The 57,671-nt window shown below is 37.2% G+C and carries 50 protein-coding genes and 3 tRNA genes (1 of these 53 running past the window's edge); 31 read left to right on the forward strand and 22 right to left on the reverse strand.

What is annotated here, in order from left to right; all coding sequences use genetic code 11:
• Positions 1-17 precede the first annotated feature (17 nt).
• The 8 genes from HN643_03470 to HN643_03505 all read left to right on the forward strand — a co-directional run bounded on the left by HN643_03470 (position 18) and on the right by HN643_03505 (position 13,302).
• A complete protein-coding gene (locus tag HN643_03470; GenBank protein MBT7500702.1) occupies positions 18-1,754 on the forward strand; it encodes a hypothetical protein in 1,737 nt (578 codons plus the stop codon).
• A gap of 15 nt (positions 1,755-1,769) precedes the next feature.
• Positions 1,770-2,723, forward strand: coding sequence for a pyruvate ferredoxin oxidoreductase (locus HN643_03475; protein ID MBT7500703.1), 954 nt, complete (start codon positions 1,770-1,772; stop codon positions 2,721-2,723).
• Between the two features lie 313 nt (positions 2,724-3,036).
• Complete coding sequence (locus HN643_03480) at positions 3,037-3,228, forward strand: hypothetical protein (GenBank protein MBT7500704.1); 192 nt, start codon at positions 3,037-3,039, stop codon at positions 3,226-3,228.
• A 183-nt stretch (positions 3,229-3,411) separates the two neighbouring features.
• Positions 3,412-5,241 (forward strand): ABC transporter ATP-binding protein, encoded by a 1,830-nt coding sequence (locus tag HN643_03485; protein ID MBT7500705.1) that lies wholly within the window; start codon positions 3,412-3,414, stop codon positions 5,239-5,241.
• A 109-nt stretch (positions 5,242-5,350) separates the two neighbouring features.
• Positions 5,351-6,385, forward strand: a complete 1,035-nt coding sequence (locus tag HN643_03490) for a M48 family metalloprotease (GenBank protein ID MBT7500706.1) — start codon at positions 5,351-5,353, stop codon at positions 6,383-6,385.
• A gap of 108 nt (positions 6,386-6,493) precedes the next feature.
• A complete protein-coding gene (locus HN643_03495; protein MBT7500707.1) occupies positions 6,494-8,317 on the forward strand; it encodes an ABC transporter ATP-binding protein in 1,824 nt (607 codons plus the stop codon).
• Positions 8,318-8,575: 258 nt separating this feature from the next.
• Entirely contained in the window at positions 8,576-11,449 is a 2,874-nt protein-coding gene (gene uvrA / locus HN643_03500) for an excinuclease ABC subunit UvrA (GenBank protein MBT7500708.1), read from the forward strand.
• Between the two features lie 161 nt (positions 11,450-11,610).
• Entirely contained in the window at positions 11,611-13,302 is a 1,692-nt protein-coding gene (locus HN643_03505) for a hypothetical protein (GenBank protein MBT7500709.1), read from the forward strand.
• Between the two features lie 48 nt (positions 13,303-13,350).
• On the opposite strand, the gene rplS is transcribed toward HN643_03505, so the two are convergent.
• The 5 genes from rplS to HN643_03530 form a co-directional block, all read right to left on the reverse strand.
• Positions 13,351-13,788: a 50S ribosomal protein L19 gene (gene rplS, locus HN643_03510; GenBank protein ID MBT7500710.1), complete on the reverse strand. Its 438-nt coding sequence runs from the start codon at positions 13,786-13,788 to the stop codon at positions 13,351-13,353.
• 146 nt (positions 13,789-13,934) lie between these two features.
• Positions 13,935-14,489, reverse strand: a complete 555-nt coding sequence (gmk, locus tag HN643_03515; GenBank protein MBT7500711.1) for a guanylate kinase — start codon at positions 14,487-14,489, stop codon at positions 13,935-13,937.
• A 7-nt stretch (positions 14,490-14,496) separates the two neighbouring features.
• Positions 14,497-15,483 carry a hypothetical protein gene (locus HN643_03520; GenBank protein MBT7500712.1) on the reverse strand — a complete coding sequence of 329 codons (987 nt, stop codon included), beginning with the start codon at positions 15,481-15,483 and terminating at the stop codon, positions 14,497-14,499.
• 55 nt (positions 15,484-15,538) lie between these two features.
• Positions 15,539-16,528, reverse strand: coding sequence for an RluA family pseudouridine synthase (locus HN643_03525; GenBank protein MBT7500713.1), 990 nt, complete (start codon positions 16,526-16,528; stop codon positions 15,539-15,541).
• 97 nt (positions 16,529-16,625) lie between these two features.
• Complete coding sequence (locus tag HN643_03530; protein ID MBT7500714.1) at positions 16,626-16,787, reverse strand: hypothetical protein; 162 nt, start codon at positions 16,785-16,787, stop codon at positions 16,626-16,628.
• A 272-nt stretch (positions 16,788-17,059) separates the two neighbouring features.
• Here HN643_03530 and HN643_03535 point away from each other — a divergent pair, with 272 nt between their 5' ends.
• From HN643_03535 to HN643_03595, 13 genes are all read left to right on the forward strand, one after another.
• Positions 17,060-17,869 (forward strand): hypothetical protein, encoded by an 810-nt coding sequence (locus tag HN643_03535; GenBank protein ID MBT7500715.1) that lies wholly within the window; start codon positions 17,060-17,062, stop codon positions 17,867-17,869.
• 29 nt (positions 17,870-17,898) lie between these two features.
• Positions 17,899-19,491 (forward strand): hypothetical protein, encoded by a 1,593-nt coding sequence (locus HN643_03540; GenBank protein MBT7500716.1) that lies wholly within the window; start codon positions 17,899-17,901, stop codon positions 19,489-19,491.
• Positions 19,492-19,708: 217 nt separating this feature from the next.
• Positions 19,709-21,001: an asparagine--tRNA ligase gene (gene asnS / locus HN643_03545; GenBank protein MBT7500717.1), complete on the forward strand. Its 1,293-nt coding sequence runs from the start codon at positions 19,709-19,711 to the stop codon at positions 20,999-21,001.
• Positions 21,002-21,096: 95 nt separating this feature from the next.
• Positions 21,097-21,585, forward strand: a complete 489-nt coding sequence (locus HN643_03550) for a hypothetical protein (protein MBT7500718.1) — start codon at positions 21,097-21,099, stop codon at positions 21,583-21,585.
• Positions 21,586-21,720: 135 nt separating this feature from the next.
• Positions 21,721-23,142, forward strand: a complete 1,422-nt coding sequence (aspS, locus tag HN643_03555; protein MBT7500719.1) for an aspartate--tRNA ligase — start codon at positions 21,721-21,723, stop codon at positions 23,140-23,142.
• Between the two features lie 4 nt (positions 23,143-23,146).
• Positions 23,147-23,443 carry a hypothetical protein gene (locus HN643_03560; GenBank protein ID MBT7500720.1) on the forward strand — a complete coding sequence of 99 codons (297 nt, stop codon included), beginning with the start codon at positions 23,147-23,149 and terminating at the stop codon, positions 23,441-23,443.
• Between the two features lie 2 nt (positions 23,444-23,445).
• On the forward strand, positions 23,446-24,135 hold the full coding sequence (locus tag HN643_03565; GenBank protein MBT7500721.1) for a segregation/condensation protein A: 690 nt from the start codon (positions 23,446-23,448) through the stop codon (positions 24,133-24,135).
• 106 nt (positions 24,136-24,241) lie between these two features.
• On the forward strand, positions 24,242-24,787 hold the full coding sequence (scpB, locus tag HN643_03570) for an SMC-Scp complex subunit ScpB (GenBank protein MBT7500722.1): 546 nt from the start codon (positions 24,242-24,244) through the stop codon (positions 24,785-24,787).
• 11 nt (positions 24,788-24,798) lie between these two features.
• Positions 24,799-25,317 carry a hypothetical protein gene (locus HN643_03575; GenBank protein ID MBT7500723.1) on the forward strand — a complete coding sequence of 173 codons (519 nt, stop codon included), beginning with the start codon at positions 24,799-24,801 and terminating at the stop codon, positions 25,315-25,317.
• A gap of 9 nt (positions 25,318-25,326) precedes the next feature.
• Positions 25,327-26,226 carry a D-alanyl-D-alanine carboxypeptidase gene (locus tag HN643_03580; protein ID MBT7500724.1) on the forward strand — a complete coding sequence of 300 codons (900 nt, stop codon included), beginning with the start codon at positions 25,327-25,329 and terminating at the stop codon, positions 26,224-26,226.
• A gap of 54 nt (positions 26,227-26,280) precedes the next feature.
• Positions 26,281-26,646 carry a four helix bundle protein gene (locus HN643_03585; GenBank protein MBT7500725.1) on the forward strand — a complete coding sequence of 122 codons (366 nt, stop codon included), beginning with the start codon at positions 26,281-26,283 and terminating at the stop codon, positions 26,644-26,646.
• A gap of 61 nt (positions 26,647-26,707) precedes the next feature.
• Entirely contained in the window at positions 26,708-27,199 is a 492-nt protein-coding gene (locus HN643_03590; GenBank protein MBT7500726.1) for a small multi-drug export protein, read from the forward strand.
• Positions 27,196-28,335: a glycosyltransferase family 4 protein gene (locus HN643_03595; protein ID MBT7500727.1), complete on the forward strand. Its 1,140-nt coding sequence runs from the start codon at positions 27,196-27,198 to the stop codon at positions 28,333-28,335. The genes HN643_03590 and HN643_03595 overlap by 4 nt, the downstream gene beginning before the upstream one ends.
• A gap of 25 nt (positions 28,336-28,360) precedes the next feature.
• Here the strand turns inward: HN643_03595 and HN643_03600 are convergent, their stop codons facing one another.
• The 5 genes from HN643_03600 to HN643_03620 form a co-directional block, all read right to left on the reverse strand.
• A complete protein-coding gene (locus HN643_03600) occupies positions 28,361-29,314 on the reverse strand; it encodes a metallophosphoesterase (GenBank protein ID MBT7500728.1) in 954 nt (317 codons plus the stop codon).
• A gap of 144 nt (positions 29,315-29,458) precedes the next feature.
• Entirely contained in the window at positions 29,459-29,755 is a 297-nt protein-coding gene (locus tag HN643_03605; protein MBT7500729.1) for a GIY-YIG nuclease family protein, read from the reverse strand.
• 23 nt (positions 29,756-29,778) lie between these two features.
• Positions 29,779-29,855, reverse strand: a tRNA-Met gene (locus HN643_03610).
• A gap of 189 nt (positions 29,856-30,044) precedes the next feature.
• A tRNA-Met gene (locus HN643_03615) sits at positions 30,045-30,120 on the reverse strand.
• A gap of 150 nt (positions 30,121-30,270) precedes the next feature.
• Positions 30,271-30,357 (reverse strand) — tRNA-Leu (locus HN643_03620).
• 221 nt (positions 30,358-30,578) lie between these two features.
• On the opposite strand from HN643_03620, the gene HN643_03625 reads away from it, so the two are divergent.
• Genes HN643_03625 through HN643_03635 form a run of 3 tightly spaced genes read left to right on the forward strand, consistent with a single transcriptional unit; the run spans position 30,579 to position 32,808 of the window.
• Positions 30,579-31,340 carry a ParA family protein gene (locus HN643_03625; protein MBT7500730.1) on the forward strand — a complete coding sequence of 254 codons (762 nt, stop codon included), beginning with the start codon at positions 30,579-30,581 and terminating at the stop codon, positions 31,338-31,340.
• A 21-nt stretch (positions 31,341-31,361) separates the two neighbouring features.
• Positions 31,362-32,237: a ParB/RepB/Spo0J family partition protein gene (locus HN643_03630; GenBank protein ID MBT7500731.1), complete on the forward strand. Its 876-nt coding sequence runs from the start codon at positions 31,362-31,364 to the stop codon at positions 32,235-32,237.
• Positions 32,238-32,247: 10 nt separating this feature from the next.
• Entirely contained in the window at positions 32,248-32,808 is a 561-nt protein-coding gene (locus tag HN643_03635; protein ID MBT7500732.1) for a hypothetical protein, read from the forward strand.
• Between the two features lie 51 nt (positions 32,809-32,859).
• On the opposite strand, the gene HN643_03640 is transcribed toward HN643_03635, so the two are convergent.
• The 6 genes from HN643_03640 to topA form a co-directional block, all read right to left on the reverse strand.
• On the reverse strand, positions 32,860-33,585 hold the full coding sequence (locus HN643_03640) for a hypothetical protein (GenBank protein ID MBT7500733.1): 726 nt from the start codon (positions 33,583-33,585) through the stop codon (positions 32,860-32,862).
• Positions 33,585-34,481, reverse strand: coding sequence for a hypothetical protein (locus tag HN643_03645; protein MBT7500734.1), 897 nt, complete (start codon positions 34,479-34,481; stop codon positions 33,585-33,587). Before HN643_03645 ends, HN643_03640 begins: the two co-directional genes overlap by 1 nt.
• A 248-nt stretch (positions 34,482-34,729) precedes the next feature.
• The gene (locus HN643_03650; protein ID MBT7500735.1) at positions 34,730-38,674 is read right to left on the reverse strand and encodes a hypothetical protein; all 3,945 of its coding nucleotides are present in this window, start codon (positions 38,672-38,674) and stop codon (positions 34,730-34,732) included.
• Between the two features lie 33 nt (positions 38,675-38,707).
• The gene (locus HN643_03655; GenBank protein ID MBT7500736.1) at positions 38,708-40,165 is read right to left on the reverse strand and encodes a bifunctional (p)ppGpp synthetase/guanosine-3',5'-bis(diphosphate) 3'-pyrophosphohydrolase; all 1,458 of its coding nucleotides are present in this window, start codon (positions 40,163-40,165) and stop codon (positions 38,708-38,710) included.
• A 103-nt stretch (positions 40,166-40,268) separates the two neighbouring features.
• Positions 40,269-41,906, reverse strand: a complete 1,638-nt coding sequence (locus HN643_03660; GenBank protein ID MBT7500737.1) for a bifunctional (p)ppGpp synthetase/guanosine-3',5'-bis(diphosphate) 3'-pyrophosphohydrolase — start codon at positions 41,904-41,906, stop codon at positions 40,269-40,271.
• Between the two features lie 463 nt (positions 41,907-42,369).
• On the reverse strand, positions 42,370-44,574 hold the full coding sequence (gene topA / locus HN643_03665; protein MBT7500738.1) for a type I DNA topoisomerase: 2,205 nt from the start codon (positions 44,572-44,574) through the stop codon (positions 42,370-42,372).
• 289 nt (positions 44,575-44,863) lie between these two features.
• Between topA and HN643_03670 the strand changes: the two genes are divergently transcribed.
• Positions 44,864-45,331 (forward strand): hypothetical protein, encoded by a 468-nt coding sequence (locus HN643_03670; GenBank protein ID MBT7500739.1) that lies wholly within the window; start codon positions 44,864-44,866, stop codon positions 45,329-45,331.
• Positions 45,332-45,706: 375 nt separating this feature from the next.
• Here HN643_03670 and HN643_03675 read toward each other — a convergent pair whose 3' ends face one another.
• A complete protein-coding gene (locus HN643_03675) occupies positions 45,707-47,074 on the reverse strand; it encodes a hypothetical protein (GenBank protein ID MBT7500740.1) in 1,368 nt (455 codons plus the stop codon).
• A 119-nt stretch (positions 47,075-47,193) separates the two neighbouring features.
• Between HN643_03675 and HN643_03680 the strand changes: the two genes are divergently transcribed.
• The 3 genes from HN643_03680 (at position 47,194) to HN643_03690 (ending at position 48,683) form a co-directional block, all read left to right on the forward strand.
• Positions 47,194-47,652, forward strand: coding sequence for a hypothetical protein (locus HN643_03680; GenBank protein MBT7500741.1), 459 nt, complete (start codon positions 47,194-47,196; stop codon positions 47,650-47,652).
• Positions 47,642-48,067 carry a hypothetical protein gene (locus HN643_03685; protein MBT7500742.1) on the forward strand — a complete coding sequence of 142 codons (426 nt, stop codon included), beginning with the start codon at positions 47,642-47,644 and terminating at the stop codon, positions 48,065-48,067. Before HN643_03680 ends, HN643_03685 begins: the two co-directional genes overlap by 11 nt.
• A gap of 64 nt (positions 48,068-48,131) precedes the next feature.
• Complete coding sequence (locus HN643_03690) at positions 48,132-48,683, forward strand: hypothetical protein (GenBank protein MBT7500743.1); 552 nt, start codon at positions 48,132-48,134, stop codon at positions 48,681-48,683.
• A 260-nt stretch (positions 48,684-48,943) separates the two neighbouring features.
• On the opposite strand, the gene dprA is transcribed toward HN643_03690, so the two are convergent.
• The gene (gene dprA, locus HN643_03695; GenBank protein MBT7500744.1) at positions 48,944-50,035 is read right to left on the reverse strand and encodes a DNA-protecting protein DprA; all 1,092 of its coding nucleotides are present in this window, start codon (positions 50,033-50,035) and stop codon (positions 48,944-48,946) included.
• 224 nt (positions 50,036-50,259) lie between these two features.
• On the opposite strand from dprA, the gene HN643_03700 reads away from it, so the two are divergent.
• Positions 50,260-50,931 (forward strand): hypothetical protein, encoded by a 672-nt coding sequence (locus HN643_03700; protein ID MBT7500745.1) that lies wholly within the window; start codon positions 50,260-50,262, stop codon positions 50,929-50,931.
• Between the two features lie 903 nt (positions 50,932-51,834).
• Positions 51,835-52,776, forward strand: a complete 942-nt coding sequence (locus HN643_03705; protein ID MBT7500746.1) for a hypothetical protein — start codon at positions 51,835-51,837, stop codon at positions 52,774-52,776.
• 69 nt (positions 52,777-52,845) lie between these two features.
• Here HN643_03705 and HN643_03710 read toward each other — a convergent pair whose 3' ends face one another.
• The 4 genes from HN643_03710 to HN643_03725 form a co-directional block, all read right to left on the reverse strand.
• A complete protein-coding gene (locus HN643_03710) occupies positions 52,846-53,397 on the reverse strand; it encodes an aminoacyl-tRNA hydrolase (protein ID MBT7500747.1) in 552 nt (183 codons plus the stop codon).
• A gap of 44 nt (positions 53,398-53,441) precedes the next feature.
• Positions 53,442-53,840, reverse strand: a complete 399-nt coding sequence (locus HN643_03715; GenBank protein MBT7500748.1) for a hypothetical protein — start codon at positions 53,838-53,840, stop codon at positions 53,442-53,444.
• Between the two features lie 12 nt (positions 53,841-53,852).
• Positions 53,853-55,316, reverse strand: coding sequence for a ribosome biogenesis GTPase Der (gene der, locus HN643_03720; GenBank protein ID MBT7500749.1), 1,464 nt, complete (start codon positions 55,314-55,316; stop codon positions 53,853-53,855).
• A gap of 148 nt (positions 55,317-55,464) precedes the next feature.
• Entirely contained in the window at positions 55,465-56,877 is a 1,413-nt protein-coding gene (locus HN643_03725) for an LCP family protein (GenBank protein MBT7500750.1), read from the reverse strand.
• 298 nt (positions 56,878-57,175) lie between these two features.
• Here HN643_03725 and lepB point away from each other — a divergent pair, with 298 nt between their 5' ends.
• Positions 57,176-57,671, forward strand: partial view of a signal peptidase I gene (lepB, locus tag HN643_03730; protein MBT7500751.1) — the 5' portion only. The gene runs 110 nt beyond the window's last position; only the first 496 of its 606 coding nucleotides appear in the window; its start codon is at positions 57,176-57,178; its stop codon lies off the right edge, out of view.

Genomic DNA, 57,671 nt, shown 5'->3' on the forward strand with positions numbered 1-57,671 from the left:
CCAAGGCGAAAAGTTTTATGACCGGTTCCGTTTTGGGGTTAGTTTTACTTCTAGGAACTTATATTCTGTTGAATACTGTAAATCCAAATCTGGTGGGTCTGAAACCTTTGGAGATCGAGGTGGTTGTTGGTCAAGTCGTGGCTCGTACAGGTTTTTGTAATGAATTTGATACAACAAAATTTGATGTTGTAGATGCGGTCTGTGGACAAATGGGTTCATATGAAGCAAAAGACAAGAGTATGGTTGATAAAGGGGAGTGTATGGGGTCTCAGTGTGGAGGCAACCAGGTCTGTATACCAAAGGACAAAAAAAAGCCAGATCCTAAACAGGTGGCTTGTACTGATGCGCTTGTTTGGGGGTATTTAAATTATAGTAGTCGTTACTTATCAGGACTTTCATTATTTAGCCTACAGGGTCATAGTGATACTGATTGTATAAAGGGTTCTGTTGATCATAATGTGGATACTCTTGTTAAGTGTGCTACTTCAGAAGCTATAGCAAAAGTAGAAGATGGAGATAAGATGTACGTTATTAAAGCTAGTGAAATTGGAACTCTCCCATCTGCAGATAATTATGTTTTAGGCTTGGAAATTCATGATACAGGGGTTGAAAGGAGTAAAGAATTAAATAGTGAACTTGCTACAATGTTTCAAAAAGGGTTAGATAAAGTAGGTGCAGATTTTGCTATACCAGATGGTTATTATGCTGGAATAGATCTTGTAGAATCAAAAGCAGGTGGTCCAAATCAGGCAGTTTGGGTAGAGCCCTGTGCGAATGCAGTTGGTGTTATGAAAAAAGCAGCTGGGGGTGTAGGATGGGAATTATTTGGAGACCAAAGTCCTCCAGGATATAAATATTTTAAGCCATTCACAAAGCATGAAATGAATAATGGGGGTGTGCGTCTGGATGTAACTATGTCCAATTTCTTTGAAGATAAAGTTATTCAATGTGGTAGTCTTGGTGAGTTAAAAGCAACTAAGCCGATGGGAGCCGATTGTGGTAATGATTGGGAATGTATTAGTAATGACTGCGAAGGTGAGTCAGGAGCAGGCACAACGCCTGGGGCACAACGTTGTGAGTGCAATGAAACCTCTGATTGTGCGAATGAAGGTATGCCAGACGCAATATGTGCGAAATCTTTAGCAACTTGGAATTCATGTGTGCAACCTAAGTCAGCTGGAAGATTTGTTTTTAAGGATGATGTTTACGTATCTGGTGACTATGGTGGTATCTGTGATCCGACGTTATTTAGTCATGTTACAGGGCAGGATGATACTCAATGTTTTGGACCGACAACGGACTGTGAGGGAGAGGAAAATAGTGATGGGGTTGCTCAAATTAGATGTGAATGTGATAGTGACGCTGATTGCTCGGTTCATGGAACAATTAATGGAGATGCCTTTGTCTGTGCTAAAACGGATGGTGATGGTTGTGGCTGGAATAGATGTATAAATGGAAAATTGCCAGATGGTTGGAGTTGTTATAATCATAAAGATTGTGAAAGCGGTTATTGTCCTAGTATTTCGGGTTGTGATAAATGTGCTCCAAAAGCAGAAACTTGTACTAAAGGGAAGTATTTAGATAGTTGTGAATATGGTGGTGATTCAGCTTGTTGTCCTGGCTTTGATTGCATGTCAGTTTATTTTGGTGATGGTAACCAATGTGAACCAGAAAATCAATCGACTTGTAACCAGTATTATCCAGGATCAAATTTTGTTGGTCAAAAGGTATATCCTAATAAGTGTGAAAAATAGTCTATGACTTACAAAATGCCATTTAAATATTTACTTAATCCTGGACACTCAGCCTGTAGCGGTTGCGGTGAGATTTTGGCTATGCGGCATGTACTGGAAGCAGCTGGTAGAAATACGATTGTAACCAATGCTACTGGATGTAGTGAGGTTACTACTACTCGATATCCGATGAGCGCATTCAAAGTACCGTGGATCCACGCGAATTTTGAAAACGCAGCACCGTTAGCTTCGGGCATTCGAGCGGCCTTGAATTACAAAGATGTAAAAAAGAAAGAAAGAAAGAAAGAAAAAAAGCAAGACAGTATTGAAAAGGAATTAACTAATCAACCAATTAACCAATCAACCAACATTATTGCTTGGGGTGGTGACGGTGCGACATTTGATATTGGGATTGGCATGATTTCCGGAATGTGGGAACGCGGTGAAGATGTTTTGTATGTATGTTTTGATAATGAAGCGTATATGAATACGGGTATTCAGGCTTCAGGCTCTACTCCGTATGGTTCGAATACCACAACCACTCAACCGGGCAAAGAATCAACAGGCAATAATCTTTATAAAAAAGATATGCTGAAAATAGCTTTGGCGCATAATTGTACCTATGTTGGTTCAGCTACAGTAGGTAACGTGATGGACATTCAGGCTAAAGTGAAAAAAGCATTGGCTTTACCAGGTCCAAAGTATATACAGATTTTAGTGACTTGTGTTCCGGGCTGGTATACAGATTCCAAAGATACGATTAAGGTTGCCAAACTGGCTCAGCAAACTGGAGTCTTTCCAGTGGTAGAATATGTTGAAGGTAAATTAGCCAATGTGGCCAAGTGTCCTAAACCACGACCAAAAGTTGAAGATTATTTGAAATTACAAGGACGATATAAACATTTATTCAAACCTGAAGTTAATCAGGTTGAGATTGACAAAATTCAAGCGTTGGCTGATCGCAACATCTCACGGTATAATCTTACGTAGGGACAGGGCAATGCCCGGTCCCGTGAATGCGAACAGCAGGAGATTGATGGAGCGCGAAAGCGCTCTTTTTGATTTAACCATACATCCTGTCATCCTGAATTTATTTCAGGATCTAGGATGTTGCATATTAGTGTATTGATTCTAACAACCCACCCCTTATTGTCATTCCGGGCTTGACCCGGAATCTGTGTAATTTTACAGCACTTGACAAAGTGTGAATAATGTCGTAAAGTAGTATGTTCGTAATAAATTTTAATTATGAACGTCATAAAGGGTGAGTAGTTAATTTTACTTACTGCTCACAAAATTTTATATGAATAATTACCAGACAATCAAAAAGTTTTGGAGATTTCCTGCAATGGTTTTTGCAGGAGGCCTGTTTCGTGCTGCTCTGGAAGTTTCACAATATAATCCAGTTGCACAAACAAGGGCGGGATCTCTTTGTATCTTTGATTGGAAGGTGAAATTGTTTGGTGAAAAAAATAAATTTAAGCTTATAACATAACTACTATATAAATTAAAGTTGCAAAGACGTCCTGGTCTTAGGGCGTTTTTTTGAACTTTAAAAATTTAATTTGGAGCTATAAATATTGATTGGATTCGAATGTTTGATTTTTGAAATTTCGAATTGTAGTTTAATTGGGAATTGTTTATTGGATATTTGTTATTTTCAAACTAGAGGTTTGGTATGAGCGATTGGGAAATGAAATTGGAAAAAAAGGATCGGAATATTCAGTTTTTACTACGGAGTTTGAGGACTTTATGGGAATTACTTGGTGATCAGAAAAAAGCCATTGGTAAGGCGGTATTTGTTTTATTCTTTATTGAAATCCTGAGCGTAAGTTTTCCGTTTTTACTGAAATTGATTTTTGATCAGTTACCGGAAATTATCATTCAGAAGCAGGTAAGCACATATTTAGTTGTATTGATAGGTTGTTTACTTGTGGTGAAAGTTGTGGCTCTGGTTTTGAAACATTTTGTGGCGGAAATCAGTTTTTTACGTGGACTTATTAAATTGGAGAACGGTTGGCCAGTTGTTGTCCAAGAAAAACTACTGAGCCTATCTATCGGTTTTCATGAAACGGAAAATACCGGCAAGAAAATTTCAAAAATTGAAAAGGGATGTGACAAATTAGTTCAGATTGTAATTGATATGTATTGGGGGATTTTACCGCAGGTATTTTTTCTGCTGATAAACGTTACGGTTGCTATAATTATTGACTGGAAGCTTGGTTTGCTCTTTATGCTACCATTTATTCCTGCAATGTACATTCATTATCGAATGTTCAATCGGTTCGAGGATGATTGGGAAGCCTGGGAAAAGAAAAAAGAAGAATCAGGTGGACTTTTATGTCAATCAATTATTAACGTAAGTACTGTTCAGAATTTTGGTCAGGAAAAGCGAGAGTTACAGCAGAATTTAAAGATTAGGGAATTTATGCAGGATTTGGATATTAATATTTGCGAAAAAATGCAGTTGTACTTTTTTGGCTCCGGCTTAATTTTGCATTTGTTTTACTTTATAACAATTGCACTTGGCTTTACCTTTGTTTTTATGGGAATAAGTTCGATCGGAACCATAGTGTATTTAATCGCTACTGGTAATATCACGATTTTCTGCATTGGCGATATTATGCATACCTATACTCGAGTCATGAGAAAGTCAATTTCTGTTAGTCGCATGAAAGAATTGATGGACACGGAAATAGATATTGAAACTTGCCCGGAGGCAATTGTTCCTAATAGTTACGCAGGTGAATTTGAATTTGATGAAGTGAGTTTTACTTATTCCGGAAAGGATCGGCCGGTTCTGAAAGATTTTTCAATGATGATTCATCCTCATCAAATGGTTGCCTTGGTTGGTAAAAGCGGTGAAGGTAAAACTACGATGATCCGTTTAATTTCTAGGATGTATGATATTGATGAAGGTTCGATAAAGTTGGATGGTAGAGATATTCGTGATCTTGATCTAGAATATCTGAGAAAGATTTTCGCCATTGTCCAGCAAGATGTAGATATTTTCGATACAACGCTCCTGGAAAATATTCGTTATCCCGATGCCGAAGCGTCGGAAGAACAGGTGATTGAAGCTCTCAAAGCTTCGCATTTGTATGAAGCCTTGCAGAATTTGGATCGTTTTCCTGATGGAATTAAAACTCAAGTTGGTGAGCGTGGAATTCGGTTGTCTGGTGGTGAACGACAAAGAGTGGGAATTGCTCGAGCGTATATTGCGCTTTTGAATGGTGCCCGGGTATTGATTTTGGATGAAGCTACTTCTAATCTAGATTCCGAAGCGGAAAAAGCAATTCAGAAAATGATTGGGAAGGTTAGAGAAAAATTAAATATTTCAATCATTGCGATTGCTCATCGATTAAGTACGATCCAGAAAGCCGACATGATTTACGTAATCAACAATGGTAATGTTGCAGAATCCGGTGATCATTCTCGATTAGTTCAAGAAAATGGATTGTATGCTCATCTGGTAGAATTACAGAAGCTGGGTGATTTACGCGAGTGAAAACACAAGCGCTGACTTAATAAGTCGGCGCTTTTTTATTATATTGACAAAAGTGAGTTAATTTGCTAAATTATCATGTTGTATTGAACATTGAAAATTGGAGAGAAAAATGAGAGATCCAGAAGTGAAGTATGTGGAGTCGTATTCATTGCCAACTAAATGGAAAGAGCTTTATCCGTTTTGCTTAGTTATTTGTTTGTACTTTGTTGGCTTACAGTCTATTTTGGCAGAAGTTATCAGTGATAGCAAACTCTTATTTTGGGCACTGCTTAAAGTTGTCGGAATTGTGTTTGTTTTTTTTATCATTATGTCCTGTGTCGTGAATAGGCGACATAATGGAATTCCATTCATGCAATACCTAAAGCAAAAACTAAAAATGGCCAGTCTTGAAAGTCTGATTTTTTGTTGGTTAGGTGTGGCTATCATTTATCTTAGAAGTAATTGGTACTGGCTGGGAGTTCTTTTTTTGATTTATAGGATTGTTGTATATTGGGGAGAAGATTATGTAGCTCGAAATATAACTCGTTACGCTAGTAACAGAAAAAGATTCAATTCAAATGATCCAGTTCAGTGTATTTGTGAAAATATTGCCAGAAAGACAGGCATTTCATTTTCTAGAGCTCTAGTTGTTAGGAATTGGGACGATTCAGCAGCAGTGGTTGGAATTAATGGAGAAAATGGAATTATTTTTTCAGAAGATTTTATAGAGAATAACGCGCTTGAAACAATCGAAGCGGTCGCCTGGCATGAGTTTGGCCATCTTCTTGTTAATAGGTGGCATAAATATTTTATCTATTCCGCAAGTTCAATTATAGGATGTTTATCTTTTTGGGCTTTTAATTGGGTTCTGTCTTTTTGTCAACATGATTGGTATGAAATGCCGGCATTACTAAGTTGGCTATTGCTGATTTGGGCGGGTGTATACTTGGTTCTTTCTTTTACGTTAATATTCCATAATAATTTGATAAAATTAGAGGAAATATGGGCTGACATTTATGCCTTGAAAAACGCTAAGTCACCAGAAGTTCTAATCACGTGCCTTAGTATGGGTGGGAGGTTTGAGAACAAATCATCTTTCAGAAGACATCCAAATTATAAAATTAGAATTTGGTATTCGAAAATGTATTTGCGTTATTTTAAATAAAACACAAGCGCTGACTTAATAAGTCGGCGCTTTTTTATTATATTGACAAGTGTTAGCCAATTTGTTATAATTTTTTGTTGAATTGAACATTGAAAATTGGAGAGAAAAATGACTGACACGACCGAGAATGAAGTTGAGGAAAAGAGAGGTTTTAAGGATTTTCGAAATGGAATTAAAAACCTTTGGGAACTGATTGGAGACAGAAAGAGAGAAGTAGCATTTCTTGTAGTTACCGTTATATTGGCGCAGTTGATGTCACTGATAACTCCGTATCTTTTCAAATTGATTTTTGATGAGCTACCGCAAATTTTGGAAAATAGAGAAATCAGTACGTACTTGATTCTTTTGATAGCAGCTCTATTCTTTTTCAGATTCTTGCATATTGTCGTAGTATTTTTTGTGCAATATATAAGAATGGAAAAAGTAATGGTGAAGTTGGAGCAGTATTGGCCTGTCTTAACTCAGAAAAAAATGTTGCAACTTTCACTAGGCTATCACGAGCGTGAAAACACTGGCAAGAAAGTCAGTAAAATCACAGAGGGCTGTAACCGACTAAATCAGTTAGTGGCAGATATTTACTGGAACTTTTTTCCAGAAGTATTGTATCTGATATTCAACGTAGTGATCATCATTGTGTTGGATTGGAAGTTGGGAGTTTTGTTCATAATCCCATTTGTCTTCGGAATTGGGATTGGTAACCATGCTCACAAGAAACAATATAAAGAATGGAAATCTCTAACCAAAAAAAGAGAAAAAGCGGACGGCTTTTTTACTCAGGCACTGCTAAACGTGAAAACTGTTCAAAGTTTTGTACGTGAAGATTATGAAGTCGATCGTCACTCCAATCTGCGTGAAGAAATGGTAGAGCAGGAGATAAAGGTTGACTATAGTCTTCGTAAATACTTTTTTTCCATGAGTGCCATTTTTAACTTTCTCTTGATAGCGATAATTGTGCTAGGTTTGTACTTTGTGTATCTGGGAATTAGTACAATCGGTACAGTCGTTTATATCATTGTGACAGGCAATGGAAGTATGGGACGGCTTCACAATTTAATTAGAAGTTACACTCGGATGATGCGTGGCTTTGTGGTAGTTGATAGGTTGAAAGAGATATTAGAAGAAAAACCAGATGTGGAAAATTCAAATAATGCTTTTATCCCGAAGAGCTTTACTGGAAAAATTTGTTTTGATAATGTGAGTTTCACTTATCCGAATAAAGATGTTCCAGTTTTGCGAAATCTTTCCGTGGATCTTCAACCAAAAGAAATGGTTGCATTGTTTGGAAAGAGTGGAATAGGTAAAACAACGTTAGTTCGACTTATTTGTCGGATGTACGATATTGATGAAGGAAGAATCAGTCTGGATGGAGCAGACATTCGATTGCTAGATTTATACTGGTATCGTAGGTTGTTTGCAATTGTCCAGCAGGAAGTTGAGATTTTTGATACCAGTCTTCACAATAATATTGTGTATCCTAGTGACTCGGTAACAGCAGACCAAGTTAAACAGGCAATTAAGGCTGCGCACTTAGACGGAATGGTAAATGACAAGGCTCGTTTTCCCGATGGATTGGAAACTCAGGTTGGAGAACGTGGCGTTCGACTTTCCGGTGGTGAGAAACAACGCGTTGGTATTGCTAGAGCCTATGTGGCCTTGCTTCACGGCGCACGTATACTTATTCTGGACGAAGCTACTTCCAACTTGGATTCAGAAGCGGAAGAAGTCGTTCACGAGATGATTGATAAGGTCAGAAAAACAATGGACATTTCCATTGTGGCAATTGCGCATAGAATTTCTACCATCAAGAAAGCTGATCGCATTTGTGTGATTGATGATGGTGTAATTCTGGAGCAAGGTTCTCACAAAGAGCTGATTGATTTGCAGGGACATTATGCGAAATTGGTCAAGCTACAAAAGGTGAACGGTCTATAAAGTAAACACACAAGCGCTAACTTAATGAGTTGGTGCTTTTTTAATACAGATTACGGATTTGTACGGATTTTACGGATTTTTTAGAGCGTTAATATTTTAAGTTTGTTTTTTAGCAAGGGTTGTTAAGACCTTAGTTGATCCGTACATCCGTATATATCCGTAATCTGTACCTTAGCTCTTTACAAACCTTTTTATTATTGTTATAATGGCTCACAGCATGTTTCTAACATAAAAATATAATAAATCCAACCTGATTTTATGAGTAATAAAATTTCCATTAAAGGTGCAAAGGTCAATAATTTGAAAAATATTGACATCGACATTCCTAGAAATAAATTAGTGGTCATTACTGGGTTATCTGGTTCAGGTAAATCTTCATTAGCATTTGATACAATTTATGCTGAAGGTCAGCGTCGGTATGTGGAAAGTTTATCTTCTTATGCCCGTCAGTTTTTGGAAGTAAAGGAAAAGCCGGATGTAGATCAGATTACAGGTTTGTCCCCAGCAATTGCAATTGATCAGCGGTTCTCAGCTCAAAACCCTAGATCAACAGTTGGTACAATTACGGAAGTTTATGATTTACTTCGTTTAATGTTTAGTCGAATCGGTCATCCTCATTGTCCAAATTGTGGCGCAGAGGTATCGAGGCAAACTGTTGAAGAAATTGTAGAAAAGATTTGGAAAATTAATAACAAAATTAATGTCACCATTTTAGCCCCTATTATTAGGGAGCAAAAAGGAGCACACAGAAAGGTTCTTGAAGAAATTCGCAAGGCTAATTATTATCAAGTTCGTTTTGATGGCATTATTTATAATATCGAAGAGGTTGATCAATTAGAAATCGATAAACAAAAGCAACATACAATTGAGGTTGTAGTTGATAGAGTTTTACTTGATGGTGACAAAGACACCAAAGACCAACTATTCGAGTCAACAAAAGTTGCCGCTGATTTAGGTAATGGTTTAGTGGTTATGCTCCGTTCAGACAAACAAATTGATACTTTGTTTAGTCAGTTTTATACTTGCCCTAAATGTGATATAGATCTGCCAGAAATTGAACTGCGCAGTTTTTCTTTTAATTCACCATTTGGAGCTTGTTCAGCTTGTACAGGTCTGGGTGTGAAAATGGAAGTTGATCCTGAACTGGTGATTAGTAATCCACGATTAACTCTTGCTCAAGGGGCTATCAAACCGTGGACAAAGATTTTTTCAAATCAAACTGCAATTTGGCAGCTTTTGGCAGGTGTTGCCAAGCGTCATCGTTTTTCTATTGATATGCCAGTTGAAAAATTAACCAAGCGTGCTTTAGCTATTGTTATGAATGGTACCGGTGATGAGGAATATGAAATTGGTAGCAAGACAATGGTCTTTGAGGGGGTATTACCAGGATTGGACAAAAAACATAGAGAAACTGATTCTGATTATATTCGTAAAGAAATTGAAAAATATATGCGACAGCATGTATGTAGTGAGTGTGCCGGTGAACGATTGAAAAAGGAAAGTTTAGCTGTGACGGTAGGTGGTATGTCTATTGTTGAGTTTACTGAAGTTTCAGTAGTAGAATTAAAAACTTCAATTAATGAACTTTTAAGAAGTATTAAATATAAAGGTGGAAAGATACCCAAAAAAGATTTTACTTATATCAAAGAGCCAGTCAACGATATTGAATTCAAGATTGCAGGCGCGATTATCAAGGAAGTTGAACGTCGTGTCGGTTTTTTAGAAAATGTTGGTCTGGGTTATTTAACTTTGGGCCGGAATTCTAATACTTTGTCCGGTGGGGAAGCGCAAAGAATCAGATTGGCGACTCAGTTAGGATCATCTTTGTCTGAAGTTATTTATGTTTTGGATGAGCCGTCAATAGGACTTCATCCAGCTGACAATAATAAATTGATTAATACATTAAAAAATCTGCGCGACAAGGGAAATTCAGTAGTAGTGGTTGAACATGATGAGGATATGATGAAAAGCGCAGATCATATAATTGATATTGGTCCTGGAGCAGGTATTTACGGAGGTGAAGTAGTTTCTCAGGGTACAATTGAGCAAGTAAAAAAATGTACTAAATCTTTGACTGGAAAATATCTATCCGGCAAAGAAAAAATAGAAGTTTTGCAAAAAGAAAAAAGAGGAAACGGGAAATTCATTGAAATCAAAGGCGCAAAAGCACATAACTTAAAAAACCTTGATGTTAAAATCCCATTAGGTAAGTTGGTTGCCATTACCGGTGTATCAGGTTCAGGTAAGTCTTCATTGATGACTGATATTTTATCTAAGGCTTTATCTCGATATTTTTATAGATCTAAGGATTTACCAGCAGAACACAAGGAAATTAGAGGCTTGGAAAATGTTGATAAAGTTATTACTATTGATCAGTCGCCAATTGGTAGAACTCCTCGTTCAAACCCGGCCACCTATACTGGCGTGTTTACTTATATTCGTGATTTATTTACTCAAGTTCCAGAAGCTAAAATTAAAGGGTATGATGCCGGCCGATTCAGCTTTAATGTAAAGGGCGGTCGTTGTGAAGCTTGTGGTGGTGATGGTTTAATAAAGATTGAAATGCAGTTTTTACCGGATGTTTATGTTGAATGTCAGGAATGTAAGGGCCGACGTTATAATAAGAAAACTTTGGAGATTCATTATAGAGGAAAAAATATTGCTGATGTCCTAGAAATGACCGTGGCGGAAGCTAAAATTTTCTTTGGTGACACACCGATCCTCAATGAGAAGTTAACTGTTCTGGGGGAAGTTGGTCTTGGTTACTTAACGCTAGGTCAGCCAGCTACAACACTTTCTGGTGGTGAAGCGCAAAGAATTAAACTGGCGACAGAATTATCTCGCTATGCAACTGGGAAAACTTTGTACATTCTAGATGAACCGACAACCGGACTTCATTTCGATGATATTAAAAGACTATTATATATTCTTAACCGATTAGCAGATAAGGGAAATACAGTTTTGATTATTGAACACAATTTAGATGTTATTAAGAACTGTGATTGGATAATTGACCTTGGTCCAGAGGGCGGAGATAAGGGTGGTGAGATTATGGCGGAAGGGACACCCAAAGATATTGCCAAAGCTGCGAAATCAATCACCGGTCAATATTTAAAGAAAATAGTGAAATAGAGTTAAGTTTGAATATTATATTTGTTAAAAATAAAAAAATACCCAAATATGATGAATTGGGTATTTTTTGTTTTAAATATTTTAGGATTGACGGTTTCAATAAATAATGGTAAGGTTTTGGGTGAAATGTGCTGGTCTATTTTTAATTACGGGAGGATTAAATGAAACAGAATAAAAAATTGATCGAGCAAGTTGATGAACTTTTAAATTTTAGAGGAGATACAAGGCTTCGAATTGAGAAACTGTACGACTTCTTTGTGTCATTGACTAATGATGAACGAGAAGTTGTATTGCCTTATTATTTTGAGCGTTGTCATCTGTGTGGTATTGCTTCAGGTAAAGAAATTAAGGGAGATGGAACAATTAGTGTCCAATCTCAGGAAAGTGTAATTCCAGATCTTACGCAGTGGTTGCATGAAGAGGTAGTCTCAAACAAGGGATTGTCTAGTTCAAAGTTTGCTGAGAAGGCCTGGAAAAAGATTCAATCGTATAAGTCAGAAGAGAAAAGGCAAGCAGCTTTGCTTATCTTAGCAAGTGTGTCAGTAATTCCTCATGTTCCATTTAAGTCTCCTAAAAGTACATTATCAACAGAACGATTTCAGGAGTTAGGTGCAAAACTTCGGCGAGAGATTGCTCAGGTTAGACGAGTGACGCTAATATTCGAAGAAGTTTTAGAAGATTTTGCTCCAGCGGGGCAGTATTTGGAAAAGGTTTTTTCTGAGGTAGAAGATAGTAACGGTAGGGCCGTTTTATTTGCTCATTTGATTCGATTTTTGCGCATCGTTACTTTGTATGAGCAAGATGAAAAGCTCAATTGGAGCGATGAACAAAAAGATGCACTTGGGCAAGTCTTAATTGACATGGATATTGCGGATTATCCTTTGCTTGAAAACATGAACGCAAAGGCGAAAGAGGCAAAAGAAGGTGCGGGAGTTAAGGTTCTTGTTTCTGCTGACAAGGCAGGCAAAGAAACTGAGATTTTCCATGTCTACGTTTATCGACTTGCCCGAATGAAAAAGCAGCACCCTGATTATTATGAAGCTTACACCAAGGCAAAGGAAATTGCTGAAAGTTTAAGTGAAGAAGATACTCCGGGCAGAATAGAAAAAAGCCTTAAAATAGTGAATTTGCTTTACTCCTTTGAAGAGGAAAAGAATCCTGGCTACGCAGAATATTTTGAGGCTTCTTGGTTGTTTGCAAATCACTTGTCGGCGCTTTGTCTTGAGTTTTACGAAGGGCTATTTCAGCGATTGGTAGGTGGAGAAAAGGTTGGCGCAGATGATTTTGTTCCAATGCCGTGCATTGGTTTAAAGATGAGTGACGGTTTTCTTTCTGAGGACCAGGGAGCTACTGTTACCACCGAAGAAGGAAGCGTTTATCGACTTGAGAAAGGTAAAGCTAGTCGAATAACACCTTTTTCTAGCGCACTTGAACAAATTAATGAGCTTTGGTACAAGGCAGTTTGTTGTTTGGATGTTGCCTGGGAAAATGCCGGACGAGAAGCGAGCTGGTCAAGGCAAACTGTTTTGAAATTTCAGATACCTGATATTGCTGCAGATCTAACTCGAGTGGTAAACCAATTGGTCAGAAATCTAGCTTATTACAGTTTCTGGGAGAGAGATTTAGTCACTGGCTTTGATGATGAAGTTGAGCTACGTGAACTATTCATGGAGCGGTTCGTTCTTCGTTCACCAGTTGTTGGCTTCCACCTTGAAAAGTTTTTAACGTCGGGTAAAGAGACGTTAGAACATACAATTGCAAAACACACTTTTATTTCTAAAGAGGCAAAGGATTTAGCCTTGGCAGAATATAGAGAGGTTTGTTCTTGGTTAGGCATAAAAGGAAAATTCTAGAAAACAAAAATGTCACCCAATCTTCGGTGACATTTTTTATTTAAGCTTTTAATCTTTGATCTCTCGGAGTTTTTTGTGCTTAGTTCGAATATAGTTGATCTTGGCTCGGCGTACTTTGAATCTCTTTACTACTTCAATCTTTTTAACAGTTGGAGAATGTAGTGGGAAAATCTTTTCTACAGATATCCCGCTTGATTCTTTTCTAACGGTTACAGTAGCATTGATACCTTTGCCGTGCTTACGACCCAAAACTGTTCCTTCGAAAACCTGAACTCTTTTCTTTTCTTCACCTTTAGGATTGAACTCCGTAATCTCCTGGTGAACGCGAACTAAAGTTCCTGCTTGAACGGCTGGAAAAGTTCGGTCTATTTTTTCTTCCTTGTCCTTCGAAGCTTTAGGCGAAGAAGGGTCAATTTTTTTTGTAGCTTTTTCTTCTTTGTTGTCTTCAGTTGGTTTTTTGGCAACTGGCTTTTTATCTTCTGGCATATTAGTTTATAGAGTAAGATGAGCGAGACGAGTGAAACGAGCGAGACTAGTCGTTTTTTTGTTTTACTGGTCTTGCTAGTTTTGCTAGTCTTGCTAAATTATTAACTGAAATTTAGTATAATCTATTCTGTAAAATAAGTCAAGCTTTAGTTATTTTCAATAATTTCCTTAACTTTATTGGTAGCTTCATCAACTTTTCCTTCTTCGTTGACGATTTTGAAATCATATTCATCAGCTTGCTTTAATTCTCCTGGTACTTTTATCCAGCGTTTTTCAAAAGCTTCATCGGTCATTGGTCTTTGGCGAATTCGGCCCTTAAGGTTTTCTAAATTGTCAGGTAAAATAAAGATTGACTTCGCTTTAGGAAATATAGCTTTCGTGCTTCGAACACCATTGACATCCAAAAGGGACATTGCTATTTTTCCGTTTTGCCAAATAGCTTCTAGATCTTTTCGGCTATTACCGTACCAATTACCGTAGTGTTCGTCATGTTCAAAAAACTCACCAGCTTGTAATTTTTTTTCAAATTCATTCCGACTGACAAAATGATAATCTTCACCATCTTTTTCTCCTGGTCTTGGTTCACGGGTTACATAAGTTACGAGTCGTTCCAGATTTGGCATTTGTTCCAAAAGTTTGTAGGCAATTGTAGTTTTGCCGACACCGGAAGTGCCGGAGATTAGGAATAACTTATTGTTCATATGTATTTTACGATTTTTTGCTAAATAGCATTCGTTTGTATTCATCAGTAACATCTTTAATTATACTTTGGATCAAAGCATTTGTTGTGTTTTTAGAATCGAAATTTTTGGTAGGTTTGCAACCATCTCGGACTCTATCTCTTTCAATGTCCTCTATGTTGAATTTTATTCTCAGCTTAGCCACTATGTTGTTTTCCTTGTTGTCATGACAGATGTTCAATTGAAGAAGCTCGTCCATCTTTTCTTGAATTGAATTTTTAACTTGTTTAACGGATGGTCTAGGTTCGCTTTGATATAGTGTTTGTATTTCATTAGTTAAAACCGTGCGCAAAGTTTCTTTGATCAAATTTAAAGTAAATCCAGAGTGTTGAAATAAAAATAATCGTTCATCTTGAAAAAATTTAGTAGCATCTTCTGTCGTTTTACATTCATATGGGTGATTGATTTTTTTGGTAAAAGGACAGGCTGCTATTCTTTTGACTAAGAGGTCTGCAATCTTTTTTTCGTCCATTGATTCTAATACTTCATCAAGTTCCAGTAGTTCAGGTGTATCTTCTTCATGGCTGTAGCTGTTGTCAATTGCATCGGCTAGCTCCAAGGTATGCTTCATCCCCCAAGTGTTGAGGCGCAAGGCGTCAAAAGTGTTGCCTTCGCTTAGGTGTAAGTAAAAAATTATTTCATCAATGGCGGCACTCATACGTGTGCCTTCCTTTTCTTCATCAGAAGAAACAAATGGAGGTCGTAATTCAAAAGTTAAACGTAGGATTTTTTTCACATCCTTTTTGGCACTATAGGGTAGATTTTGTTCTTCAAGTTTTTGGTGAACAAGTTGATTGATTTTTCGGCTTTTTTCTTGTAGTTCTTTTAATCTAGCCTGGTACTCAGGCCCCATGTCAACCACAACAGGTTTGTGATCATGGAAGCGTAATTTTTTCCCCTCAGGCAAATCATCCGGCTTTGAGTATTCCTCTATTGAGGCTGGACGCATTTTCATATTTTTAAATAAATAATAAGGCGAAACAAGGCTAAATAAGGTAACAAGGTTCAACTCAAGAAGTGAATTCACTAAATTCGCTTGGCAGCTCAGCTTCAAAAGTTTGCTTTTCTCCTTGCATATCAGTAAAAGTTAATTCTCTGGCGTGAAGCATAATTCTGCCAGGGTTTAGTTTGGTCTTTTCTTTGAATTTGTATAGATGGTCACCAACTATTGGATATTGGAGTGCAAAAAAGTGAACACGAATTTGATTTGTTCTACCAGTTAGAAGTTCAACTTCAATTAAGGTTGCTTTGTCGTATCGTTCAAGTACTTTGTAGTTTGTTAATGAAGGGCGCCCCTTTCCTGAGCCAGCTGGATGGGCAGCCATGCGACCGCCTTCAGCGCTACGGCCGATTTCAAAATCGATTGTTCCTGCGTCTTGAGTCAATTTTCCATGAACTAGGGCAGTATATTTCTTGGTAATGATTCTTTTTTGAAATTGACTTTTGTAATATTCAAATGAATCTTGATTGAAGGCGATTAGCATTATACCAGAAACATCTCTATCTAGTCTGTGAACAATACCAGGGCGAAAGGTTTGGTCATTCTTTTCTAAAGAAATTGAATCAGCAATTTTTCTGATTTTTGGATATTTTTTAACTAGCCAGTCAACTAAAGTCGGAACAGTTGAGGTCGGTGTTTCATGCACAAGTAGTTTTGCTGGTTTCTCGATGATTAAATAATCAGTATTTTTGTGAATGATTTTCGGAGTTAGGTTTTTTGGAAAAGGTTTCTCAAGCAACTTCTCTTTTAGTTGTTGAAGTTTGGACATTTTGGTCAATTCAATTTCTTTGCTTCTTCTTTCCATCTCTTCAGTTGGAGAAACTGAAACTTTGTCTTGTAGATGAAGAAATTGGTGGACTTTAGCTGGTTTATCATTTACCAAAATTAGGCCATTTAGGATGGCTTTTTTAATTTGACTACGACTCTGTTCGATTTTTTCAGTTAGGAATTTGTCCAGTCGTACGTCTACTTGTGTTTCATCTACAATAAAATGTTTCATATAGGCTTATACTAGCATGAATTGGCGAAATTTACAAGGTTAAACTAAGAACCCTCCGTATTACGAAGGGTTTTGTGATTTGTTTAGTGTTGAAGTCTTATCTTTTGATTGATAAGCCAGTTTTTTTGTCTACGAAGCGAGGAGAAGTGTTAACAGAATGTTTGGGTTTTGAAACGGGTGGAGGAGCTTTGGTTTTTGAGTTTCCGCTCATAGCGGCTAAAGCGATTCCTACTACTGCAAGAGTTTCCAAAATTGCCATTGTTTTCTCCGTTTTTGAAAGGAAGTGGTGAACTTCTTTTGTTTAGGGCTTCTTTGAAAAGAGAAAGAGATTGTAGTTGTCAATTCATATGATACCTCCTTTAATTATATATATTTATAAGGAACTGTTTCACTAGTATTGTATACTTTATATTAATTGTTATTAGTATTTACCAACATTGATTTTTTATAATTGTTTAATTTTAGGTTAAATTCTGGATTAAGTAATTTTCTGTTCGTAAATAATGACAGAATATGCTACAATTATTATATATGGAAAAAGAGCATGCTCTAATTCAACAGCTTAGAAAGATTGGTTTAAAGCAAAAAGCATCTGAAGTTTATGCTGCTCTTTTAGAATTAAAGGGGGCACACCCAAGTAGGGTTGCGGAGTACACTGGTTTAAATCGTAGTACTGTTTATAAGCTTTTAGTTGAATTGTCAATAAAGGGATTGGTAAGTGAATTGCAAAAAAAGGGTAAGTTATATTATCAAATTGAAAATCCAAAGCGTTTAGTTAAGTTTGCTAAAGATCAGGTCAAGTTGGCAGGTGAAAGATTGGAAAATGCAAAAAAAGCTTTACCAGATTTCGTTGAGTTAATACAATTATCGCCAGTTCGGCCTAAAATTCGTTTTGCTGATGGGTTAACAGGTTTGATGAGTTTGTATGAAAGTCATGTTTTGGAAAAAGAACCATATGAGATGCTTGGTATTAGTAATACAACTGAATTGACTAAAGTTTTCCCCAAAAAATTTGTATTGGATTACATTAATAAAAAAAAGAAATTAGGAATTGGTGGCCGGGCGATTTTTCCGGACTGTGAGAAAGATAAAAATTACTTAAAAGAATATTACAAGAATTATCCTAAGAAGATATTGCCTCAAATTAAATATGTCCCAGCGAAAATTTTTCCTTACAGAAATGAAATTACAATATACGGAAAAAACAAAGTTTCAATTATCAATTTTAAACAAAAGGATACAGTCGGAATAATCATCGAAGATCAAACTATTCATGATATGATGCGCATGATTTTTGAATTAGCCTGGACTGGAGCTACGGAATTTGCTAAACTTAAATAAGAGAAAAATAATAAAAGAATAACAATTTTATGAAAAAACTTCTTTTGGTGTATGCTTTAATTTTAGTTGTGGGAGTGGGTTTCTTGAGCGTAGATTTTGTGCAATCAAAATCCATGGCAGAGAGCCTAAGCGGAAAAATTTTACTTCAGGTTGAGGACAATGGTGAGGCCTGGTACGTGTATCCAGGTGAATTAACTCGTTATTATTTAGGAAGACCTGCAGATGCCTTTGATATTATGCGTGATTTAGGTTTGGGAGTAAGTGAAGCGGATTATACTCAATTCGATGGTACTGCTCCTAGTAATTTGGCTGGTAAAATCCTTCTTCGTGTAGAAGCTAATGGCGAGGCTTACTATGTTTATCCTAATGATCTGAAATTGTATTATCTTGGGCGACCAGCTGATGCCTTTGATATTATGCGTAGTTTAGGTTTAGGCATTACTAATGTTAACTTGGAAGAAGTTGCAGTGGCTCCAAAGTCTAAAACTGTGCTAACTGCATTGGATAATTTAATTAAGAGTGTTTACTCTTGTAGCGTTTGTGGTATGGGAGAAAAATGTGTAGCTGGAAGTTGTCAGGCTGTAGCTTTAACGAATACAAGTTACTGTGGAAATTTTGTCTGCGAGGCGGGGGAGTCGTACGATGGTTCAGCTCAAACTGGAAACTTTACTCAATGCGCAGTTGATTGCAGTGCGCCATGTACGGATGATAATTGCAATGAGTATGTTCGCGTAGATTGTGGTTGTAGCGAGTCCGCAGAACTTTCAGCGAGGCACGGTTGTGTATCTGACGCACCAGCTTGTACCAGTTGTGGAACTCAAGCAACTTTATTTCCTGAATTGTTATCCATTCAAACAGAAATTGTTAAATGCTTAGAAGATTATTTTCAGTTTAGACCAGCAAAGATGGTTTATAAGGTTTTTAATAACCCGACCTTGGACAAGTGCACCTTGCCCGAGGGTTGTGATGGATTTGAAGGTGGTTCTGGTGGTCCGGACTATGTGATGTTTCACAATCTAGATGGCTTTCGAGAATACAATCAAGTCGTGCCAACAAAGCCAGAACATTTAACGGCGGATGTACACGAAACAACTCACTATTTCCTGTATCAAATGTTGCATGGTGTCCCATCATGGTTTCATGAAGCAATTGCGATTCAAACCAATGAACGGTTAGATTGTACTGATAGACAAATGGAGCTTGGAGATTCTTATCTTAATGAAAAGGGAGTTAATACCGGTGGCATTGTTATGGGAAATGATAGATTTTTAGATTATGGTTTTTATAGAGATTTTCGTGACGGTAAGGTTAGTCTAACAACAGCACAAAAAGATAATCATTATCTTACTGCTTCATTGTTTTTAATGGGATTGAAGGAAGAATATAGCTGTGGATTTGAATGTGTTGGCGATACAGTTATTAAACTGAAGGAATTTGAACAAACTCAATGTCGAACGGGCTCAGGTTCAAACTGTGCTATTAGTAATTATCAGGACACTTGGGGACTTGGCTGGCTTGATGGTAGCGAATTAAAAGCCAATAAAGTGATTAAACAAAAGTTTGAGGATGTGATTGGTAAAGATATTTCAAGTTTACTTGATTTGGTTGGTTTGGATTATTAAATTCAATTTATGATATTGTAGGGACCGCATACCGTGCGGTCCCTTTTTATCCAAAACAACCGTGGTTTTATTCACTAGAGTTGCTAATTTAAGTAAAATCTATTATAATAGTTATAGAAATTTGAAACTAGAAAATAGAAACTTTAGTAGTGGGGAGTTGTAAAATTACTTAAATAGTACAATTTTTATATTCCTGTATTTTTATTATTTTAAACTTATGGAACAAACTTACATTAAAGATTTTTCAGAAAAATTAGATCAGGAGGTTTTAATCAAAGGCTGGGTTTATAATTTCCGTTCATCTGGCAAGATTGCGTTTTTACAAGTTCGTGATGGTTCCGGATTTACGCAGGCAGTTGTAGCAAAAGATTCAGTTGACGAGGATTCTTGGCAGGTCATTGAACAAATGATGCAAGAAAGTTCAGTTGAAGTTGTAGGTACCGTTTCGAAACATCCGAAAAAGGAAGAGTACGAACTTCAAGTCAAAAAATTAAATTTTATCCAAAGATCTGAGGAATACCCAATTGGTAATAAAGAGCACGGGCCGGATTTTTTGATGGAAAATAGACATCTTTGGTTGCGTTCACCAAAACAAGCTGCTATTCAAAGGGTTCGAACTACAGTAATCATGGCAACTTATGAATTTTTCTTGGAAAAGGGATTTACTAAAATCGATTCTCCGATTCTAACGCCTGCTGCTTGTGAAGGAACAACCGAGCTTTTTGAAATGGAGTACTTTGATCTTGGGAAAGCTTATCTTTCTCAAAGTGGTCAATTATATTTGGAAGCAGCAATTGCTTCATTCGGCAAAGTATTCGACTTCGGCCCGACTTTTCGTGCGGAAAAATCCAAAACTCGTAGACATTTAACAGAATTTTGGATGATGGATGCGGAAATGGCTTTTTATGATCATGAAATGAGTATGCAACTGCAAGAAGATCTGATCTGTTACATTGCAAAATCAGTTTTAGAAAAAAATAAAGCAGAATTAGAAATTCTAGAACGTGATGTGTCAGCTTTAGAAAAAATCACTGCTGGTTTTGAACGATTGACTTATAAACAAGCACTTGAAGAATTAAAAACCAAAGGTTCAGACATCAAAGACGGAGAAGATCTTGGTAATGATGACGAGGATTTAATTATGAAGGATAGAGACAAGCCAATCTTTATTGAAAAATGGCCAGCTGAGATCAAAGCTTTTTACATGAAAAGAGATAAAGATAATGAAGATATTGCTTTGTGCTCGGATGTGATTGCGCCAGAAGGTCATGGTGAAATTATTGGTGGATCACAGCGTGAGGATGATTATGAAACTTTAGTTAAACGAATAAAGGAACATAAATTACCGCAAGAAGCATTTGACTGGTATTTAGATTTAAGAAAATATGGTTCAGTCCCACATTCAGGTTTTGGTTACGGCTTAGAGCGAATTGTGGGTTGGATGTGTGGTACGAAACATGTGAGGGAAACAATTCCTTTTCCGAGGACTATTAATCGTATATATCCTTAGAAATTGAGTACTGACAAATGCTGATATATTGATAACTGATTTGTAAAATTGTTTTTAGCATAATCAGTAAATCAGTACGATCAGTAATCATTTATATGAAGAAATGGCAAATATTAGTTGGAGTAATAATTATTGTTTTAATCGTAAATGGTTTGTTTTGGTTATGGCTTGGTCAAGATAGTACACCCGTTGTGAAAGTTGATTTTGAAAAGATGAAGGAGTTTAAAAATGATTTGATAGAATTTCAATACCCAAATAGTTTGATTTACAATGAAACTGATAGTGGGGCTATGTGGTTCAATTCAATTGATCAAGGCGTGATGATTTTTTATGATACTTTTGAGCGTGACGCAGAATTAAATTTTGAATCTCAATTTAATAAAAATGTATTGGGTGGTCAAGTTTGTCCAATCAAGTCCCAAAAGAATAATTACGTGTTGTATTATGAGTGCAAATATTTAAAATCTGTGTTTACAATAATTAATTTCGAAAAAGATGATCACTTAGTGGTTTTAGGATTAAATCATAATTATTTTTCTGAGGATGATATTAATTTGATAATATTAAGTTTAAACACACAGTAAAACACGGAAAACACAAGAACACAGAAAACACAGTAAAAACAGCAAAACACGGAAAACACCTACAAAAACAGTTTCGTGATTTGGTATATTCATGGTTTCGTGATTTCGTGTATTCGTGGTTTCGTGATTTTTAATATGAATAGAACATTAGCAGGAGAAACTGCAAACAAACAGGGGGAAGAAGTTTTAGTTAAAGGTTGGGTTAATGCTCGACGTAATATGGGTAAGATTGCTTTTGTTGACTTACGTGATCGAAGTGGTTTACTTCAAGTTGTTTTAGTGCCAGCGGAATTAGACGAAGAGTCTAATGAAATTTTAAAAGACATTCGACCGGAATTTGTTTTGGAAATTCAGGGAGTTGTTAATGAACGTGGGGAAAAGCAAAGAAATCCAGACATGGCCTCAGGCGGTGTTGAGGTTTTGGCTAAGTCAGTTAAAGTTTTGTCTAAATCTAAGACTCCACCATTTGAAATTGATAATGAAGAACGACAAGCTAAGGAAGATTTGCGATTGCAATATAGATATTTAGATTTGCGTCATGATCGCATGCAAACCAATATGGTAATGCGTTCAAAAATGATGCATTTTGTTAGAAATTATTTAAATGAGCAAGGCTTTATTGAAATTCATACCCCAATATTATCCAAGTCAACCCCTGAGGGCGCACGAGATTATTTAGTGCCTTCTCGAGTTCATCCGGGAAAGTTTTTTGCTTTACCTCAAGCACCACAACAGTATAAACAACTGTTAATGGTTGCAGGTTTAGAAAGATATTTTCAAATTGCGCCTTGTTTCCGTGACGAAGATTCTAGAGCGGATCGTAGTCCTGGAGAATTTTATCAAATTGATATAGAAATGTCCTTTGTTGATCAGACAGAAATATTAGATTTAGTAGAAGGGATGTTCACTGATATGGTCAAAGAGCTTTGGCCAAACAAAAAAGTAACAGAAACACCTTGGCCACGATTGCAATACGATGATGTTATGAAAAAATACAAAACTGATAAGCCTGATTTGCGAAAGAACAAGGAAGATTTGAACGAATTAGCATTCGCTTGGATTTTGGATTGGCCACTTTTCATAGAACAAACAGAGAATGACTTTTTTCATGGAGCTGGACAGAAGTGGGGCCCAGCACATAATATGTTTACTCGACCAAAGGAAGAAGATGTTGGTCTTTTAGATTCAGACCCAGGAAAAGTTAAGTCTTACCAACATGATTTAGTTCTTAACGGAATTGAAGTTGGTGGTGGAGCTTTAAGAATTTATGATGCCAAACTTCAAGAAAAAGTATTTGAGTTAATTGGTTTTGATGATGAGAAAAAGAAACAATTCTCACATTTACTTGAAGCATTTGAATATGGCGTACCGCCACATGGTGGAATTGCCCCAGGCTTTGATAGGTTGTTGTCCATCCTGCAAGGAGAGCAAAATATTCGTGAAGTTATCGCTTTCCCGTTAAACTCCGATGCTCGTGATCCTTTGATGGATGCACCATCTGGGGTTGACAAGGCTCAGCTTGATGAGTTGGGCATAGACTTAAAAAAGAAAAAATAAACATATGCGTTTATCTGTCCTGCAAAAACATATTTTATCGAGGTGCTATAATAGCCGGAGAGCGAAGATAGATAGAAATGTTTTTTTGAGTTTTTATCAGAAACAGGGCAGGGCAAAGAAAGAATTGCAAGTAAAAGTGATAACTGGGAGTATTGAAAGCTTGATTGATAAAGAATTAATGATTGGCTATGGCGTTAGGACATCACATAAGTGGTTTATCAAGCAAGTTAGTTTAACCAATAAAGGGAAGAAGCAGGCCAAGAAATTGATTGGTGAACAGTTGTCATTGAAATTAAAATAATTATGTACGAAATAAAAACAGAAAAATTCAACGGCCCATTAGATTTATTATTGCAACTAATTGAAAAACAAAAATTGGAGATTACAGAAATTACGCTTAGTCAAGTTACAGATCAATATATTCAGTACCTGGAGGGCATGGAAAATAAGCAGGCAGACGAACTGGCAGACTTTTTAGTGATAGCAGCCAGATTGTTGCTTCTAAAATCAAAGGCTTTGTTGCCATATCTGGAACAAGAAGAAGAATTGGACGATTTGGAAAAACAATTAAAAATGTACAAAGAGTTTATTGATGCTTCCAAAAAGATTCAGGAGTTGATCGGTCAAAAAAGATTTACTTTTTCACGACAAAAGCCAATTGCGAGAACGGAGATAGAATTTTCACCACCCCAGGAGTTAAAGGTACACAATCTGAAAGAATCTTTGCTAATTATTCTTAGACGTTTAGACCCACTGGTTAAATTACCTCGGCAAATGATGGAAAAGACCGTTAGTCTACAACAAACAATTTTTGATATTCAAAAGTACTTGAAAACAAAAGGGAAAATGGGATTCAATCAAATAATGACAGACTCAAAAAGTAAAACAGAGGTCATTGTAAATTTTTTAGCACTTTTGGAGTTAGTAAAACAACGACATTTAAAATTAAAGCAAACTAAAAATTTTGAAGATATAATTATTGAGAAAATATAGTTACGGATTACGGATTTGCCCGGATATACGGATTGACTTAGAGATTTAGTAATAGCAGTCTTTAATTAGATCTGTACATCCGTAAATATCAGTAATCTGTACATGTATGAAAACAAAAATAGAAAGTTTATTATTCATTTCCAGCAAACCTTTGACAGCTAAATCAATTGTTAGTTTTTTGACAAAACAAGGTGAACAAATAACTGCACAGCAGGTTCTAGAAATAGTCGAAGATTTAAAACAAAAATATAACCGCCCTGAAAGTGGTGTTCAGTTGGTACAGGCAGGGAATGAACTACAAATGACTACTAATCCTGATGTGGCAGAAATTATTAAAAAGTTTTTGAAAGATGATATTACCGGTGAACTAACTCCAGCTTCACTGGAAACATTGACGGTGGTAGCTTATCGTGGGCCAATTACCAAACCCGAGTTAGAGCAAATTAGGGGAGTAAATTGTAGTTTAATTATCCGCAACTTATTGATTCGTGGACTAATCACTTTTGAAACGAATAAAAATAGCGGACAAAATAGTTATGAAGTGACAATTGATTTTCTAAAACATTTAGGTTTAAATAACGTTAAAGAATTACCTGACTACGAAAGATTAAGTAAAGTAGAAAATCTTGAGCAATATTTAGAAAATAAATAACTATAAAAAATATGGGATTTGATTCACAAAAAGGAGTCGGTGGTGGAGATAAACATAATGCAGGGGTTTATGATTTAAATGAAATGGCAGCTCAAAGTCCAGAGTTTGCTGAGGCTCTCGCCGATGCCAAGAAAAAGGAAGCTGAAAAAAAAGCAGCTGAGGCTGCGGAAAGAAAAAAACACCAAGTTCAGTTTATGAAGATTCCAGAGGAAATATTAAAGTTGCGTAAAAAGGTCGAAAAGAAAAAAGAGCAAGATTTAACCTCTGTTCGAGAAGAGATTGACGCGATTGATGACATTTCGGTAACCGCAGAAATGCATGCTATGCCAAAAGACAGAGTTAGTCCGGAAGTAAGTCATCCTGCCAGGGTTTTTAATATTAAGGAAATGGCTGCGGAAAACCCAGAATTTGCAGCCGCTCTTGAAAAAAGAAAGCAGGAACAATCTGAACAAAGGGCAGCTGATCAAGCAGAAAGAGAGAAGCATTATGCTAGAGAAATGCCAGCTGTTCGTCCAGAAGATTTAAATTAACAGAATTAGATGTTATTAAATATTATTATTACCTTATTATTGCTACAACCATTTAGTAATATCTATTCTTCGGATATTTCTTTTTTTGATATCAAGGCAAGGGCGGAGCATGAACCACCGCAAAGAATCAATATACAAAATATAGGAGTGGAGGTTGCTGCTGATCGTTTTGTGGCAATTGATATTAATAGCGGAAAAGTTCTATTGCAAAAAGATAGTAATATTCAACAACCCATTGCGAGCATTACTAAATTAATGACCGCCTTAGTTATACTTGATAAGCAACCTGACTGGCAATTGGAAGTGGAAATGCAACAGTCTGATGAAACAGTTGGTGCGTATCCTCATTTGTATCGTGGTGAGAGAGTCTCTTTTACTGATTTATGGAAGGCGGGACTGGTTACTTCAGATAATAATGCTATTAAGGCAATGATTCGTGGATTAGGATTAGGCCAAGCAGAGTTTGTTGATTTAATGAATGAGAGAGCAGAACAAATGCAAATGTACAATTCTCGTTTTGCTGATCCAACAGGTTTAAATGAAGGTAATATCTCTACAGCGTTGGATGTTTCTCGTTTAGTACATTTGGCAATGCAAAGAAATGAGATTCGCGAATCAGTTTTGCAGTCAAAATATAGTTTTAAAATTTTGAATAATGGTAAAACTCGGAAGATTAATAATACCGATATATTGGTCAGTAGTTTTTTGAATAGTGCTAAGTATGGATATGAATTAATTGGTGGCAAAACCGGTTTTTTGAATGAAGCAGGTTATTGTTTGGCTGTAGAAATTGCCCACGAGCAACATTCTATTGCTATAGTTGTTTTGAATAGTCCAAGTATTAATCAACGTTTTCAGGATGTTAAAGTTATTGCTGACTGGGTATTTTCAAATCATAAGTGGAAATAAAACACAGAAAACACAAAAGCACAAAAGCTATACAAAAAGTTAGGATAAGATATTATGACTCAAGAGTATAAGGAAAAGCTTAAACAAAAAATGAACAGTTTTGTTCACTTCGTATATGATGCGACCTTAAATTTTCCAAAGCAAGAAATATATTCAAGTGTGTCTCAATTTCGGCGTGCTGCCTTATCGGTTGTTTTAAATTATATTGAGGGATATGCTCGAAGAAGGATAGCGGTTCAGTATAATTTTTTTGAAATATCCTATGGATCTTTAAAAGAAGCACGATTTCTTTTAAAATTTTCTTTAGAAAGAGGATATATTACAGATGAAGAATTTCAAAGAGGGGATGTCTTAGCAGATGAGATAGGGGCAATGTTATGGAAAGAATTAACGGATATTAGTAATTCAATGAATAAATAATTTCCATCAAAAGTTTCAGGTTGAGTTTTTGTGTTTTCTGTGCTTTTGTGTTTTTGTGTGTATGTTAGACGCAGTTTACAATTTTTTCTCACAATTTCCAGACTGGCTGGCAACATTTTTATTAGCGATGCTTCCAATTACAGAATTAAGGGGTTCAATACCATTTGCGATTGGTTATTTTCATATGGCGCCGTGGTTAGCTTTCGTTATATCAGTTTTGGGAGATGCTATTCCAGCAATATTGATTGTTTGGTTTTTGAAACCTTTGTCTGGTTGGCTAAGTAGGCATTTTAAAATCTTTGAACGGTTTTTTAATTGGTGGTTCAATAAAGTTGTTAAAAAGTTTGAAAAGAAATACCAAAAATATGGTGAATGGGCATTAATGATCTTTGTGGCGATTCCTTTGCCAGTTACAGGAGCCTGGACCGGTGCTGCAGCTTCATTTCTATTTAAAATTCCTCGAAAAAGAGCTTTAATTTTTATTTTTATGGGTATAGTTTTGGCAGGAATTATTGTGACAGTAATATCGACAGGAGTATTTGCATTTTTATGAAAATAGGAATAGATTGTCGAAAATTTTATGACAGTCAGCAGAACGCAGGTGCTGGAATTGAAAGGTATACTTACCATTTAGTGAGAAATCTGCTATATCAGGATACTGTAAATCAGTATACTTTATTTTTTTATAGTGATATTTCACCTGAAACCATCCACAAGATTAAAGGTTCAAATCCACGTATAAAAATTGTAAAAATGTTTCGTGCCAGTTCAAAGCTTCCGTTGTGGGATAATCATATTAACTTCACTCGACTGCTATTAAAGGAAAAACTGGACCTAACAATTTTTCCAGCGAATGTTATTCCTTTATTTTATAACAAAAAATCGTTATTGGTAGTTCATGATTTAGCAATTTATTTATTTCCGAAGTGGTTTCCAGAGAAACAATGGTTTTCCACAAGAATTTTGGTTCCTCGTAGTATCAAAAAAGCCAAAATAATAGTATCTATTTCTCAAAGCACAAAAAAAGATTTAATAAAGTTATTCAAAGTTAATCCTGAAAAAATAAGAGTGATTCATCCAGGGATTGTAGTTAAAGACACTTACTTTGAAGAAGAAATAAAAAAAGTCAAAAATAAATTTGACATCAAGGGTGATTATTTGTTATTTATTGGAACTATAGAGCCAAGAAAAAATATTTTGAATTTAATTAAGGCTTTTTCGAATTTTTTGTTTGAAAATGAAGAAATGAATGTTTCCTTAATACTGGCTGGTATTAAAGGTTGGAAATTTAAACCGGTTTTTCGACAGTTGAATGAAATAAATAAGCGTTTGACAACTTCAAGAATTAAATATGTAGGAAAGATTAGCAACAGAGAGAGAAACATCTTACTGAAAAGTTGCCAAGCTTTTGTTTTTCCTTCCCATTATGAAGGATTTGGTTTTCCTGTATTGGAGGCCATGGCCTTGGGTGCTCCAGTCATAACGGCGAACAATTCATCTTTGAAGGAAATTGCTGAGGATGCTGCAGTTTTGATTGACAGCAAGGACGTGAATTCAATACGTCGTGCCGTTAAACAAGTTTTGGAAGATAAAATTTTGCGCCAACGCCTAGTTAGTCAGGGGAGACAAAGATCGGGTAAGTTTAGCTGGGAAATAACAGTAAAAAAATTTATGACTTTATTAAAATAGTGCCTTTGGTGGCACTATTTAGTAGCTACAAATCAAGAGTGATTATGTTTATCTCTGGTGGATCAAATAATCGCGCGCGAGTACCAGTTTCTCCCAGACCGCTTGAAATATATAGGACGGTCTGTTTTATTTTAAACAAACCTTTGTCAAAAGGTCTACCGAGTTCAGTCGGTAATGATGGAACGGATCCTAACCAGGGTAATCTGATTTGTCCGCCGTGAGTGTGGCCAGATAAAATTAAATCAAAAATTTCAGATTCTTTGTCCAATATTATATCTGGGTTATGACAAAGAAGAATGTTTGGTGTTCGTGGGTCCAAATTGTATTTTGCAACATGGAGATTATCTTTTTGTGTCCAGATATCAGGAATACCGGTAAGATTGAAATCGTTTTTATCAACACTTATTTTGGCAGTTTTATTATCAAGAATCTCAATGTTCCATTTCTTAAATAATTCTCTTAAGGTTTTAGTTTTGTCTTTGTGCCTGGGGGCTCCTTCATAGGCTAACCCGAACTCATGGTTTCCAGTTACTGCGAATATGGGATATTTTTTGCTAAGTTTTTCTAGCGGTTGAAGATAGTAGGCGTATTTTTCTTTTCCCAGAATATAGTCGCCACCTAGTAGGATTAGGTCTGGTTCGTAGTTGTCTATTTTTTTGACGACACGATTAATAAAAAAAGATTTTTTATATCGACCAACATGGAGGTCGGAAATTAAGGCGATTTTGATATTTTCTTTTTTGTCAGTTTGTTTCAGGTCCAAGTTGATTTGTTTGGTTCTGATAATTTTTGGTTCTATGAAACTACCATAAAGAACAAGAACAAAACATGTAAGCAGAATAACAAGAAAGCAAATACGGATAAGTTCAGATTTACGAGTTTGTTTTTTGGGATAAAAAAAAGAACGTATGATAATATACATCCAATAAGCTGAAAAAAATAGGGTGAAGAAAATAATTGAGTCAAAAACAAACCACATAATTTTCAAATTTGAATTTTTAAGATTAGAGTCCCTCAAGTTAAGAGTGGTACCGGGGGGCGGGATCCCGAAGGGACACGTTGAACCGCCGAAGACAAAGGTCGAGTCACTTGGGGACGACCTTAGGGTTATGATTCCTACGCTCTAACCAACCCCGAAGGGGCCCCTTTGGGGCTGAGCTTTTTGGTGGCATTTTTCTAGTATAAATAGTTTATCGGTATAACCAGAAGGTTTTTTAAGATAATATTCACGTTTATAGGCTGTTGATTTGTTGTTGTACTCTTCAAAGTAAATTATTTTCCAAGGTCTTCTATGTTTTGTAGATTTAACGTGACCAGCATTGTGCTTATTCAATCTATGACTAAGATTAATTGAAGTACAGCCAATATAAAATCCTTTGTCTTTAAGACTTTTAAGAAAGTAAACTTTGTAGGAGTCCATTTTTTATTTAGTTTCTATTTTTTTGGTACCGGGGGGCGGGATTGAACCGCCGACCTTAGGGTTATGATTCCTACGCTCTAACCAACTGAGCTACCCCGGCATAAAATTGTTTTGGGAGATCTATTTAAAAATGATTCCTACGCTCTAACCAACCCCGAAGGGGCCCCTTTGGGGCTGAGCTACCCCGGCATACTCCGGGCAAGGCCCGGCACAAAAAGACTCACAGCTCAGGGTACAAAGGGTATTTGTTATCTGAACCGTGAGTCTTTTTTATATAAAGTTTAGATTTTGGTAGCGGGGACTGGACTCGAACCAGTGACCTCCAGGTTATGGGCCTGGCGAGCTGCCAACTGCTCTACCCCGCGATAAATTTAATTCTAGCTTGATTTTTCACTTGAGAATATGCAACGATACAAAGTTAATATGTTGTGCGAATATTATAATGTAAAATGAATACTTTGTAAAGGCTTTTTTGGTTAGCCTTGAGAAACCTTATAGTAAGAGTTACCAAGGTATGGTGCCGCGGGCCGGAATCGAACCGGCATGGTATTGCTACCGCTGGATTTTGAGTCCAGTGCGTCTACCAATTTCACCACCGCGGCATGTTTAGTTTTTAAGCAAACTTGAAATTGCGTAAGTTGTATACATATTATTGAGCGTTCAGCGCGCCTGCCTGCCGGCAGGCAGGTCTACCAGTTCCGCCACTTGACCTAAAACAATTTAAATTAACTGTAATCAAGTATATAGTAAAAAAACACAGTTGTCAAAGTCTAAAATTTAGGGTATAATGTTATTAGAAGTGAGCTTCATAATTTTTTGTTTTATGGCAAAAGTTGTTGCTGTAGTTAATCAAAAAGGAGGAGTGGGTAAAACCACAACGGCTGTGAATTTAGGGGCATACTTAGCTGAACATGGTAAGTATGTACTTTTGGTTGACTTGGATCCACAAGCAAATGCCTCTTCTGGTTTGGGGATTGATTATCAAAACATTAACAAGGGTATTTACGAGGCAATTTCTGGTGAATATTTATTAAGAGAGGTTTTACATCCAACTGACCATGTCGGCTTTCGCGTGGCGCCGGCCACTCCAGGTCTGGCTGGTGCAAATGTAGAATTAGTAAATGTGGAAAATCGTGAATTTTGTCTATCTCAAGCCATTTTAGAGGTGCGTGGTGATTATGATTATATATTAATTGATTGCCCACCATCTTTGGGGCTTTTAACTTTGAATGGTTTAGTTGCTTCTGACTATGTTTTAATCCCAATCCAAGCTGAATATTACGCTTTGGAAGGTTTAGGTCAGTTGATAAGTACGATTAACTTGGTTCAGGAAAATTTGAAACCAGAGTTATCTATTCTTGGTGCGGTGATTACCATGTTTGATAAAAGAATTCGTTTATCGGATCAAGTTATGCAAGAATTATATAAATTTTTCCCAGATAAAATTTTCAGAACTGTTATCCCGCGCAATGTACGCTTAACTGAGTCACCAAGTCATGGTAAGTCGATTTTACACTATGACCCATCTTCAAAGGGTGCCCGGGCATATCAAAAGCTAGCTCGTGAGATGATTGAAATTATTTAAACAAAAAATAAAATAAAAATTATGGTCAAAGTAACAGGATTAGGTCGAGGGCTTGGCTCTTTAATACCAAAAAAAATACCAGCTAATATTATTTCTGATAAGAATAAGGATTTTTTAGTAACTGACGATTTGCAAAGGATTTTACAAATACCAGTAGATGATGTTGAAGCGAATCCAATGCAGCCCCGCAAGACATTTGCTCATGAAGATCTGGAGGAGCTGATGGAATCTATAAAAGTACATGGAATAATTCAGCCGATAATTGTAACTAAAGTAACTGATGGCTATCAATTAATTGCTGGAGAAAGAAGATTAAGATCGGCAAAAATTTTAGGTTTAAATACCGTGCCGGCAATAGTTCGTGAGGTTGAAGAACAGGACAAATTGGAATTAGCTATAATTGAAAATGTGCAACGAAAAAGCTTGAACCCAATTGAGAAAGCAATAGCTTATGAGCGATTGATGGATGAGTTTGGGTTATCGCAAGAAGATGTTGGGGTAAAATTGGGAGTTAGTCGTTCCGCAGTAGCTAATACTATTCGATTTTTGTCTTTAGCGGCGAAGGTCCAAGGAGCTTTAGTAGAAGGTATAATTTCAGAAGGCCATGCCAAAGTTATTGCCGGTTTGGAGGATGAAAAAGAACAATTAAAACTATTGGACAAAATTATTCAATCTGATTATACTGTTCGTGATGTGGAAAATATAAGTAAAAAAACAGGACCAAAAATAGCAAGGGCTAAAAAGGTAGATCCATTATTAGAAGAAAAAGAAGATATTCTCCGAAGTCGACTAAATACCAAAGTTAATATAAAGAAAAGTGGCGGGCAGGGTAAAATTGAAGTTGAATTTTATTCAGAAGAAGAATTAGAATCTATTGTAAATAAAATTATTGAGTAAAGAAATTCTTATGAACAAGATATTACTTGGAGGGTTATTAATTTGTTTGTCATTAAGTTTGGTCGGCTGTGAAAAAGCAGACAATCCAAACGTTTTTGAAATTAATGAAAAAACAATAAAAGTATTAGTGAAGGGTTGGCAGTTGTATACCAATCCAGCCTTTCGTTATGAATTACGCTTTCCAAAAGGTTGGATAGTTTGGGATAGTGGCGAGGATGGTTTAATTTCTCGGTTTCAGCCGGAGAATAATAGTGAAGATTCAGTAAAGATTATGGGTTATACCAACTGGAAAGAGAAATACACATTAGAAGAGTTCTATGAAAATCGATTTGAAAATTTATTCACTGCAGGTTATGAGAGTGAAGAAATAGAAATTGATAATGAAAAGGCCATTTGGTTCAAGCAGGTGAAGGATCGTATGGAGGCCCGACCAGGAAAGTTAGTTGATGTTATTGCCGTGAATCTAAATGACCGCATTATTGAAATTGAAATACGTAATGATTTCGATGACTCCAAAGTCATAATTAACAGTTTAAGCTTTTACGGTACCAAGACAATTTTGATTGATTAAAAATGGGATAAAAATTAAAGAGTCAGGATCTGAGGATCCTGACTCTTTTGATTAGTCATTTGTTGAGGCCAAGCGGATAATTCGTACATGATTGCTTGGTTGACTGGACTTTACTTGAAGCATGCCATCCTGGTAGGCTTCAAAAGTTGTTCCACTTTTCGGATGCCTTTCCAGTAGAGCAAAAACTTCATCTCCAGAACTCTTTACCCGAAAAAGGATATTTTTTTGAAAGTACCATTTCCAGTGTTGGCCTTTTTTAAGTTCAAAGACATTGTAAATGACGCCTGGTTTGATGTAGGTATCGAAGATTTTGTCATCAACGTAGTCATAGTCGTGTCCAATGGGTAGAGGACTTGTTATAACACGGACCTCTTCTTGACCATGTTCTGAGATTTCTACACTGTTTTTCATGATGCCATTGACACACCAACTGACAAACCAGATTCCACCACCTAAAATTGCCAGGGAAAGCATTAGGCTCATAAGTACTTCTAGTCCACCGCCCTTTGATTTTGCCGAAGCTGTGGTAGGTTTTGTCGGTTTATCCGTGGTAGCCTTGTCTGACCCAGCTGTATCAGTTGGTGAGGGTGAATCATTTACCTTTGTTAGGTTAATGAATAGCATGATCAGTCCAGCAACTCCCAGCGCGCAAGGTATGGCCAGCTTGTACCACAGGTCTCCTTCAGCCCAGGCCGATTCAATGCCAATCAAACATATTCCAGCCAATAAAAGTATGAAAATAGGGCCTCTAAACTTAGCGGCAAGCGGATTCCTCATTAACCGCCTCCTTTTTTACTAAGATCGACCAGCATGTTTTCCACTTGAGGAAGCAAACTACCGATATTGGGTAGCATTACAACCTTAGAGCTGGAACTTGTCCCGATTGCCTCGTATGCTTTAATTGTGTCAGCCGTTAGCCAGGCTTTTGCCACGCTGGCTGGTGGTAATTCGTCAAAACCGTAAGCCTTTGCTAAAACTTCCATTTTGGCGGCCAGAGCTTCAGCTTCATGTCTGGTTACTACAATTTGCAGCTTAGCCTTTTCAATTTCCACTGCTTGCTCATCTTCTACTGCTGCCAGTTGAAGGCGGGCGGTTGCTTTGGCTCGGAGAGCCTCAGCGTCAGCAGTGTTGGCCAGCTCAATTCTTTTGTTAAGAGAAAGATCGGTGATTTCGATTGGTAAGCCCCTAGTCTCCAGATTTTTGCTGACAAGATCTTTTATTGTATTGATGAGTGTTTGCTGAACACTCATTACTGTAGAGATAGTCATTTTTTCAATTTCTGCTTTGAGGTGTTGTTGCACAACGTCTTTGAGCATGCGTTGTATGGTTTTATGATCTATTTTTCCGTCTGTGCTGACTTCATAAAAACCTTCTAATGTTTGATCTGTTTTTTTAGGATCAGCACTAAAGCTGGTTTTATAGACAATACTAATTTCGTTAGTTTGTACTTCAATGACTCCAGTTTTAGTGTAGTCAATTTTTCCAGCAGTTGCTTTGGTTCCATTTTGGCCATTGGTATCAGTTCTGCAGTTGATAACCATGTTTTCAATGTCAAAACTCTGTCTTTGAATGGCGATAACATCCATTATTTGTATGAACGGATACCAGAAAAATCCTAGTCCCGGACCTCTGATCTCACAAGCATCTGATCCCCATTTTCCGAGGATGGTCACGGTTCCTGATTTGGTTAAACAATAACAATGAGCTAGCCAAAAAGCAATTATCAGAGCAAAGACAACAATACCAGAGATCCAATGTATTGCACTGAGACTACCCAGTGTGAAAAATTGTGAAAACATTATATACCTCCATGTTTTTAATGAACCTTGTTGGACTGATTATATTAACTTATTTGCCTATAGTTGTCAATATTAAAAAAACTCCCACTTAAAAAGCAGGAGTTTTTTTAATATTTTCTTTTTTATATATTTCCACCAATAAATCTTACAATAAACTGAATTATCAGATAGCTGCTGAAAATTACAGCCAATCCGATCACTGCCCAGACCATGGTTTGTGTGCCTTTCTTTACATAGTCTTCACGGCCAGCAGAAATCAGCCAGAGGCTACCACCATAGATGAACATTACCAGGGCTATAGATCCAGTTAGGCCTATCAAGAAGGTGATTACATTTCCGATTACTTCATAGGGGTTATCGGTATTCATGAAGTTTGGTAGGTTTGTTACGGGAACTTCACCACCGCCAGCAATTGGTTGAGTACATTTATTGTCAGAGCCACATTTACCTGATTTACAGGAAGCATCTCCACCAACGCCTGGTGCACAAAGTGCGCCACCTGCGCCTTTATCTGTGCATTTATTACCTGTAACGTCACAATACTTGCCTTCACCACAACCAGTTGCAGTACATGCACAAATGGTCTTTTTGACGCCACCTACATCTTTTTCTACACACTTATGATTTGCCGGACACATTTCATCGCCACCAGTTGTTGTAACGCAATCTTTACCAGCTTCTACGTCTGCTGTGCAAGTGGTTGCGTTTTCACACCAGGCAGTACTGACACAGTCGCTATGTAATTTACAAGTGCCTCCAGCTATGGATTTTGCTTTACATTCCTGATCTTCAATAACACAATATTGTTCTGCTCCAGGTTCTTGACCACAGTGTGAATTATCGGTGCAAGCGCATAGAGAAACACCAGTAATACAGATATCACTTTTACACATAGTTCCGAGGTAGGTTGAGCAATTTACACCTCCAGTGATTTTATCTTTACATTTTTTATCACCATTAAAATCACAGTATTGTTCACTGGAGCATTCATCATGCTTGGCACAAGTTTTTGGTGCAGCTGGAGCATCGCCAGGTGATCCTTGAGGTTGAATTGCGTCTTCGCAAGTTTTGTTTTGAGGATTACAGTTGTTAGATAAACACATGGTGCTGTAGTCACAAGGGGTTTCACCTGTGCCTAATTGCGGAGTACATATCTTTTGAATATCATCACAAAAAAATCCTTGGGAGCACTCATTGCTACTGGTTTGAGGTGTGCAGGTATCATTTTCTCCTTTAGAACCATATGTTTGTTCTGGAGTTGGGGGTGGCGTCTCGCCAGGGGCACCTTGAGCTTGAACTGCGTTTTCGCAAACATGGACAAGGTCATTACAGTTGTTTGAAAAGCACATGTAGTTTTGCTCACAGGCTCCATTAGTTCCTTGTTGAGAGATACATTCTTTGGGACTCGGAGGCTCACCACAATATAAACCTGATGTACAGTCATTTTTTCCAGCCTCGGAAAAAGTTTGACAAGCAGCATTTGTACCTTTATCACCATATGCTTGCTGTGGTGTGGGTTCAGTTTTACAATCTGGATCACAACCATCTTCAGCAGTATTATTTCCGTCATCGCAATCTTCACCTACGTCAAGTATAGAGTTACCACAAGCCTCTATTATACAAACATTTGAGCAACCATCACCAGCAACAACATTACCATCATCACAGCCTTCTCCTGCATCATGTACACCATTACCGCAATTTGCAGGAGCGGCAGCAAGTTTACAGTCGTTTTTGCAAGCATCAGCCTCTTCTTTGTTTCCGTCATCACATTCTTCGGTTCCTTCTTTATTACCATTTCCACAAATTGGAGTTTGAGGAGCAGAGCAACTATTTGAACCACAACCATTTTGTGATAAACAGGCGTTAGTTAGTGCATTGTATTCAGCTAATTGAGGATCACCTTGCTCAAAGGATTCCGCATTTTTTATATAATTTTGTAAATCACTTGGGATGCTGTTGAAGCAAGCGTTGGGGTCAGATGTACAGCATTGTTGCTGTTGGTCGTTACCATGCATAACTTGATACATTTCGCTTTCTGGTGCAGGTGGTGGGGGCGGTGGAGGTGGTGGATTAAGATCCTGTTCTTGTTTTGCTTCTTGCTCTTGGGTTGGCTCAGTGCATTTGCTTGTTGTACAAGTACCAGAAATACATTGAGCTGCTTCGTTGCAGGTTTGTTCACTAGCCAGTTTTTCAATGCATTTATTCATGTCGGCTGGTGTTCCACCAATTATATCAGTCTTACAAAATAGACCTGGTTGACATTGACCGTTATTACCCTCATTTGTACAGATTTCACCTTTGCCAGGCAAGGTTGGACCGCCTTGATTTGGTGGCGGAGCTGGTGGTTCTGTACATTTGTTGTTATTGCATTTGTTAGATAAACATTGGTTACCATTACCACAGTCAGCATTAAGTGTTCCTTTGTCAAAACAAATTTTAGGACTGAGATAGGTAGCACAGAATTGATTATTCTGACAATTAGAATCTGAAGTACAACTTTCAGGCGGGTCGCCATTTGGCGCTGCCTCACAGTTAGCATCGCCTGCTGAACAAGCATGTGTGTTTAAACAGGCGTCGGCAAGTGCATTGTATTCAGCTAATTTAGTGTCACCTTGTTCAAAGGATTCAGTATTTTTTACATAGTCTTGTAAACTACTTGGGATGTTATTAAAGCAAGCGTTGGGGTCTGTTTCACAGCATTGGTTTTGTTGGTCATTGCCATGCATAACTTCAAACCAGTTATATGTTGATCCACCTGGTTGTCCTTGATCGCAGGAGTTGTTTTCACAACTTTGTCCAGGCATACAACCTTCTGGGGATCCTTCTAAACATCCGCATTTTCCAGCTTGCCAATTCCACAAACATTCATACGCATTTGTTGCAGATAGACCGCCGATTTTTTTAGGTTTACAAGATTTATCACCCTGTATATCACAATAAGAACTGGTGTCCAAACAATTATCATGAGAAGTGCAATTACAAATGTTATTTACGCAGGTACCACTTTCGCATTGATTATTGGTTTGACATACAGCACCTTGTTTTCCGGCATCAGGATTGTACTGAGCTGTATTTACACAAGAGAACAAACTTTGACAGGTTTTGCCTTCAGGACAGCCTTGCGTTGAGCCTACTGTGCAGGTGCATTTTTTGATATTATTATCAGCTGAATCGGTCATTAAACCTCCAAGACAAGCATACCCATGTACGGATGCTGCACCAGCAGGTTGTTTATCAATACACATGGAAGTATCTTTGTTGCACCAACGATCTGGGTTTAAAATTTTACAGTCACTCATAGTCTCGCAAGTACACTTTTTGCCTTGATCTCCAGCTACACATTTATTGGTTTGACATTCATAGTTTACGTTGCAGGCCAGACCGGTAGCTTTTTGTGCGTCAGTATGACAGGAATCGTTGTACCAATTTGCGGCGCTACGTGGTGGGGCTGAACACAACTCAATGGTAGTGCAGTTTTCAGCTTTGTCTGCACAACTAAAAAAGACAGGGTCACTAGTTTGGTTTGCTGGATCAGTTAGAGAGGTTGGGTTTGTTATGCCAGGATTAACTATTTGCGCTTCATCAGAAGCAAATTGAAAAAAGGCTGATTCACCATTTAAAATATCTACAATATTGACACCATTATTGTTAGGGTATTGAGTGAAAGCACCAACAATACTTGGATTGATATAAGGGTTGTCGAAATCATTAAAATGCACCCCGTAAGCACTATGACCTGCTCTGTCACGTAGCTTGTTAATAATAGTGTAAATTTGCTGACCAGTATTGGTATTATATTTGAACAAATTTTCAAAATCGATCAACATGGCAGCAGTAAAAGTAAAATCATTATTACAGTGTTCTTTGTATAAGCCAAGGTAAACATCGCATTGAGATATTTGACCCATTCCACAATAAGCTTTTAAACTTACGTCTACAGTTTTATAACAAAAAGCGCCTGAGCCTACGATAGAAGAGTTGTTGCCAGCGTTGACTGAAACTGTAGTGATAGTACCAGCAATTAGAAGTACAAAAATGATTGCAAAAAGTTTTTTCATGTGCATATTTTTATTTTGGAAACCCCTGATTGAGGTTTTTTATTTTGAAAATTTAGGAATGAATTTTTTCCAGTTTTTGTTTTTCTGAGTTTCAATATGCTGTCTGGCAGTTCTGGTCTTAACAAAGTTTAACCATTCAGGGTTTGGCCCTTTACGATTTTTGTCAGTAACAATTTGTACTACGTCACCATTTTTTAGTCTGTGATCAAGTGCAACAATTTCGTTATTAATTAAAGATCGCGAACATTTGTTGCCAATCTCTGTATGAATATGATAAGCAAAATCAATTGGAGTAGCGCCATCAGGTAGATCGATTACGTCACCTTGTGGGGTAAATACAAAAATTCTATTTTGAAATACATCAATTTTAGCACCTTCTAAGAATCGGTTATTGTCACCAATTTGTTTTAGCCATTCAGCCAGTTCCTGTACCCATTCAACTTCCTTTTTGCTAACTTTTTGGAATTCTTTATATTGCCAATGCGCTGCGATTCCTAGTTCTGCCTGATCGTGCATTTTTTGGGTTCTGATTTGAATTTCTACAATTTCTTGGTCATCTCCAAACACAGCAGTGTGTAGAGATTGGTAGCCGTTTGGTTTTGGTTGAGCAATATAGTCTTTGATCCGACCACGAATTGGTTTCCAAACATTGTGAATAATACCAAGCACAGCATAACAATCAGCTACACTATCAACTATGATACGCATGGCAACCAAATCATAGATTTGTTTTATATCATTGTGATATTTTTGGTATTTTCTGAAAAAACTGTAGTAATGTTTGGTCCTTCCGTATATATCATAATATTTTATGTCGTCCTTGTCTAATTTATTTTTGATTTTCCGGACCATATTGTTCAATGTTTTTTTCTTGATCGGAAAATTGTTCTTTATAAGTTGTTCTGTTTTGTTAAAATCATCTGGGTAGGCATATTTAAAAGCAGCATCCTCCAGTTTGGATTGTAGTTCACCAATCCCTAATCGATTAGCAATTGGTGCATAAATTTCCAAAGTTTCTTGAGCAATTCTTTTTTGCTTGTCTGCAGGTAATGCGTACAAGGTTTGTAGATTATGTAAACGGTCAGCAAATTTTATCAGGACAACCCTGATATCCTGGGCCATCGCTACAAACATTTTTCTTAGGTTTTCGACATAACGATCTATCCCTCGATACTTAATACGTCCCAGTTTTGTAATGCCTTCAACCATGCTAGCAATGTCAGAGCCAAATTCAGTTTTAATGTTCTCTAGAGTGAACTTGGTGTCTTCAGGAACATCATGTAATAGCCCAGCGGCAATCATTGAGATTGGTAATTTTAGTTCAGCCAAACTATTAGCAGTTTGTAGACAATGCTCGATATAGTCATCGCCAGTTGATCTTTTTTGGCTCAGGTGAGCAGTCTCAGCAAAATTATAAGCTTGCTCAACTAGGTCTAGGTCAGCTTGTTTGCAATCATGAGTTTCTTTAATTGTCTCCAGTAATTGGCGGATGGTCATTTGTCATGAAACATATATCATGAATCATGTATCATTACTTCTGTTAATGTTACATGTTACATGCTACAGGTTTGGTGATTAACGTATATATATTGTAGCAGAATTAAAGGTTTCTTTCCATGGGAGGACGGTTGAAATAATTTTCAATACTTTTCTTGGCTCCAGGAGTTTTGACAAATTCAAGCCATTCGGCTTTGGGGCCAGCCTGAGAGCGGTCAACAATGATTTTGATTATGTCATTTGAGGAAAGTACGTAGTTGAGTGGCACTGGTAACTCGTTTACAAATGCTTCACTACATTTATGACCTACTTCAGTGTGGACTTGATAGGCAAAGTCGATTGGCGTGGATCCTTCAGGTAATGAGATAACATCACCCTTTGGCGTGTAAATATATATTCTGCCGCCCAGGATTTCAGAATGGAATTTAGCCAAAAAGTCCTGGTCGCTTTTGTGTTGTTGTTGTTTGATTAATAGTTCTTGGATCCATTCAGGTGATTTCTTGCGTGGATTTTTGTAATACCAATGTGCAGCAATGCCATAATCAGCAGTTTCGTTCATTTCTTTTGTTCTCACTTGAAACTCTGTCAATCTATTGTTGATCCCGATTACAGTAGTATGTAAGCTTCGATATTGGTTACTTTTAGGGTCAGCAATATAGTCCTTGAATCGTCGCTGTTTTGGTTTCCATAGTCGGTGAATATGACCAATCATTCGATAGCAGTCATCAATCGAATCAACAACCACTCTCAGTGCGAAAATATCACCGATCTCATAAAAACTTTTTTTCTTTACAATCATTTTTCGATGAATGCTATGAAAATGTTTGAAACGGCCACTTATCTGACAGTTGATGCCTGCCATTTTTGCAGTTTTTGTTAGATGGTTTTTTGTTTTATGAATATATTTATCACGATTCTTTCTTTCATCTACATTGAACCGTTGATTGATTTTTTCATATTCTTCTGGTTCTAAGATTTTGAATGAGTAATCCTCGAGTTGCCAACGCAATTGCCAGATACCAAGTAGGTCGGCCAATGGTGCTAAAATTTCTCTTGATTCTAGGGCAACGTTACGTAACTTTTCATCTGAGGAAATAAGCCGATGTTTCATTCTATCAATATTTGAACTCATTTTGATAATAATCACTTGGAGATCCTCGGCCATGGCAATGGTCATCTCTCTGAGTTGATTGACGTACAGTTGATTGTTTGCGGTTCTAATCTTTCTGATTTTTTGAAAATTTGCACACAGTTTAGCTACTTCTTTGCTGGTTAATTTTTCTATTTTTTGGGAGGAGAGTTGTGATAATACGGGAAGTTCGTGTAATAATGCAGCGCAAATTGCTGCAGTAGACATTTTGATTTTTGCTAAAGTTAAAGCGGTCCGGTAAACATGTTCAAAATAGGCTTCATTTTTGCCAGACAAATATTGTCTGGCCAGGTCGTAGGATTTTACAATTAAGAATATATCCTCTGAGAGATCTTTTTGTATTTTCTCAAAAATATTTTTATCCCTTTTTGGCAAATCAAAAAGAATAGCAGCGCAAATAAATTCAATTCTAGCATTCTCCTTCGCCAAGTAACTTGCTCTTTCTAGCGCCTTGTTTTGTAGGTTTCGCTTGTCTATGAAGGGAAGATCCTTGGTTTGCTCTTTGAAAAATTTGAATGTTTTGCGAATGATCGTAAAAGAGGGAATTGGCTGCTTTTCTTCGATTAATTGAATTATCTTTTTAATAGCCATATACTAACAATTTAGCATATTTTAGGGAAAAATCAAGAGCAGTCTTGACAAAGTCAAAAATCTTTGCTATAATGAATTTGTTGATGGTAGGGAAGTATTCCCAATTCGAAAACTCCCGGGCCTTTGGTCCAGGAGTTTTTGTTTTAAAAAGGTCTAATTTTAGATTTTATTTTAGTTATTAACAATTGACAAATTAATGTCATTTTACTATTATATCTTTGTAGGGTTTCTGTGACACCCTTATCATCAACAATAATTGGGGTTACAATCCAGATTCCCTACACTAAAAAAGCAGTTATCTGACAGGCGAAGATGCGCATCTTCGCCTGTCAGATAACTGCTTTTTTAGAAGTTCAAAATCCTAAATCCTAAACAAATACAAAATCCCAAATTCACATTTAATAAGTTGTATTTTGGGCTTTTATTGAATTTTGAAAGTATTTAGAATTTGGGGAATTGATCATTATTCACTTGTTTTATTTGTTTCGCAATCCTTGTTTCCGCAAACTTCGGTCTTTCCTTTTTCAGCCATTAGAGAGTTACAAACTTTGCATTTATTACCGGTTGGTTTTCCCCAAAGAACAAATTTGCACTTTGGATATTTATCACAACCGTAAAAAATTCTTTTACTTCTGCCTTTACGAGAAACAATCTCACCTTCACCACAGTCAGGGCATTTAACGCCAGTACCTTTACTAAATTTTTTTATAAATTTACAATCAGGATAATTTGAACAGCCCAAGAAGAATCCATATCGTCCACGTCGTTTGGCCAGCTTAGCACCACAGTCAGGACATTCTTCTTCAATAAGTTCTGGCTCTACAGTTGCTTCTTCACTACCTGGAACTGGTTTTGTGGTTTTGCATTCAGGGTAGCCAGTACAAGCCATGAATCTTCCAAAGCGGCCGGTCTTGATAACCATTGGTTCACCGCATTTTTCACAAACCTCTTCGGTATTTTCCTGAGTTAATTCTTCTTTTGTTAAAGTTTTGGTTTTCTTTTCTAAGTTCTTGTGGAATGGTCCATAAAAAGCTTTGATGATTGGTTGCCATTTCTTTTTGCCGTGAGCAATTAGATCGAGATCTTCTTCCATCTCAGCTGTGAATTTGTAATCAACAATATCCGGAAAGTGTTCAACCAGAATGTCGTTGACAATAATTCCCATGTCGGTTGGTTTCAATCTTTTTTCTTCTTTGATTACATAATTTCGGTCTTGGATAGTAGAAATAGTTGGAGCATAGGTGGAAGGTCGACCAATCCCATATTCTTCAAGAATTTTAACTAAGGTCGCTTCAGTATATCTCGCTGGCGGTTGAGTAAAATGTTGAATTGGTTTGAGTTCTTCAATCTTGATTTCTTGATTTTCTTTAACTGCTGGAAGAATGTTTTCTTTAGTATCAGTTTGGTAAATTTTCAAAAAGCCGTCAAATTTAATAATTTGTCCTGTGGCTCGGAAAGTATATTTATCATCTTTGCTATTGATGTCGATTGAAGTGTTGCTAACAATAGCTTCTTTCATTTGACTGGCAACGGCTCTTTGCCAAATTAAATTGTAAACTTTGAATTGTTTTTCGTCCAAATGATCCTTGATGTCTTCAGGTGAAAAGTCTACATGAGTTGGTCGAATAGCCTCATGTGCTTCTTGGGCGCCCTTGGTTTTGGTTTTGAAAGTCCTAGGCTTTTCTGGTGCATAATCTTTCCCAATTTCATCTTTAATATATTTATGACAAGCACTTAGAAAATCATCTGATAAATTTAGTGAGTCAGTTCTCATGTAGGTGATAAGACCAACTGCGTCTTTACTGCCGAGCTTAATACCTTCATAAAGTTGCTGAGCTACTCGCATGGTATCTTTGGCTGACATGTGCAAACGATTGTTGGCATTTTGTTGCAAAGTTGAAGTTTTGAACGGCTCAGGAACTTTTTTCTTACTATCTTTAGTTTCAATGTTAGAAATTTTGTAATTTGTTGATTTAAGGATTTCTTCCAGTTTTTTTGCCTCTTTTTCATTTTTGATTTGTAATTTTTTCAATGATTTACCATCAATTGCGTGGAGTTTTGCTTCAATTTTAATTTTATCATTTGCATCAAAGATTGCTTCAAGTGTCCAATATTCATCTATTTTAAAAGCTTCTCGTTCGCGCTCCTTTTCTACGATTAATCGAACGCAGACTGATTGGACTCGACCGGCAGATAGTCCACGAGCTACTTTTTGCCATAGAAAAGGGGATAGTTCAAATCCGACTAGGCGATCTAATATCCGACGAGCTTGTTGTGCATCAACTAAATTCATGTCAATGTCGTGTGGATTTTCTATTGCTTTCTCAATTGCCTTTTTGGTAATTTCATGAAAACCAATTCGTTTATAATTTTTTGGTTTGAGGATTTCCTTTAGATGCCAGGCAATCGCTTCTCCTTCTCGATCTTCATCGGGTGCGAATAATATTTCGTCGGCACTTTTGGCCAGTTTCTTTAATTTTGCGACTTGCGTTACAGATCTTTCTCCCACTTCATAAGTAGGTTCAAAGTTGTTTTCTATATCAATGCCCATTTTCTTTTTTGATAAATCACGAACATGGCCGTATGAAGATTCGACTTTGTATTCTTTTGATAAAAATTTGGAGATAGTTTTTGCCTTAGTTGGAGACTCTACGATTACTAACTTCATAAGTTAAACAAACGAGACAAGTGAAACAGGCGAGACAAGTCTTCTAATTTACTCGTCTTGCTCGTCTTGCTCGTCTTGCTGAGTATTCAAGTCCAAATATGACAGAGATGAAAAAGTTTGTCAAATGGGCTAAAAGAAATTGGAAATTGGAGAATTGAAACTCGGGTTGAGTCTGTTCTTAATAATTATCAGTCATAACCCTTAGTTTCTTTTTATTGACAAAAGTGACCGAATAGGTTAAATTGCTTTTAATAACGTCGTTGTTTGAAAACTAAACAGGGAGAAGTGTGTGAGCCAGGAAGATCGATTGGTTGAATTGGGCGAAGTTCTAGTAGTTTTAATCCGAGAGAAGGCAGAGCAGCTAGTGATCAAGGCCAAAGTTGAGAAAAGAATCAACAGGCTGCGTGATGAGATCCATGGTCCAGAAAAAGAATTCTTGGCTCTTTGGCGAGAGCTGGGTGGCGTATCGGTAAATATCTTTCATAGTGCAGATAAGAATCGAGTCAAGATTGGCAAGACTGGCACAAATGAAGCTGGCGGTGTCACTTTTCTCGATAAACTTATTTTTGAGAAGACGAGTATTCAATGCCAGTTTTTTTTAGCAGAAACCACTCCTGATATTCAGGACTATTTTTCTAGTCTGGAGGAGTGGGGTCTTATTTCTTCAGAAGAAAATTATGTTAGTGACGGGATATTCGATTTTGGGCTTTGCCGGCGAACAGCCGAGGGCTGGGTGCAGGTAGTTAAGTTTAAATAGAGTATATGAGTTTTAGTGTTTTGTGTGGGGGCTGATATGGCAGGAATACAACCTGATGTATTTGAAAAAGAATTGGCTGATTTACAACTAAGTGTAAAGCTTACTGAGGCAAAAAGTATCCGAGCGGAGAAGCAGCAGGCTTTGGCGGTGGTATGAATTGGGGCGATTTTATGCGGAGGAAAAGTACGGGCTCAAAAGGAAAGCAATTTCTCACGCTTCTTGTAGAATATAGGGTATTAACTGAGAAAGAAAAGTTCGTTTGGTATCTCGGTGAATTTTGGTATCGAAGAGAAGATGGTTGGGAGGTGCTTTCCTCCTGATCAAAACAAAAACCGCCTTTCGGCAACGTCCGAGGCGGTTTTTTTATTGAGGAGTTTATTTTGTAAAATTTGTCCTTTGTTTAAGTTGAGCCTCTTCGCTATACCAATTTTTTCTTAGATCAGAACAAAGAAAGAAAGAACCTGTTGCCAAAATTAAATCATTTGGTTTAGCTTTTTTAATAGCGGCTTCAAGCGCTTGTTGCGGATCAAGGAAAACTTGAGTCTTGACCCCTGACTTTCCTGATTGCCGAAGCTTCAGCGAAGGCAGTAGTCGGAGAGAGAGAGTCTTCAATTCTTTAGCAATCACAACCGGGTCAATGAATTTGCGTATAGCCAAGAGTGGGCGAGTGACATATAGATAATCAGTTTGTTTTAATAGTTCTTTGAAACAGTCTTTCGGTTTTTTGTGCTGCCCTAATGCACAGATCAAATGTAGTTTTCTGGAGTTTGGATTTTGAATTTTGAATTTGTTTAGGATTTTGAATTTAGGATTTAGGATTTTACTCGCCAGGTAGGCCAGTTTATCTGGATTATGCGCTCCATCCAAAATCACCAAAGGTTTTTTTCTGACAATTTCAAATCTAGCTGGTATGGGGTTGGGTTCATTTAAGCCGCGTCGGATATGTTTCTCTTCAATTTTGAGATGCTCGGTTACGGCGCGGGCAAGATCTTCATTCACAGTGGCTGTGGAGACGCGATTAATCGCGTCTTTACAGTTAACTATAGTTAAATCAGCTCCAAGCTTATCACATTCCTTTTGTATAACTTCCAAAGCTTTTGGTTTTGTTACTGCAGTAAAGACTTTTCCGCCTTGGCGAATGATACCAGCTTTTTCATAGGCGATTTTTTCGATTGTATCTCCCAAAATGTGGGTATGATCAAGTCCAATGTTCGTTATTACTGAAACTAAAGTTTTGTAAACTGCATTTGAGCCATCGTAGCGTCCACCGCAACCAGTTTCCTGAACAACAAAGTCACATTTTTGTTTTTTAAAATACATTAGGCATAATAAATGCCAAACTTCAAAGTAGCTGGGCATGTCAAATTGCTGGTGGCATTTTTCAATGACGGGTTTTATTTCTTCAACCAGTTCAACGAAATCCTTCATGGAAATAAATTTTCCATTGATTTGAATTTTTTCCGTGGCCACAGAAACAAAGGGGGAGAAGTGAGCACCCACGTTGAATCCTGTTTTTTGCAAAATATTATAAATATAATTTACCACTGATCCCTTACCACTGGTTCCCGCTACATGAATTATTTTTAGGCCCTTGTCTGGATTGCCACCGAGTTTTAAAAGCAGTTTGGTGCGCTTAAAATGATGATCAGGATTGGAAGTGCCCTGAAAAAAATCAACACTGCGAATATTGCCTAGAGATTCGAGATAAGCTTCAGCGTTTTTGTATTTTTGATAAATAGTCATACTGTGTATTCATTATAGGATATTTCTTCTTATTTTACAACAACCTTGACAAAAGCAATAATTTTTGTTATAATGAAACGTCTATGTTTTTTGAAAACGAAGATATAACGGAGGATTAAATGCGGGAAAAAATTATGAGAATCTTTTTTTCTTTTCTGGGGGTTTTTGGTTTTCTGCTGACCGCTATTACCTGCACAGCTGGTTTTATAGATGTGTGTGTGTCGGGCGCGTCTTGGGACATGGTTGAGAACCAGATTCTACTCAAGTTAGGGTTGACTGTTGGTTTTTTGGCTTTTGCTGTTAGTATGCTGGCGGATGGCACGTTTATGGATATCCGTTCGAGTTGGAAGCCATACAAGGCTTACTCATTGGTCCGGACGACTGGTTTGGTTTTCGTTTTGTATATTGTCATTTCTGGAACATTTAAACTACTGGGAGTTTTTCCTGGTTATGCTTTTGAGTATGGCTGGTGGTTACCGACTAGTATGGTTGGCTACGGCCTAACTTTGTACTGTTTCGGGCTTTTTGGTGACCCGACCTTCCAGAGTAGATTGCAGGAGGTGCAAAATGCTCAGTAGTATTTCAGGTTTCACTTGGAAAAACTATCTGGCCATTTTGGTTGGTGTAGTAATCACTACAGGCTTGACTGTTGGAGGTAATGCCTACCTTTTTCCTGGTATTGACAATATTTTGCGTTATATTCTTATCGCCATAGTTTTGGCGATTGGGATTATTTCAACTTTCGCCTTGGCTATGAATTCCTGTATGGGGATTGATAATTATCGCGTTATGGGTTGGTCAATTTTTTTCGCTATTACAGCTGGCGTACTTGGATTGATCTACTCTAATTTGATGATTCATGGTTTTTCAGGCTTGTTTTTCTGCTTTGGTGATTTGTTTCTGGGAGGAATTGGCGGTTTGTTTTTGGCTTTTTTCGGTATGCGGATGCTCCGGCCAATGGCTATTGCGATACGGAGGAGAAAAGAAGGCTAGCTATTTCTGTAATTCAAAAAGATAACTGACAGGAAGATGTATAATTCAAACTTTGGAGGAATAAATGAGAGGAGTAATATTTTCTACTTTGTTAATGCTTTTGGCTTCAGCTTTGTCTTTTCATGTTGGAAGGGGCTATGGCTCGCGTGAACAAGAACTTCTTATGGAGTGTGATTGTGCAAAGCAAGTGTCTTCTATCTCTGATGTCACTGTTGCAGTGACGGCGGAGATGCAAGTTGCAATCGATGCTTGCGCGGCAGCTGGAGGTGAGGATGTCGGGGTGAATCTCGATGGTGTGATTTGTATGATGAAGTATAGTTCTTCAAAAGAGGCTGCTTCTGTGGATTCAAGCGTTTTGAAAAAGAAAGCAGTTGAAGAACAAGATGCTTTTTTATCGGACAGGATCTACTCAGCTAAGCGCGAATTGTATCATTCTTGTCGGAAGGTGCATGGCTTATCCTATTCTGTTCGTGATTTACCCATGGAGCTTTGTGTTGTTCCTGCTTCAGAAAATAAAGCTGATGACTCTCGCGTTTGTGAAGAAGCGGGCGGCGAGTTTATTGGTTGGACCCCGGGTTCACATGCTCTTTGTGACCTACGAGTTACGATAATGTAAATAATAACCAAAAAGGCAACTGAACGATTTCAGTGCCTTTTTTTATTGAGAAAAAAAGTACTTAACCCGTGTCTTTCCTGTTCGCCGTAGTTTCTGACGAAGGCGGAAGACCGGGTGTGAGCGAATTACAAAAATTTTCAATTATCAATTTTTAATTTTACAATAAATTTTCAATACCAGAATTTTCAATTCAGTAGATGGTTTATTTGAAAATTGCAAATTGTGAATTTAATGAAAATTAGAAAATTGTAAATTGATAATTAAATATTCGCTATATAACTATTATTCCCTAAATTCTTTACCTTTCCTTTCATTTCTAGCATCATCAAAGTTGAATTTACTTCCTGCGTTGTGAGATCGCTTAGTTTTACAAGCTCATTGATATGAAGTGGTTCAGTTAGTAAATGTTTTAGAATTGCGCCTTCTTCTGCAGAATCAGGAATCACTTGTTTAGCTTCATGCTGTTGTTTTAGTTCTTTGATTTGCAATTCTTCGAAAATATCTTCAGCGGACTGAACTAACTTAGCACCTTGTTTAATCAGATTATTAGTACCAATGGACATAGGGTGATTAATTTGTCCTGGAATGGCAAACACTTCACGATTTTGTTCTAATGCGAACTTGGCAGTAATCAATGCGCCTGATGTTTCACCAGCTTCAATAACCAGAGTTCCCAAACTTAGGCCGGAAATAATTCGATTACGCGCTGGGAAATTATGACGGAGTGGCATCATTCCAATAGGATACTCAGAGACAATCAAGCCATTGGTTTGTAAAATATTTTCTGCTAGAGTTCGATTAGTCGCTGGATAAATATTTTGTCTGTCCAAGCCTGAGCCTAGAACGGCGATTGTGATTTTTCGTTCATTAACGCAAGTAGTATGTGCCAAAGCATCGACGCCTAAAGCTAGACCACTAACAACTATAACATCTTGGCTGACTAATTCTTGGACTATTTTTTGCGTTACTTGCTGACCGTAGGTAGACATTTTTCTAGTGCCAACAACGGCTACGGTTTGACTATGCAGGTTGGCTAAGTCACCCTTGTAATATAATAAAAATGGAGCACTGTAAGTCTGTTTTAAAAGTATTGGATAGGCAGGATCATCAATAGTTACAATCTTGATATCTTCTTTATTTAATTTTTCTAATTCTAAATCTGGGTTAATGTTCGAGCGTCGGGAAGAAAGTTCGGCAATTACTGACCGTTCAAGCCCAGCTTCGCGCAATTCAAACTCTGACGCTTTCCAGGCTTGTTCCATGTTGGGAAAGTGTTGTTTTAAGAGTTTTATTTTTTGCGCGCCAATGCGAGTAATTTGAGAAAAGGCGAGCCAGTACTTTAAATCATTCATAGATAATTAATCAATTGACCAATTTTGCAAATTCTAAACAAATACAAAGCGTTAATGTCCGAAACTTAAAAAGTATTAATGGTTGTCGCTATTTGGATTTTTGAATTTGAATTTATTTAGGATTTAGAGTTTGACGAATTGGTAATTAATATACATTATGATATCATACCAAAGGAATTTGCTTTAATCAACTTTGAGTGTGGATTTAGCAAAAAGGGGGATAAATGTCCTTTTCAAATAATGAAAAAACACAGGATTATTTGCGTGCACTCTGGCATTTTTGTGGAGTAGGTGGATCGGCTTTAATATTTTGGTTTTGTGGAGAAGTACTACTCGGTTTTTTAATTGCATTTGGTTTTTTGTTCTTGTTTGTGGATTGGCGAAGAGCGAAAGGGGATTCCTGGGCAGAAGAATTAATTCGTTTTGTGACAGGAGATTTTTTCTTTAACATGCTCAGAGATAGTGAATTAAACAGCTTGAGTACAGGAAGTAAATATATTTTCGCAGGTCTGATTATAGCTGTAATGCAATTGCACCTTGGTTTGCCAAAAGAAATTGCGGTCTGTGGAGTATTACTTTTGGCTGTTGGTGATCCTATGGCGCGCTTGATTGGCAAAGAATGGAAAGGGAATGGATTTAATGGATTGGTGAGTCCGAGACTTAGAAAAAAAAGATTGTACGGAAAAAAAACTTTTATTGGATCATCTTCTTTTTTCTGTTTCGGAGTTTTCTCAGTTTGGGCATTTTGCTCAGTTACAAATGTGGAAATCAATTGGTCAGTTTTGATAGTTGGAGCCATAGTTGCTACTTTAGTAGAGTTGTATGTAGAAAATTGGGACAATTTCTGGGTTCCATTAAGTGCGATTTCGGTGATGTGGTATTTAGGGGGATTTTAATAATACAAGCTCAGTATATACTGAGCTTTTTTTTCTGAACGGATAACTTTGTCGTAAATTTAGGCAATGGGTGGTAATAACACTTGACTTTTTTATTAAAACATGCTATAATGAAACTGTAATTAGATCAAGAACCAGGCTCATTGGTTCGTTCCACTTGCTTAAAGCCTTGACAACCTTATATAGGATACTATAATATACTGTTATGGAAGCTGGTCTATGTGATCATGCTTACCAGTGGAGAAAGACAGTATCCCCTCCTAGCTGTGGAGTATCCGTGAGTTAAGTTTTGTCAGTTTACTGCTGAAACTTGCACTGGTAAGTTTGATTGTGTGGATCAGTTTTTTAAATACTGATTACTGATTTTTACTGATATACGGATTAACAAAAAAGTAAAAACTGATTTATCAAATGCGAAGTATTAAGTTTGATGGTGAGGATTGTTTATATAAGTAAATAATCCTGACAATCAAACAACCTTGGAGGATATCATGAAGAAGTATTTTCTTCTCGTAATTCTGTTTGCTTTTGTGTCGATCACCATTAGCGGATGCTTTTCTCGCCCGTACTACGCGTACGATGATGGCCCGCGTTATCGGGAATCGTATGTTTGTGATGCGGACTGTCGAAGCGAACGTCGCTGGCGTAGTCAGCAACGGAAAGCTCGTCAGCGGGAGTATCTCCGTTACAAGAGAGCAAGAAGCCAGGCTCGCAGATATCGCCGGTAGTAGAGGATCTTGTTTTGTCAAACTGATCCCTGTTCAACTGAACAGGGATCTTGACTTTTAAAAGAAAGGACAGAAGTGTTACTGGTTGACAGGTCTAAGCGTATGTGTTATTATGCGACGATACTGTGATATAATATAAATTAGTAAGTTGGACTTTTTTACATAGGAGGTTAGTATGAGAAAGTTCGTATTTTTGACAATTGCATTGGCCATTTGTTTGGTTGGTGCTTCAGTTGCCCAGGCTCAGTATATTGAGGGTTGGGATCGTGACTCAACTGCTTCTGACTGGACAGTTGGAAGCGAAACTTATTTCAACTGCGATGAGTGCGGTTGCGCTGAAGACGACTATGAATGTCAGTACGACTGCGATCTGTGCTGGGATGAAGAGTTTGATGAAAGTTCTGGTGATGTGGTAGAAGTTGATCCTGACTATTACTACTTTGATGAACCTCAAACTGTGGTTTCTCTGAGTTTTTGGCCGTTGGATTATGTTGGTCTGTCCTTTTACTACAATGGTTTTCCGTATTATTGGTATAACAACCACTACGTACGATACCATTCACATTGGTACAATGGCCATCGTTACTGGGTTCATCCATGGTATTACAAACGATATCACACTTCCACATACCACAATCATCCTCGACATTGGCGAGCTCATCACAAGAAGCATTACACTAAAGGCAAAAAGTACGCCAAGGGCAAAAAGTACGCCAAGGGCAAAAAGTACGCTAAGGGCAAAAAGTACGCTAAGGGAAAGTCGTACAAAGGCAAGAAGCTCTCCAAAGGAAAGTCGTACAAAAACAAGAAGTATGCCAAGAGTAAACGACAGCACAGTAATAAAAAGTGGCAAAACAAAGGTCACAAAAAGCGTGGTCGCAGTTCAACAAAGTTGAAGCGACAGCGAAGCAACAAAGGCAAGCGGAATTACAGCACGGGAAATCGTTCTCGTTCGCGCTCGTCTCGAGCCAATTCTTCGACTTACGGCAAGCGTAAGAGTAAGAGTAGGAATAAGAGTAAGTCGTATCGCTCCAGCTCGCGTGGTCGCTCTAGTCCAGTGCGCAGTTCTCGAGGTTCTCGTGGAACCAGAGGTTCGCGTAGTAAAAGGCGACGTTAGTAATCAAAACCGCTCCGATGCAATATCGGAGCGGTCTTTTAATATGTGAATTTTATAGGAAATAGTGGATTAAGAAAGTAAATGATTTCTAAATTCTTCAAGAATTTTGTGTTTCAAATCTTTAAGTTTGAATTTTTCTAAGAAACCGAAACTGTTCAAAACGAAACGAGCGGTGTCACCTTGCTTGCTCTTGTCTTCTTTACCAACGCCAACTCTGACGCGGGTAAAATTCTGGCTACCAATTTTTTCAATGATTGATTTAATGCCATTATGACCGGCTGCAGATTTGTCCTTTTGAACCTTGTAATTACCAAAAGTCAAATCAATCTCATCATGAATAACAATCAGATCGCTTGGCTCAACTTTATAAAAGTTCATCAATAGACTGACAGCTTCTCCGGAATTATTCATGAAGGTCAGTGGTTTGGCTAGGATTATTTTCTCACCATTTAAGTTTCCTTCGGAAATACGAGCTTGAAATTTTTTATTATCACTCCAGCTAGAGAAATTAGCGCTTTGTTCCCATTCATCACGTAAAAATTCAATAACGGAAAACCCGATATTGTGACGAGTGAATTGGTGTTTTTTTCCAGGGTTACCTAGACCTGTAATAATTTTCATTTGATAGGTTGAATGTTAAAAGTTTATAAAGTTGGAAGAGGTTATTATTCAAGTTCTGGAATTATATTAAATGTATCACCAAGTTGCTTTCTGTAGTTTTTTAGAAGTTGGTAAATTTCCTTGATTGGCTTTTTTTCTTGAAGGGATTGCTTAAGTTCCGCGGAAAGTTTATTAGCTATATCAATTTTAGCTTGAGTTTCTTCCGGAACTACGTCGGGTGGGAGCAAATTAAATTTTGGAGCAATTTTTTCTGTGAGATATTGGTCAAAAGTTAAAATAACCTCTGGGTCAATTCTTTCATAAAAATTTATTTTGTTGGGAAATCTAAGGGCAAATTGAATGTTCGTGTAAACATAATCAAATCCATTATTTGGGAAATCATTAAGAATAAGCTTGTCCAGGAACTCAGCGGTCATTTTAGTTTTTGGTTGTTCAGTAGACATGTGATTTGATTTTTATCTTTTACCGTATTTCTTTGAGTCAGGTCCTCGGCCATCTTGTCCATGGACATGTACTTTTTCTATGAAATCTAATTTGATACTGCAACCGCCAAGATTGAATTTTTTTCTTAATTCTTTTTTTATGAAGCGACGGTAGGCATAGTTGATAGCTTTTGACTGATTAGCAACAAATTCAAAACCAAGTGGGTTAATTTGAGTTTGTTTCATGGTGTGGATGAATGGAGGTTTTGTACCTTTGCTTCTTGGTGGTACTTTTTTCTTGAGCAAAGATCTCAAAAACTCATCAATCTCAGTTTGTTCAAAAGTAGTATTTTGCTTTTCGTAGGTCTGTATTATTATATCAAGTAATCGTTGAACTTTAAATCCCGTTTTGGCAGATATGAAAATTACGGGTGCCCAAGTCAAGAAAGGAATACTTCGGTCTAAGTATGCAATATAATCTTTGTCACTATGAGTGGACTTTTCTTCTACCAAATCCCACTTGTTGACCACGAAAATTATGGATTTATAATTATCAGAAATTGCTTGAGTCAGGGTTTTGTCCTGCATAGTGATTGGTTGGTCCGCGTCAAATAAAAGAAGGACAATGTCGCTACGTTTGAGACTGCCAATACTTTGATCAATGCTCATTTCTTGAAATTTATTAGCGACTTTTCTTTTTTTAATAATTCCAGCTGTGTCAGTGAAGGTGAGTAGGTATTGGCCGGCAGGGGCGTCTGGGAGTGATTCAGCTGAACCTTCTATTCCTTGTGTTGGGTCGTAGCCAATGGTTGCATCTTGGCTATCGCGAGTGGTGTGCGGAACAGAAGAAACAATCGATTTTTCAGCACCCACAATTTTATTCAAAAGCGAAGATTTTCCTACGTTAGGTTTTCCAATAAGAGCAATTCTTATTGTTCGATCTGCATTTTTTGATGAAGTCTCTTCGTTTCCTGGATGTTTTAGGTGGTCAACGCTTTTTAAGATATCATCTAGAAGATCACCAGTTCCAGCCCCTGTTTTTGCAGAAATAGGATGAATAGTTTTTATTGCTAGCTTTTGAAATTCGCCCAAACCGTCCATTTGTTTATTTGAATCGACTTTGTTAATTACTAAGAAAACTGGCTTGCCGGACTTTTTGATCAACTTGGCGTATTCTTTGTCTTGTGGAAGTAGACCATGTTTTGAATCAACAATTAGTAGATTTAAGTCTGATTCTGTAATAGATTTTTTTGCCAGGTCAATTGCTTTTTTATCTATTTCTGTTCCAGAGTCAACATCAAGACCGGCTGTATCAGTTAAGGTTATGGTTTTTCCTAACCACAAACAGTTACCATAACGTTTATCACGGGTGGTACCTGGGATGTTTGAAACTATTGCTTGTTTGTTTTCTGTCAAACGATTAAAAATGGTCGATTTTCCAACATTGGTTCGACCAATTAGCGCTATTACAGGAAATTGTGGTTTTATTTCTTTCATAAAATTATAGGGGGTAAAGCATGAAGTATATTTTTTGAATAACTCCACGCCAAGGGGATAAAGGCGATAACAGTAAACATTCATGATTATCAACTAAATCAACTAATTAACTAATTCGCTAATCAACTGATTAACTTATTGCTACTCTTTACTCTGCTACATCTTGCCCTAAAATTATTAAAAAGTCAAGGTCTAGGCCAGCCATATTTATTGCCCAGTCAGGAATGTTATTTTTTTGAATGTCTGTATTATATTTACTGGCTAAAAACTTTTCCTCTTCAGGTGCATTTTTTTGAGAAAGTTTATAAACTACGGTGTTTGTATAATTTTGTTTAGGTGAGTTACCGATTTTATTTACTCGATAACCGACCAATTTTAGTTCTTGTAAATTCCGAGAGGCCAGTCCAGCTATTGTGGTGCCGTTAAGGATTTCTACTGTGATTACTTTTTTTTGTTCCAAAATTTCTTGGCCTTTGAATATGTTTTTTGCAACATATTGAATTTGAGTAAAATCATCACCCTTTGGTTGTAGCACATATGCTTCATTGACAATGTTGGCGTAGAGAAATCCTCCAGGGCTGTCATCTAGTACTCGGGTAATAATATTTTCAGTGTCAATCTTTTCTGCCAGTTTGGCAAGTTTGACCAGTTCCCATGGTTCTAGGTCGGTTCGAATGTGACCAGCTAAAGCGCTGGTGAATTTTTTTATTTTTCTAGGACTTAAAAGAAAGCTATATGAGAAAATTCTACTTTTGAAAGCCTGAAGTATTTTTTGTTGTCTCTGACTACGAGCGAAATCAGAGCCTTCTCCATTACTGCCGTGACGAGATCGTGCAAATTTTAAAGCTGCATCGCCGTCCATGGTTTGCCACCCTTGTTCAAATGAAACAACTTGGTATTTATAGTCTAAGGTTGGATATTGAAAGTCTGTGAAACTTGTATCGACAGAAACCTTAATGCCTCCGACGTCATCAATAATTTTTTCAAAACCAGCAAAGTCTATTCTTACGTAATAATGTATAGGTAGTTCAAAGACTTGGTTAACCACTTGCTTGACAAGTTCGCCTCCGTTGCCAGGACTTTGCTTTTCACCAAAAGCATTAGCGTTATTGATTTTCCACCAACCAAAGCCAGGTATTTCTGTTAGTAGGTCGCGGGGGATAGAGACCATTCCAATTTGTTTGGTTGACGGTTTGATACTGGCCAAAATAACAGTGTCAGTTAAATAGGGTCCTTCATGCCCAGCACCTCCCATACCGAGAAGTAAGATATTGATCCGATCATCGGACTCTCCTTGTAATTGATTCCCTTCGCCTGCCAAAGAATTTAGCTGTTGAAAAATGTTAATTTTCCCACTAAAAATATCATTAACGCTATTGTTGGTAAACAAAACTTGGTAAGAGAAAACCACAAAAGCCAAGACTAAAACGATAAATAAGTAAAGGATGAACTTACTTACTTTGAAAATTCGTTTGCCTCGTGGATATTGGTTATCAGCTCTGTTTAGGAGGTTTATACGTGGATCAACCATTGGGTCAGATTTTTGATTATATGTTTTCATAATAAAAATACTAGCGAGTTTTAGCTTACTCTGGGTTAATTATAGGTCATAAATATGAAAGAGGCAATAGTTAGATGAAGGTATCAGTAAATAGTAATTAGTGAATAGTGAATAGTAATTAGTAAACGGTTCAACTCACTTGTAATTTTATCAGCTTGACGGAAAGCTTGGTTATATGTTATTTTTGTGCTATACTAAAATAGAATAAAAGTGGATAACTTTTGTAAGATTTTTGGGTTTTAGGGCTTTATTTGCAATCGTTATGATTTTAAAACTAGGAGCTGGAGCTTAAATTACTATGGGTTTTGTTAATAAAGAGTATTTTGGAGAAAAAGAATTAACACCAACGCAAAAAGTTTTGCAGTTTTTTTGGGACTTGCTTAAAGTTGTTTGCGTATCATTGGCAATAATCATTCCAGTACGTTATTTTTTAATTCAACCATTTTACGTTAAGGGCGCTTCAATGGAACCAAGTTTTTATGATCATGAGTATTTGATCATTGACGAAATTAGTTATCGGTTTAATGACCCCAGTCGTGGCGATATTATTGTATTTAAGTATCCGAAGGATCCATCTCAGTATTTTATCAAGCGTATAATTGGCTTGCCTGGTGAAGTGGTAGATATTTCTGATAATCGAGTTTATATTCATGGCGCAGATGATAACAAACAAAAATTTTTATTAGAAGAAAATGAATATTTACCTGACGAAAACAGGACTTTAGATAGTCGGAAGTGGACTCTCGGTCCAGACGAATATTATGTGATGGGTGATAATCGAGAGTATAGTTTGG

Source organism: Candidatus Falkowbacteria bacterium (genome assembly GCA_018674305.1).
Classification (GTDB): domain Bacteria; phylum Patescibacteriota; class Patescibacteriia; order UBA11705; family JABHMO01; genus JABMRF01.

Bases quoted from the DNA above. Each gene is read 5' to 3' on its own strand.
- HN643_03470 (MBT7500702.1), top strand. From the start codon at position 18: ATGACCGGTTCCGTTTTGGGGTTAGTTTTACTTCTAGGAACTTATATT.
- HN643_03475 (MBT7500703.1), top strand. From the start codon at position 1,770: ATGCCATTTAAATATTTACTTAATCCTGGACACTCAGCCTGTAGCGGT.
- HN643_03480 (MBT7500704.1), top strand. From the start codon at position 3,037: ATGAATAATTACCAGACAATCAAAAAGTTTTGGAGATTTCCTGCAATG.
- HN643_03485 (MBT7500705.1), top strand. From the start codon at position 3,412: ATGAGCGATTGGGAAATGAAATTGGAAAAAAAGGATCGGAATATTCAG.
- HN643_03490 (MBT7500706.1), top strand. From the start codon at position 5,351: ATGAGAGATCCAGAAGTGAAGTATGTGGAGTCGTATTCATTGCCAACT.
- HN643_03495 (MBT7500707.1), top strand. From the start codon at position 6,494: ATGACTGACACGACCGAGAATGAAGTTGAGGAAAAGAGAGGTTTTAAG.
- uvrA (MBT7500708.1), top strand. From the start codon at position 8,576: ATGAGTAATAAAATTTCCATTAAAGGTGCAAAGGTCAATAATTTGAAA.
- HN643_03505 (MBT7500709.1), top strand. From the start codon at position 11,611: ATGAAACAGAATAAAAAATTGATCGAGCAAGTTGATGAACTTTTAAAT.
- rplS (MBT7500710.1), bottom strand. From the start codon at position 13,788: ATGCCAGAAGATAAAAAGCCAGTTGCCAAAAAACCAACTGAAGACAAC.
- gmk (MBT7500711.1), bottom strand. From the start codon at position 14,489: ATGAACAATAAGTTATTCCTAATCTCCGGCACTTCCGGTGTCGGCAAA.
- HN643_03520 (MBT7500712.1), bottom strand. From the start codon at position 15,483: ATGAAAATGCGTCCAGCCTCAATAGAGGAATACTCAAAGCCGGATGAT.
- HN643_03525 (MBT7500713.1), bottom strand. From the start codon at position 16,528: ATGAAACATTTTATTGTAGATGAAACACAAGTAGACGTACGACTGGAC.
- HN643_03530 (MBT7500714.1), bottom strand. From the start codon at position 16,787: ATGGCAATTTTGGAAACTCTTGCAGTAGTAGGAATCGCTTTAGCCGCT.
- HN643_03535 (MBT7500715.1), top strand. From the start codon at position 17,060: ATGGAAAAAGAGCATGCTCTAATTCAACAGCTTAGAAAGATTGGTTTA.
- HN643_03540 (MBT7500716.1), top strand. From the start codon at position 17,899: ATGAAAAAACTTCTTTTGGTGTATGCTTTAATTTTAGTTGTGGGAGTG.
- asnS (MBT7500717.1), top strand. From the start codon at position 19,709: ATGGAACAAACTTACATTAAAGATTTTTCAGAAAAATTAGATCAGGAG.
- HN643_03550 (MBT7500718.1), top strand. From the start codon at position 21,097: ATGAAGAAATGGCAAATATTAGTTGGAGTAATAATTATTGTTTTAATC.
- aspS (MBT7500719.1), top strand. From the start codon at position 21,721: ATGAATAGAACATTAGCAGGAGAAACTGCAAACAAACAGGGGGAAGAA.
- HN643_03560 (MBT7500720.1), top strand. From the start codon at position 23,147: ATGCGTTTATCTGTCCTGCAAAAACATATTTTATCGAGGTGCTATAAT.
- HN643_03565 (MBT7500721.1), top strand. From the start codon at position 23,446: ATGTACGAAATAAAAACAGAAAAATTCAACGGCCCATTAGATTTATTA.
- scpB (MBT7500722.1), top strand. From the start codon at position 24,242: ATGAAAACAAAAATAGAAAGTTTATTATTCATTTCCAGCAAACCTTTG.
- HN643_03575 (MBT7500723.1), top strand. From the start codon at position 24,799: ATGGGATTTGATTCACAAAAAGGAGTCGGTGGTGGAGATAAACATAAT.
- HN643_03580 (MBT7500724.1), top strand. From the start codon at position 25,327: ATGTTATTAAATATTATTATTACCTTATTATTGCTACAACCATTTAGT.
- HN643_03585 (MBT7500725.1), top strand. From the start codon at position 26,281: ATGACTCAAGAGTATAAGGAAAAGCTTAAACAAAAAATGAACAGTTTT.
- HN643_03590 (MBT7500726.1), top strand. From the start codon at position 26,708: ATGTTAGACGCAGTTTACAATTTTTTCTCACAATTTCCAGACTGGCTG.
- HN643_03595 (MBT7500727.1), top strand. From the start codon at position 27,196: ATGAAAATAGGAATAGATTGTCGAAAATTTTATGACAGTCAGCAGAAC.
- HN643_03600 (MBT7500728.1), bottom strand. From the start codon at position 29,314: ATGTGGTTTGTTTTTGACTCAATTATTTTCTTCACCCTATTTTTTTCA.
- HN643_03605 (MBT7500729.1), bottom strand. From the start codon at position 29,755: ATGGACTCCTACAAAGTTTACTTTCTTAAAAGTCTTAAAGACAAAGGA.
- HN643_03625 (MBT7500730.1), top strand. From the start codon at position 30,579: ATGGCAAAAGTTGTTGCTGTAGTTAATCAAAAAGGAGGAGTGGGTAAA.
- HN643_03630 (MBT7500731.1), top strand. From the start codon at position 31,362: ATGGTCAAAGTAACAGGATTAGGTCGAGGGCTTGGCTCTTTAATACCA.
- HN643_03635 (MBT7500732.1), top strand. From the start codon at position 32,248: ATGAACAAGATATTACTTGGAGGGTTATTAATTTGTTTGTCATTAAGT.
- HN643_03640 (MBT7500733.1), bottom strand. From the start codon at position 33,585: ATGAGGAATCCGCTTGCCGCTAAGTTTAGAGGCCCTATTTTCATACTT.
- HN643_03650 (MBT7500735.1), bottom strand. From the start codon at position 38,674: ATGCACATGAAAAAACTTTTTGCAATCATTTTTGTACTTCTAATTGCT.
- HN643_03655 (MBT7500736.1), bottom strand. From the start codon at position 40,165: ATGACCATCCGCCAATTACTGGAGACAATTAAAGAAACTCATGATTGC.
- HN643_03660 (MBT7500737.1), bottom strand. From the start codon at position 41,906: ATGGCTATTAAAAAGATAATTCAATTAATCGAAGAAAAGCAGCCAATT.
- topA (MBT7500738.1), bottom strand. From the start codon at position 44,574: ATGAAGTTAGTAATCGTAGAGTCTCCAACTAAGGCAAAAACTATCTCC.
- HN643_03675 (MBT7500740.1), bottom strand. From the start codon at position 47,074: ATGACTATTTATCAAAAATACAAAAACGCTGAAGCTTATCTCGAATCT.
- HN643_03680 (MBT7500741.1), top strand. From the start codon at position 47,194: ATGCGGGAAAAAATTATGAGAATCTTTTTTTCTTTTCTGGGGGTTTTT.
- HN643_03685 (MBT7500742.1), top strand. From the start codon at position 47,642: ATGCTCAGTAGTATTTCAGGTTTCACTTGGAAAAACTATCTGGCCATT.
- HN643_03690 (MBT7500743.1), top strand. From the start codon at position 48,132: ATGAGAGGAGTAATATTTTCTACTTTGTTAATGCTTTTGGCTTCAGCT.
- dprA (MBT7500744.1), bottom strand. From the start codon at position 50,035: ATGAATGATTTAAAGTACTGGCTCGCCTTTTCTCAAATTACTCGCATT.
- HN643_03700 (MBT7500745.1), top strand. From the start codon at position 50,260: ATGTCCTTTTCAAATAATGAAAAAACACAGGATTATTTGCGTGCACTC.
- HN643_03705 (MBT7500746.1), top strand. From the start codon at position 51,835: ATGAGAAAGTTCGTATTTTTGACAATTGCATTGGCCATTTGTTTGGTT.
- HN643_03710 (MBT7500747.1), bottom strand. From the start codon at position 53,397: ATGAAAATTATTACAGGTCTAGGTAACCCTGGAAAAAAACACCAATTC.
- HN643_03715 (MBT7500748.1), bottom strand. From the start codon at position 53,840: ATGTCTACTGAACAACCAAAAACTAAAATGACCGCTGAGTTCCTGGAC.
- der (MBT7500749.1), bottom strand. From the start codon at position 55,316: ATGAAAGAAATAAAACCACAATTTCCTGTAATAGCGCTAATTGGTCGA.
- HN643_03725 (MBT7500750.1), bottom strand. From the start codon at position 56,877: ATGAAAACATATAATCAAAAATCTGACCCAATGGTTGATCCACGTATA.